Annotated in this window: 45 protein-coding genes; 19 read left to right on the forward strand and 26 right to left on the reverse strand. The window is 63.5% G+C overall.

Annotation, left to right across the window (positions count from 1 at the left end; translation table 11 throughout):
* Positions 1–198: 198 nt before the first annotated feature.
* From IVA82_RS42755 to IVA82_RS42765, 3 genes are all read left to right on the forward strand, one after another.
* Positions 199–927 (forward strand): hypothetical protein, encoded by a 729-nt coding sequence (locus tag IVA82_RS42755; RefSeq protein ID WP_247380587.1) that lies wholly within the window; start codon positions 199–201, stop codon positions 925–927.
* Between the two features lie 310 nt (positions 928–1,237).
* Positions 1,238–1,525 carry an alpha/beta hydrolase gene (locus IVA82_RS42760; RefSeq protein ID WP_247380589.1) on the forward strand — a complete coding sequence of 96 codons (288 nt, stop codon included), beginning with the start codon at positions 1,238–1,240 and terminating at the stop codon, positions 1,523–1,525.
* Positions 1,526–1,833: 308 nt separating this feature from the next.
* A complete protein-coding gene (locus IVA82_RS42765) occupies positions 1,834–2,499 on the forward strand; it encodes an adenylate/guanylate cyclase domain-containing protein (RefSeq protein WP_247380591.1) in 666 nt (221 codons plus the stop codon).
* A 368-nt stretch (positions 2,500–2,867) separates the two neighbouring features.
* Here the strand turns inward: IVA82_RS42765 and IVA82_RS48850 are convergent, their stop codons facing one another.
* Together IVA82_RS48850 and IVA82_RS42770 are read right to left on the reverse strand one after the other, a co-directional pair.
* Positions 2,868–3,146, reverse strand: coding sequence for an HGGxSTG domain-containing protein (locus IVA82_RS48850; protein ID WP_346658661.1), 279 nt, complete (start codon positions 3,144–3,146; stop codon positions 2,868–2,870).
* Positions 3,143–3,814: a hypothetical protein gene (locus IVA82_RS42770; RefSeq protein WP_247380676.1), complete on the reverse strand. Its 672-nt coding sequence runs from the start codon at positions 3,812–3,814 to the stop codon at positions 3,143–3,145. The genes IVA82_RS48850 and IVA82_RS42770 overlap by 4 nt, the downstream gene beginning before the upstream one ends.
* A gap of 38 nt (positions 3,815–3,852) precedes the next feature.
* Here IVA82_RS42770 and IVA82_RS42775 point away from each other — a divergent pair, with 38 nt between their 5' ends.
* A complete protein-coding gene (locus tag IVA82_RS42775) occupies positions 3,853–4,068 on the forward strand; it encodes a hypothetical protein (protein WP_247380601.1) in 216 nt (71 codons plus the stop codon).
* Positions 4,069–4,133: 65 nt separating this feature from the next.
* Here the strand turns inward: IVA82_RS42775 and IVA82_RS42780 are convergent, their stop codons facing one another.
* Both IVA82_RS42780 and IVA82_RS42785 read right to left on the reverse strand, forming a co-directional pair.
* Positions 4,134–4,595 (reverse strand): NUDIX domain-containing protein, encoded by a 462-nt coding sequence (locus IVA82_RS42780; RefSeq protein ID WP_247380603.1) that lies wholly within the window; start codon positions 4,593–4,595, stop codon positions 4,134–4,136.
* 70 nt (positions 4,596–4,665) lie between these two features.
* Positions 4,666–5,625, reverse strand: a complete 960-nt coding sequence (locus tag IVA82_RS42785) for a lytic transglycosylase domain-containing protein (RefSeq protein WP_247380605.1) — start codon at positions 5,623–5,625, stop codon at positions 4,666–4,668.
* A gap of 158 nt (positions 5,626–5,783) precedes the next feature.
* On the opposite strand from IVA82_RS42785, the gene IVA82_RS42790 reads away from it, so the two are divergent.
* Positions 5,784–6,419 (forward strand): peptidoglycan-binding domain-containing protein, encoded by a 636-nt coding sequence (locus IVA82_RS42790; RefSeq protein WP_247380607.1) that lies wholly within the window; start codon positions 5,784–5,786, stop codon positions 6,417–6,419.
* Positions 6,420–6,444: 25 nt separating this feature from the next.
* Here IVA82_RS42790 and IVA82_RS42795 read toward each other — a convergent pair whose 3' ends face one another.
* Together IVA82_RS42795 and IVA82_RS42800 are read right to left on the reverse strand one after the other, a co-directional pair.
* Positions 6,445–7,302 (reverse strand): VOC family protein, encoded by an 858-nt coding sequence (locus IVA82_RS42795; protein ID WP_247380609.1) that lies wholly within the window; start codon positions 7,300–7,302, stop codon positions 6,445–6,447.
* Between the two features lie 161 nt (positions 7,303–7,463).
* A complete protein-coding gene (locus tag IVA82_RS42800; protein WP_247380678.1) occupies positions 7,464–8,657 on the reverse strand; it encodes a urate hydroxylase PuuD in 1,194 nt (397 codons plus the stop codon).
* Positions 8,658–8,843: 186 nt separating this feature from the next.
* Here IVA82_RS42800 and IVA82_RS42805 point away from each other — a divergent pair, with 186 nt between their 5' ends.
* Entirely contained in the window at positions 8,844–10,166 is a 1,323-nt protein-coding gene (locus IVA82_RS42805) for a sorbosone dehydrogenase family protein (RefSeq protein WP_247380680.1), read from the forward strand.
* A gap of 207 nt (positions 10,167–10,373) precedes the next feature.
* Here IVA82_RS42805 and IVA82_RS42810 read toward each other — a convergent pair whose 3' ends face one another.
* Positions 10,374–11,174 carry an SDR family NAD(P)-dependent oxidoreductase gene (locus IVA82_RS42810; protein ID WP_247380611.1) on the reverse strand — a complete coding sequence of 267 codons (801 nt, stop codon included), beginning with the start codon at positions 11,172–11,174 and terminating at the stop codon, positions 10,374–10,376.
* 254 nt (positions 11,175–11,428) lie between these two features.
* On the opposite strand from IVA82_RS42810, the gene IVA82_RS42815 reads away from it, so the two are divergent.
* From IVA82_RS42815 to cyoD, 4 genes are read left to right on the forward strand one after another with little or no spacing between them, the layout of a single operon-like run.
* On the forward strand, positions 11,429–12,262 hold the full coding sequence (locus IVA82_RS42815) for a cytochrome ubiquinol oxidase subunit II (RefSeq protein WP_247380613.1): 834 nt from the start codon (positions 11,429–11,431) through the stop codon (positions 12,260–12,262).
* A complete protein-coding gene (cyoB, locus tag IVA82_RS42820; protein ID WP_247380616.1) occupies positions 12,252–14,252 on the forward strand; it encodes a cytochrome o ubiquinol oxidase subunit I in 2,001 nt (666 codons plus the stop codon). The genes IVA82_RS42815 and cyoB overlap by 11 nt, the downstream gene beginning before the upstream one ends.
* On the forward strand, positions 14,252–14,893 hold the full coding sequence (locus IVA82_RS42825) for a cytochrome (ubi)quinol oxidase subunit III (RefSeq protein WP_247380618.1): 642 nt from the start codon (positions 14,252–14,254) through the stop codon (positions 14,891–14,893). The genes cyoB and IVA82_RS42825 overlap by 1 nt, the downstream gene beginning before the upstream one ends.
* Complete coding sequence (gene cyoD / locus IVA82_RS42830; protein ID WP_247380620.1) at positions 14,890–15,276, forward strand: cytochrome o ubiquinol oxidase subunit IV; 387 nt, start codon at positions 14,890–14,892, stop codon at positions 15,274–15,276. Before IVA82_RS42825 ends, cyoD begins: the two co-directional genes overlap by 4 nt.
* Positions 15,277–15,723: 447 nt before the next feature.
* Here the strand turns inward: cyoD and IVA82_RS42835 are convergent, their stop codons facing one another.
* Positions 15,724–16,512, reverse strand: a complete 789-nt coding sequence (locus IVA82_RS42835) for a thermonuclease family protein (RefSeq protein ID WP_247380622.1) — start codon at positions 16,510–16,512, stop codon at positions 15,724–15,726.
* A gap of 202 nt (positions 16,513–16,714) precedes the next feature.
* Here IVA82_RS42835 and IVA82_RS42840 point away from each other — a divergent pair, with 202 nt between their 5' ends.
* The 3 genes from IVA82_RS42840 (at position 16,715) to IVA82_RS42850 (ending at position 20,067) form a co-directional block, all read left to right on the forward strand.
* A complete protein-coding gene (locus tag IVA82_RS42840) occupies positions 16,715–18,313 on the forward strand; it encodes a GMC family oxidoreductase (protein WP_247380624.1) in 1,599 nt (532 codons plus the stop codon).
* A 193-nt stretch (positions 18,314–18,506) separates the two neighbouring features.
* The gene (locus IVA82_RS42845) at positions 18,507–18,956 is read left to right on the forward strand and encodes a hypothetical protein (RefSeq protein WP_247380625.1); all 450 of its coding nucleotides are present in this window, start codon (positions 18,507–18,509) and stop codon (positions 18,954–18,956) included.
* 91 nt (positions 18,957–19,047) lie between these two features.
* Positions 19,048–20,067, forward strand: coding sequence for a trypsin-like peptidase domain-containing protein (locus tag IVA82_RS42850; protein ID WP_247380627.1), 1,020 nt, complete (start codon positions 19,048–19,050; stop codon positions 20,065–20,067).
* A 352-nt stretch (positions 20,068–20,419) separates the two neighbouring features.
* Here IVA82_RS42850 and IVA82_RS42855 read toward each other — a convergent pair whose 3' ends face one another.
* Positions 20,420–23,896, reverse strand: coding sequence for an indolepyruvate ferredoxin oxidoreductase family protein (locus IVA82_RS42855; RefSeq protein WP_247380628.1), 3,477 nt, complete (start codon positions 23,894–23,896; stop codon positions 20,420–20,422).
* A 99-nt stretch (positions 23,897–23,995) separates the two neighbouring features.
* Here IVA82_RS42855 and IVA82_RS42860 point away from each other — a divergent pair, with 99 nt between their 5' ends.
* The 3 genes from IVA82_RS42860 to IVA82_RS42870 all read left to right on the forward strand — a co-directional run bounded on the left by IVA82_RS42860 (position 23,996) and on the right by IVA82_RS42870 (position 26,917).
* The gene (locus IVA82_RS42860; RefSeq protein WP_247380630.1) at positions 23,996–24,205 is read left to right on the forward strand and encodes a hypothetical protein; all 210 of its coding nucleotides are present in this window, start codon (positions 23,996–23,998) and stop codon (positions 24,203–24,205) included.
* Between the two features lie 334 nt (positions 24,206–24,539).
* Positions 24,540–25,241, forward strand: a complete 702-nt coding sequence (locus IVA82_RS42865; protein ID WP_247380631.1) for an isochorismatase family cysteine hydrolase — start codon at positions 24,540–24,542, stop codon at positions 25,239–25,241.
* Between the two features lie 11 nt (positions 25,242–25,252).
* The gene (locus tag IVA82_RS42870) at positions 25,253–26,917 is read left to right on the forward strand and encodes a regulator (protein WP_247380633.1); all 1,665 of its coding nucleotides are present in this window, start codon (positions 25,253–25,255) and stop codon (positions 26,915–26,917) included.
* Positions 26,918–27,035: 118 nt separating this feature from the next.
* On the opposite strand, the gene IVA82_RS42875 is transcribed toward IVA82_RS42870, so the two are convergent.
* Complete coding sequence (locus tag IVA82_RS42875) at positions 27,036–27,587, reverse strand: TetR/AcrR family transcriptional regulator (RefSeq protein ID WP_247380635.1); 552 nt, start codon at positions 27,585–27,587, stop codon at positions 27,036–27,038.
* A 115-nt stretch (positions 27,588–27,702) separates the two neighbouring features.
* Between IVA82_RS42875 and IVA82_RS42880 the strand changes: the two genes are divergently transcribed.
* Entirely contained in the window at positions 27,703–28,560 is an 858-nt protein-coding gene (locus IVA82_RS42880) for an oxidoreductase (RefSeq protein WP_247380637.1), read from the forward strand.
* Positions 28,561–28,687: 127 nt separating this feature from the next.
* On the opposite strand, the gene IVA82_RS42885 is transcribed toward IVA82_RS42880, so the two are convergent.
* The 10 genes from IVA82_RS42885 to IVA82_RS42930 form a co-directional block, all read right to left on the reverse strand.
* On the reverse strand, positions 28,688–29,512 hold the full coding sequence (locus tag IVA82_RS42885) for a carbohydrate ABC transporter permease (RefSeq protein WP_247380681.1): 825 nt from the start codon (positions 29,510–29,512) through the stop codon (positions 28,688–28,690).
* Between the two features lie 11 nt (positions 29,513–29,523).
* A complete protein-coding gene (locus IVA82_RS42890; RefSeq protein WP_247380639.1) occupies positions 29,524–30,462 on the reverse strand; it encodes a sugar ABC transporter permease in 939 nt (312 codons plus the stop codon).
* Positions 30,459–31,784, reverse strand: coding sequence for an extracellular solute-binding protein (locus IVA82_RS42895; protein ID WP_247380641.1), 1,326 nt, complete (start codon positions 31,782–31,784; stop codon positions 30,459–30,461). The genes IVA82_RS42890 and IVA82_RS42895 overlap by 4 nt, the downstream gene beginning before the upstream one ends.
* 76 nt (positions 31,785–31,860) lie before the next feature.
* A complete protein-coding gene (gene soxA, locus IVA82_RS42900; RefSeq protein ID WP_247380643.1) occupies positions 31,861–32,640 on the reverse strand; it encodes a sulfur oxidation c-type cytochrome SoxA in 780 nt (259 codons plus the stop codon).
* The gene (gene soxZ, locus IVA82_RS42905; RefSeq protein WP_247380683.1) at positions 32,637–32,954 is read right to left on the reverse strand and encodes a thiosulfate oxidation carrier complex protein SoxZ; all 318 of its coding nucleotides are present in this window, start codon (positions 32,952–32,954) and stop codon (positions 32,637–32,639) included. The genes soxA and soxZ overlap by 4 nt, the downstream gene beginning before the upstream one ends.
* The gene (locus IVA82_RS42910; protein WP_247380645.1) at positions 32,954–33,421 is read right to left on the reverse strand and encodes a SoxY-related AACIE arm protein; all 468 of its coding nucleotides are present in this window, start codon (positions 33,419–33,421) and stop codon (positions 32,954–32,956) included. The genes soxZ and IVA82_RS42910 overlap by 1 nt, the downstream gene beginning before the upstream one ends.
* A gap of 8 nt (positions 33,422–33,429) precedes the next feature.
* The gene (soxX, locus tag IVA82_RS42915) at positions 33,430–33,864 is read right to left on the reverse strand and encodes a sulfur oxidation c-type cytochrome SoxX (RefSeq protein ID WP_247380647.1); all 435 of its coding nucleotides are present in this window, start codon (positions 33,862–33,864) and stop codon (positions 33,430–33,432) included.
* 201 nt (positions 33,865–34,065) lie between these two features.
* Entirely contained in the window at positions 34,066–35,349 is a 1,284-nt protein-coding gene (locus IVA82_RS42920; RefSeq protein ID WP_247380649.1) for an NAD(P)/FAD-dependent oxidoreductase, read from the reverse strand.
* A 47-nt stretch (positions 35,350–35,396) separates the two neighbouring features.
* Positions 35,397–37,580, reverse strand: coding sequence for a molybdopterin cofactor-binding domain-containing protein (locus tag IVA82_RS42925; protein ID WP_247380658.1), 2,184 nt, complete (start codon positions 37,578–37,580; stop codon positions 35,397–35,399).
* Between the two features lie 11 nt (positions 37,581–37,591).
* Entirely contained in the window at positions 37,592–38,041 is a 450-nt protein-coding gene (locus IVA82_RS42930) for a (2Fe-2S)-binding protein (RefSeq protein WP_148744532.1), read from the reverse strand.
* Between the two features lie 262 nt (positions 38,042–38,303).
* On the opposite strand from IVA82_RS42930, the gene IVA82_RS42935 reads away from it, so the two are divergent.
* Positions 38,304–39,923: a B12-binding domain-containing radical SAM protein gene (locus tag IVA82_RS42935; protein ID WP_247380660.1), complete on the forward strand. Its 1,620-nt coding sequence runs from the start codon at positions 38,304–38,306 to the stop codon at positions 39,921–39,923.
* 8 nt (positions 39,924–39,931) lie between these two features.
* Here IVA82_RS42935 and IVA82_RS42940 read toward each other — a convergent pair whose 3' ends face one another.
* From IVA82_RS42940 to IVA82_RS42960, 5 genes are all read right to left on the reverse strand, one after another.
* Positions 39,932–41,320: an MFS transporter gene (locus IVA82_RS42940; RefSeq protein WP_247380662.1), complete on the reverse strand. Its 1,389-nt coding sequence runs from the start codon at positions 41,318–41,320 to the stop codon at positions 39,932–39,934.
* Positions 41,321–42,055: 735 nt separating this feature from the next.
* On the reverse strand, positions 42,056–42,259 hold the full coding sequence (locus IVA82_RS42945) for a hypothetical protein (RefSeq protein ID WP_247380664.1): 204 nt from the start codon (positions 42,257–42,259) through the stop codon (positions 42,056–42,058).
* Positions 42,260–42,293: 34 nt separating this feature from the next.
* Positions 42,294–42,980, reverse strand: coding sequence for an alpha/beta hydrolase (locus IVA82_RS42950; protein ID WP_247380666.1), 687 nt, complete (start codon positions 42,978–42,980; stop codon positions 42,294–42,296).
* A gap of 85 nt (positions 42,981–43,065) precedes the next feature.
* Positions 43,066–43,470, reverse strand: a complete 405-nt coding sequence (locus IVA82_RS42955; protein WP_247380668.1) for a DoxX family protein — start codon at positions 43,468–43,470, stop codon at positions 43,066–43,068.
* Between the two features lie 73 nt (positions 43,471–43,543).
* A complete protein-coding gene (locus tag IVA82_RS42960) occupies positions 43,544–44,407 on the reverse strand; it encodes a pirin family protein (protein ID WP_247380670.1) in 864 nt (287 codons plus the stop codon).
* Between the two features lie 95 nt (positions 44,408–44,502).
* Here IVA82_RS42960 and IVA82_RS42965 point away from each other — a divergent pair, with 95 nt between their 5' ends.
* A complete protein-coding gene (locus tag IVA82_RS42965) occupies positions 44,503–45,393 on the forward strand; it encodes a LysR family transcriptional regulator (RefSeq protein ID WP_247380672.1) in 891 nt (296 codons plus the stop codon).
* 95 nt (positions 45,394–45,488) lie between these two features.
* On the opposite strand, the gene IVA82_RS42970 is transcribed toward IVA82_RS42965, so the two are convergent.
* The gene (locus tag IVA82_RS42970) at positions 45,489–45,869 is read right to left on the reverse strand and encodes a hypothetical protein (protein WP_247380674.1); all 381 of its coding nucleotides are present in this window, start codon (positions 45,867–45,869) and stop codon (positions 45,489–45,491) included.
* Between the last annotated feature and the right edge of the window lie 764 nt (positions 45,870–46,633).

A 46,633-nucleotide genomic window follows, 5' to 3' on the forward strand; every position in this document is an offset into this window, starting at 1 on the left:
ACCGCATCCGTCGTACACCCTCGTGAATGGATGCCGTGCCCATCGTGCCCCCTTTGTTCCAGGGCACCAAAAACACGACACTTCACGAGCTACAAACAGGCGACAGATCACGAGCTACGGACATACCGCATTTTGGTACCTAGCGCCTCCCGCGTACCTAGGCTAGGCTCCCGTCAGAACAGACAAAGGGAGGCCTCGATGCGTGTGGTCGCTCTCACGTTGTTTGTTGCCGCGTTGCTTGTGAGCCAAACGGTACTGGCGGAATGCCCGACAGCCGAGGCAATCCAGATCTTCGTTAAGGACTGGCAAGCGAAGCGTCCGACGAAGGCGCTGCCCGTTTCCGATATGAGGGATGCCGTATGCGCTCGCGACAAGCTCGTCGAGGCCTTGACCAATTCGCAAGGTAAGGTCGTCGGATACAAGGCTGGGCTGACAGCTAAGGCGGTTCAGGAGCGCTTCAATTGGAACGCGCCTGTTGCGGGCCTTGTGCTCGAAAAGATGGTGTTGAACGATGGCGCCACTGTGCCGGCGGCGTTCGGAGCGCGCCCCGTATGGGAGTCCGATATGCTGCTCGTCGTAAAGGATGACGGTGTAAATCAGGCAAAAACCACCGAGGAGGCCCTGCGACATATATCAGGGATGCGGCCCTACATCGAGCTGAACGACATCGCGCTCGGCCCCAACGAGAAGATCGATGGCCTTCAGCTTATCGCGATCAACGTTGCCGCTCGTCTCGGCGTCGCGGGTCCTGAAGTTCCGTTGGAGAACACGCCGGATACGCTGAAGCGCCTCGCTGAGATGAAGATCGTCGCGACCGACGAGAGCGGCGCCACGCTCGCCGAAGGAGTCGGTGCGGCGACGCTCGGGAATCCGCTAAGCGTGGTCGTGGGCTTGCGGAAGACCTCGCGAAGAGCGGCCGCAAGCTGAACGCTGGTGACCTGATCAGCGTCGGGGCGTTCTCGCCATTGACCCCGCCGAAACCGGGTCAGACGGTCACCGTCCGATATGAAGGACTGCCGAACATGCCGAAGGTGTCAGTGAGATTTGAGTAGGCCATTTCGCCGTTCGGGTCGATTGATCCGGGTCGCGCCAGCGCATCGCATCAGGCCTGCTCTGTTGTAAAGCGCGGCCGCAAGTGTTCGAAACTTCGCTTGAGGGGTTGTGCGATGTTGCCGGAGACGCGGTATGCCAAAAGCGGAGAGGTTCGGATCGCGTATCAGGTGGTCGGGAGAGGGCCGTGATCCTTGTGCCGGGCTTCATCTCCAATCTCGATCACCAGTGGGACAACCCGGCGCTGGCGCATTTCCTATCGCGGCTTGCGAGCTTCAGCCGTCTCATCCTGTTCGACAAGCGCGGCAACGGGCTTTCGGACAGGACCGGAAGCATCCCGACCCTGGAAGGGCGCATGGATGATGTGCGCGCGGTGATGGATGCCGTTGGCAGCGAACGCGCCGCCGTCTTCGGTACCTCGGAGGGCGGTGCGATGAGCATGCTGTTCGCGGCGAGCTATCCCGAGCGGTGCTAGGCCCTGGTGCTCTATGGAGCCTACGCCCACTTCTTCACGTGGGTCCTGCCGCCGGATAAGTTCGAAGGCTTTCTCGACAAGGTCGAGCAGTCGTGGGGAACAGGGGCGAGCATCACTGCGTTCGCGCCGACGTGGGCGTCGGACGAGCGATTCAGGCAATGGTGGGCACGCTCGGAGCGATTGGGAGCGAGTCCTTCGGCTGTCCTTGCGCTCCTGCGCATGAACAGCGAGATCGACGTTCGGCACGTTCTCCCGACCATTCGCACGCCGACGCTCGTGCGCATCGGGCCGGCGACAGCAGGGTCAACGTGGAAGCCGGGCGCTACCTGGCGCAGACGATTCCGGGGGCGAAATACGTTGAGCTGTCTGGACAGGACCATTTTATCTCGGCGGGCGACGCCGACAGTGTCGCTAGCGAGATGGACGAATTCCTCACTGGCTCACGTACCCACGTCGAGCCGGATCGCATCCTCGCAACCGTCATGCTCACCGACATCGTCGACTCGACGAAGCGCGCATCGGAACTCGGTGATAGGCGCTGGAACGCACTGCTCGATCAGCATGACCGACTTGCATGGCTGGCGATTGAACGCTTCAAGGGACGGGAAGTGAAAACAACAGGCGATGGGTTCCTGGCAACTTTCGACGGTCCTGCTCGTGCAATCCGGTGCGCTGCCGCCATCTCCGAGGGGGTACGCTCGCTGGATCTCCAGGTCCGAGGCGGAGTCCATACGGGGGAGATAGAGGTAAAGCCGGACGACATTAGCGGAATAGCTGTGCACATCGCAGCTCGCATCTGCGCGTTGGCCGGGCCAGGGGAGGTGCTCGTGTCCAACACTGTTCGCGATCTCGTCGCAGGCGCAAACCTTCGCTTCGGAGATCACGGTTATCACGCCTTGAAGGGACTTGACGAAGCCGTGCACCTGTTTCGGGCCGAGACTGAAGAGCACGTGCGGGCCTCCTTGGCGATGTGACTCCAACGCTTGGGCTGCTCTGTCGTCTACATTTCTTGGCATCCCAAATCGGAGCCCGCGCAGCGTGTGTGATTCTTTAATCTCGAGATTCAGGGCCCCCGCACTACAGGCAGCGCGGCTTGCCGTCGCTTGAGCGCCGGAACAACTCTCAGGCGAAGGTTCAAGGTCGGCCCGTGGCCCGAAGGCGAACGTTGCCACCGTGTCCGGCTCGTCGGCAGTCGAGGCTAGACCGGACATCGGGAAGACTGCGGGCAAATTGGCGCGAACGACCCAAGTCGATTAGTGAACTGCTCTTAAGGGCATTTTACGTGGTCTATAATGCGTTCAAGGGCACTAGCGTAAGCAGGGCGAAGCTCTGCCTACGCCCCTCACTCACCGGAATAGAGCTCTCGCAGCAGGTCCCATGTCTCGCCGAGGAGCGCTCGAACGGCCCTTCGCTCGGCGACCGCATCTCTGGTGAAGCGGCCATGCTTGCGCGCATTCCGATTTCCTCTCGGCGCGCCGCATCTCGCCGCGCCGCCGTGCATCCGGCAGCGCGTCTTGCCGTGCACCGCTGGCGCGCAACACGCGCCGCCGTCACGTGTCCTGGCCCCACAGCGCGGGCTCGCGCGCATCGGCGCGGTGTTGCGGGCGTGGCGGCTGATCATGCGGTGGCAGCCTGTTCTGCGTCGATGGGTCGGTGGTAGCCTTCGCCGGCCTTGGCTGCCTGGATCGGCCCTGCATCCATTGTTGCTTTGGCGAAGCCCGGCTCCGACACGATCACGCTCGCATGCTGCGTGACGTTGCCGACGATGGCGCCGCCGCCATCCTGCACCGACAGGTTCTGCACCGTGATCTTGCGCTCGCCGTTGTCGCGATAGCGGCTGAGCGCCTCGATCTGGGCCGGATAAATGCGGGCCAGGCGGCCCAAGGCGCGGGTAAGGCTCTCCTGCTGCGCAATGTCGTCGGTGCAGGCGAGGCGAAAGGCGGAGCGCATCGCCGCCACGTGCACGCACACCATCTGCGCCGCCAGCATGGCCTCGATGGAATCGCGCGGGCCGATGCTCTTCATCATCGAGATCATGAAGGCGAGGTTGGCCGCGTCGGGATTTTGGCCGATCACGCTGGCCTTCACCAATTGCTTCAAGAGGCCATCCAGCGCGTCGCGGTCGACGGCGCCGAGCGCGTCGGCCAGCAGCCGTGCGCCGGCGCGCGGGTCGGGATGGTCGATCCTGATCCGCCGCCGGGAGAGCTTGACCCGCGGGCTTGCCGCGAGGGCGGCGTGATTGTTCGATGCGATCGATGCCGTCGGGTTGCGGTTTGCAGATGTCGTTATGGGCTGTGTCCTTTGGTGCAGGCGCGCGGACGCGATGCGTGCAGATCAAACCGCTCGCGATAGCGCTGTACGATGTTGAGATGTCGGGTTTTTCGCTTGGGGCGTCGAAGCGCGCCGGCCGGGTGGGGCAGGCGCTGACGAACTCTCGCGATGATGCCATTCTGCCGGTGTTTTGCCCGACGAGTCAAACGGCGTTGCGGCGCGCGTATCCTTGTCCGGCGCAAATCCCTGTCCCCTGCAAGTCCTTGTTCTGACAGGCGTCGGCTACTGTGCATGGGGTTGTTTTTGCGGGTTTTGATTGGCCGTCGGCTCTCCCGCTCTAGCGGCCGCCGACCAGACGCGCCAGCCGGCCGAGCAGCGGACGTTGGCCTTCGTTGATCTTCTTGCCTGCCTCATCGAGGGCGAAGAACTCGGCGCGATCGACCTCGGGAAAGCTCTGTCGCTTGCCGCTGCGCGGCGGCCATTCCATCTCGAACGTGTTGCTGCGAATGCTGCGCGTATCGATGTCGAGCTCGATGGCGAAGGCGCTCACGATCTTGCCGCCGCGTTGCCTGACCTCACCCAGCGCGATCAGCGTATCAGTCAGCTCCAGCCCAAGCTCCTCGGCAAACTCACGTCGCGCAGTGGCCTCAGGGTCCTGCCCCTCGGTATACTCGCCCTTCGGGATCGACCATGCGCCGAGATCCTTGTTGCGCCAGAACGGCCCGCCGGGATGCACAAGCAGGACCTCGATATCCGGTCGCATTCGATAGGCGAGGACTCCAGCGCTCTTCGATGGCATCTCAGGTTCCTGGCGTCGTCGTAACGAAAGTGATCGGAGCCACAGCGCCGACGACTTCCCGATCTGCCTATCAACTCGAGGGTCGCTCGCGCGATGCGAAACGGATCGCGCGTGCCTTCGCGCTCTTTCCGGCCGAGCGCGCCGCGATCATGCTGCGCGCCTTGCCATGATCCGAGCTCTTCCGGAGCAATGATGCGAACCGCTTACGCGCACGGTTCGCCGCCGATCGCGCCGCCAGCTGCTCGGCCTTGTGGATGATGGTGGCGACGCCAGGCGCCAGGTTAACCTGAACCCAGGCGACATCCTTGGTCTTGGAGAGGCTGCCGACGCCTTCGCAGGGGGCCTCGCGCGGCAGGTCGATCCGGATCGCAAGCGCCTCCGAGCGCTCGATCCAGTCCTCCGCCCTGGTGCCGGTGATGATCCGAACATAATTGCGCGTCTCATGCGGCAGCCCGCTTTCCCTGGCAAGCCATTTCTGGATCCGGCCCGGGCCGGCGTTATAGGCGGCTGCGGCGAGGCCGAGGTTACCGAAATCGTCGCGGAGCTTGCGCAAGAACTTTGCCGATGCCGGCAAGGCCTTCATCGGATCGAAGGGATCATCGAGCCCGACCTCTGCGGCCGTCTCCGGCATGAACTGCGCGACGCCCTGTGCGCCGGCGCCGCTGACCTCGTTGGAGCGAAATCGGCTCTCCTGCCAGATCAGGCGGGCGAAGAACGGCACCGGAATGCCGCTGGCCTCGGCGGCTTCCCGGAGCGCGTTGCAGAATTGGTCAGTCGGTGAAGCCGGGGCAGGTGCGGCGGATTCGATCGCGCGCGGCGGCTCGGCCGTCTCCTCGTAGGACGCGCGCGCATTGGCCAGCTCGATCGCCCGCACGCTTGCGAGGAAGAGCTCGACGACCGGAACAAGTGGGGAGGCTGGATTGTTTTGAATAACGTCGTTGTTGAAAGTTGATGCTTGTCGCGACGCCGACGGATCGAGGTCGCACATCAAAACCAAAAACGCGGCGCAAGCCGCGACGACAAATCGCATTGCGTGGACAACCTCGAACTGTGGGTGAACAGCCGGCGATGCGCCGACGATGACGATAAGGAGTTCTTAACCCTGCGATTGCGGCAAAGCTGCGATCTCAAAGGTTCCGTCGGTGCTACTACGGTGTTCCAGAGAAGAAACTCTCCGGGTGTCTGCGGATGACGCGCGAACGGGAACACGTGAAGATGATGCGCGGGATATTCGCAGTGGTGGTCCTGCTGTCGCTGACCGTCCCGGCGGCCGCGGGCAATCTCGACGCGGCAGCGGTGAACGACGCCGCGCGTCCCGCCAAGCAGCCCGCCACCGACAAGGTCGGCGCATCGGTGGTGAAGCTTCAGATCCTGCTCGATCGCGCAAAATTCTCGCCCGGCGAGATCGACGGCAAGTTCGGAGAGAATGCGCAGAAAGCGCTGAATGCATTTGCCGAGCAGAACGGCATCGCCGCCGACAAGGAAATCGCGCCAGAGCTGTGGGACAGGCTAAGCGCGGCGAGCGAAGGTCCTGTCGTCGTCGACTACAAGATCACCGACGCGGATGTGAAGGGACCATTCCTGAAAGAACTGCCGCCGAGGCTCGAGCAGATGAAACCGCTGAAGGCGCTGAGCTGCACCAGCCCCCTCGATGGCCTCGCCGAGAAATTCCACATGAGCGGAGAGCTCCTCAAGGCCCTCAATCCCGGCAAAGCTTTCGACAAGGTCGGGGAGACGATCACCGTTGCGAATGTGCCGGCACACCGGTCGTCTTCCTCGATGCGCCGACGGAATCCTCGTCGAAGCGGCAGGGCCGCCGGGTAAATACACGTTCAAGAATTGGTTTAAATCAGCCGGCAATGAAGGCGAGCAGGGTGCCGTTGGCCTTGGCCGGCGCCACGCAGATCGCGGTCCCACTACGCACGCCGGCCGGGCCGAGCGCCTTCTCGGTCGCCGCGAGATCGCCGCTGACGAGCACCAGCGCCGCGCCGCCGCGCTCGGACAGGCCCGCAAGCGGCACGCCGGGATAGCGCTTTGCAAGCTGGTCCAGCGTCAGATAGACGAAGTCGGCACGATCGCCGCCGGAGGGCACACTGACAGCGCCGTCAGCCTCGGCCCTGGGCTCGCGGTCGATCAGGCGGGCCAGATGCGCAGCCTCCTTCGCCGGCTCGGGCGTTGCGATCAGCGTCTGCTTGATCCGCCTGGCGGCATTGGCGTGCTTCATCAGCTCGGGAATCCACACGGTGTCGCGGGTCTTATGCTGGCAGGCGAAGATGCGCACGCCGCCCGGCGCCTCCGCGGTCGGCCACATGAAGGTACGGAATTTTGCAGCCGATACCGTGCCGTTCGGCAGCGTCACCGGCCGTTCGAAATCGGTGGGGCCGATCGGCACCAGGCCCCGCGCGCGGATCTCCTCCGCGCCGGCGGCGGAATCGACCGCGGTGAACGCGATGCGCTCGATGCCCTCGCCGTGCTTGTCGAGGAAGGCGCGCGCGGGCGCATTGGGCTCGGTCGCCGCCAGCACGCCGAGCAGCTCCATATAGTCCGGGCCGAACATGATGGTGTAGTTGCCGGTGCCCATATGCGCGCTATGGGTACCGCGCGGCGATAGGGTGAAGCCGAGTTGCCTGTAATTCTCGGCGGCCTTGTCGAGGTCCTTCACCATGACCACGGCGTGGTCGATACCGATGACGTTCTTGAGGGCCACTGTGATTTCCCCGGCATGCTTCAAACTGAGCTGACGATCGCACCAACGACCGTAGCACGTCCTGTGTACGATGGATGGTCGCTCAAGTCATTTTGAATTCGCCGGCGGATGCGGAATTTCATTCCGCAAAATGCTCTATCGACACGCTGCGGTCGGTGGCGTCAGCGGGCCTGCTCGCTGATATAGGCGGCGAGGGTGGCGCGCTCCTCGCTGGTCATCTCCGTGATATTGCCCGGCGGCATCGCATTGGACCATGCCGCCACGCGGCCGATCAGGCGGATGTTGCGGTGGATGCTCTCGGGACCGTCGAGCAGAATGCCCTTCGGCGCGGTGACGATGCCGGCCCAGACCGGCTCGGCCGCGTGGCACATGCTGCAGCGGGACGTCACGATCTCCTCGACAGCGGCGATGGTCGGCTGTGCCGATAGCGCGCTCGTCGTCACCTCGCGCGGGCCGGCTGCGGAGAGGAAGAGGATCGCGATCGCGCCGGCCGCGGCCACGCCCCACACCCACCATGGCGACTTGCGTCCTGCGTGCCGCTCGTTGAAGAAATGGCGGATCACGGGGCCGAGTGCCAAGATGATCGCGACGATGATCCAGTTGAAGCGGGTGGCGTAGAGCAGGGGATAGTGGTTGCTGATCATCAGCACGACGACCGGCAATGTCAGATAGTTGTTGTGGACCGAGCGCTCCTTGCTGGTCTTGCCGAGTTTCGGATCGGGTGCCTGTCCGGCGATCAGGGCGGCCACGATCTTCTTCTGGTTCGGGATGATCACCGCGAAGACATTGGCGACCATGATGGTTCCGATGATCGCGGCGATCTGGTTGAAGGCGCCGCGCCCGCTGAGGACGTGCGTGAAGGCGAAGGTCAGCGCGACCAGAAACAGGTAGCCGCCGATGGCAAAGCCGAGCTCGCGCCGGGCCAGCCCGGTGCGGCAGGCGACCTCGTAGAGCAGCCACGCCAGTGCGAGGCTCGAGAGGCTGAATAGCCCGGCCTGGACCGGCGTTAGATCGAGGATCGACTTGTCGACCAGGAACAGGTCAGCTTCGAGATAGTAGATCACCACCATCAGCGCGAAGCCGGACAGCCAGGTGGTGTAGGCTTCCCATTTGAACCAGGTGAGTTCCTCCGGCATCTGGCTTGGCGCGACCAGATATTTCATGATCCGGTAGAAGCCGCCGCCATGGACCTGCCATGCTTCGCCCTGCACGCCATCCGGCAGGTCGGCGTTCGGCTTCAGGCTGAGGTCGAGATGGATGAAGTAGAACGAACTGCCGATCCAGCCGATCGCCGCCACGACATGCAGCCAGCGCAGCAGCAGGCTGGCCCATTCCGATACGATCGATCCCCACATGATCACCCCATCAATCGCGGCATCTGCCGCAGCTTTGATGACCGCAGCCGACGGACGTGCCCTTACAATGTGTCGCACCGATCCACGTTATTTTCCAGTACGATGCCCGCACTCTGTTGCACATCGTGCGGGCATGAGCTGACGTGGGATTTGGCAGACCAAGACCGGGAGGAAGACGCCGTGAAGATGCATGTGTCGCATATGACGCTGGCTGCATGGATGCTATCGGTCTGCGCCGGCGCGCAGGCCGAGCCTGTGCTGCAAGGCAAGGATGCGTTCGGCAGTTGGCAAGCCGACAAGCCCGGTGTCGTCAGGCTGATCCGCCCGCAGGACCTGCCCAAGCCCGGCGCCTCGCCGTCGGTCGCCAATGCGACGCGCATTGTGGCGCGCGGCAGCGCCATGCCGCAGGTGCCGCAGGGCTTCAAGATCGAGCTGCTGGCTGACGGTCTGTCCAGCCCGCGCGTGCTCCGCGTCGCGCCGAATGGCGACATTTTCGTTGCCGAGACCGGAGCAGGGCGCATTCGCGTGCTGCGGCTCGAGGAAGGCGGCGCGAAGGTCGCAACCAACGACATCTATGCCACCGGACTGAATCGTCCCTTCGGCATGGCGTTCTTTCCGAACGGCGACAATCCGCAATGGCTTTACGTCGCCAATACCGGCAGCGTCATCCGCTTTCCCTATCGCGTCGGCGACCTCAAGGCGTCGGTCAAGGCGGAGACGGTGGTTGCGAGCCTGCCGTCTGGATCGGGCCACTCCACCCGCGACATCGTGTTCACGCCCGACAACAGGCGCATGCTGGTGTCGGTGGGCTCGGCCGGCAATGCCGGCGATGGCATGGGCAATCCGCCGGGCGGGCTTGAGGCGTGGTCGAAGGCGCAGCCGCTCGGCGCATCGTGGGGCTACGAGGCCGAGCGCGCCGCCGTGCTCGCCTTCGCCCCCGACGGCAAGGACCGCAAACTCTACGCCACCGGCATCCGCAACTGTGTCGGCCTTGCGATCCAGCCGCAGACGGGGTTGCCCTGGTGCTCGACCAACGAGCGCGACGGCCTCGGCGACGATCTCGTGCCCGACTATGTGACCAGCGTGAAGGAGGGCGCGTTCTACGGCTGGCCGTGGTTCTATATCGGCGCCAACGAAGACCCGCGCCACGCCGGCGCGCGGCCGGACCTGAAGGACAAGGTGACCCTGCCGGACGTGCTGGTGCAATCGCACTCGGCTTCGCTCGGCATGGCCTTCTATCAGGGCACGCAATTTCCGTCCGAGTATCAGGGCGACGCCTTCGCTGCCGAGCACGGCTCCTGGAACCGCTCGAAGCGCACCGGGTATAAGGTGATCCGCATCCGGATGAAGGACGCCAAGCCGACCGGCGAGTACGAGGATTTTGTCACGGGGTTCGTCGTGAACGACAGGGAGGTGTGGGGAAGGCCGGTCGGAATCGCGGTGGAGAAAGATGGAGCGCTGCTGATCTCGGAAGATGGCAACGGCACGATCTGGCGGGTGAGGCATTAGAAGCGGGTGACGCATTAGAATAAGAATCGCGCCGCGGCAGAGGTGCACCCTCGCCCCTTGTGGGAGAGGGTGGCTTCGCGACAGCGAAGCCGGGTGAGGGGTTCTATCGGCGAGTCGTCTCGCGAGTGAACTTGCCGAGAGAGACCCCTCATCCGGCGCTTCGCGCCACCTTCTCCCACAAGGGGAGAAGGGAAAGCGCCGGCTCGCCTACCCCCGTCTAACACTCGCCCCGCCATCCACCGGCAGCGTTACGCCGGTGATGAAGTTTGCTTCATCCGACGCCAGAAACAGCGCGGCATTCGCCACGTCCCATGCGGTGCCCATCTTCTTGCGCAGCGGTACCTTGCTGTCGCGTTCGGCTTCGACTTCGGCGCGGGTCTTGTGCCATTCGCGGGCGCGGGTGTCGACGGCCATCGGCGTGTTCATCAGGCCCGGCAAGATGACGTTGGCGCGGATGCCGTATTCCGCATTCTGGTAGGCGAGCTGCTCGGTGAAGGCGATCATCGCCGATTTCGTCGCCTTGTAGGCGACATAGGGATAGGTCGTGATCGCCGCCATCGAGGAGATGTTGATGATCGCGCCGCTGTTCTGCGCGCGCATGATCGGGATCACTTCTTTCGCGGCGAAAATGCAGCTCTTCAAATTGATGGCGACGACGCGCTCGAACGCCTCCTCGGTCAGCTGCAGCAGCTCGGCGTCGCCGCCGGACAGGCTCACGCCGACATTGTTGTGCAGCACGTCGATGCGGCCCCAGCGCGCCTTCGCTTCGGCCACCATCGCCCTGATGTCAGCGGAGTTGGTCACGTCGGCCTTGAAGGCCGCCGCGGTTCCTTGGCTCGCGGTGATCATCGCGACAGTTTCCTGTGCGGACTCCAGATGATGATCGACGCAAAGCACCTTGGCGCCCTCGCGCGCGAATGTCAGCGCGGTGGCGCGGCCGTTGCCCATGCCTTCACCGGGGCTCTGGCCGGCGCCGACCACGATGGCAATCTTCTCGGCTAGACGCATGGCGCTTTCTCCCTGCTTTTTCATCACGATAGCACGCGCCAAGCGAAGCAGAAGAGCGATCGGTCGCTGAGTGGTGGCGTTCGGTGCACGCCGTCCCGCCGAACATGCATGGCTCCGTTGCCTCAAGGAAAGTGCGTGCACGCGCAAAGGCCTGCTGCTGCGCAGGAACCGACTTCGTACGACTGCGTTTGCTGCCAGGGCGTTTTTTGCGTTACGCTTCTCCCGGGGGCTTCCCGACCGCCAGTGGCTTGCCGATGAATCTGCTCGATCCGCAAGGGCCCGTTGCTGCTGCGAATAGCACGATCCTGGTCGATTCCGTTTTCATCATGCTGGCGATCGTGGTGCCGACCATCATCGCGATCCTGGCGTTCGCGTTCTGGTTTCGCGCGTCCAATCCGCGCGCGCGCTTTCAGCCGGACTTCGTCTATTCCGGGCGCGTGGAGATGGTGGTGTGGGCGATCCCGGCGCTCACCGTGATCCTGCTCGGCGGCGTCGCCTGGATCGGCTCGCATCAGCTCGATCCCGCAGCGCCGGTGCCGGGCACCGGCAGCCCGGTCCGCATCCAGGCCGTTTCGCTCGACTGGAAATGGCTCTTCATCTATCCGGATCAGCGTATCGCCACCGTGAATACGCTGACGGTGCCGGCCGGCGCCGAGCTGAATTTCCAGCTGACCTCGTCGAGCGTGATGAACACGTTCTTCATCCCGCAGCTCGGCAGCATGATCTACACCATGAACGGCATGGTGACGAAGCTGAACCTGCGTGCTGACAATGAAGGCAAGCTCCAGGGGCTGTCGGCGCATTTCTCCGGCGACGGCTTTCCTGACATGATGTTCGACGTCAATGTGATCTCGCCGCTTGCATTTCCGGATTGGGTGGCGACCACGGCGAAGACCGATGCCGTGCTGAACGAGGACAGTTACAAGAAGCTGATGCAGCAGGGCGTCGAGAAGGGCAGGCCGACCTATCGCCTGGATGATCCCCGGCTGTTCGACCTGATCGCGACCCAGCACATTCCGCCAGGGCCGGGCCCGGAGCTGTTGTCCGAGGCCGGCCGGTCGCGGAGTGGAGGCCACGATGCTCGGTAAGCTCGATTGGTCGGCGATCCCGTTCGACCAGCCGATCCCGCTCATTGCGGGCGCCGTGGTGCTGGTTGGGATCCTGGCTGTGCTGGTCTGGGTCATGGTGAAAGGGCATCTGCCCTATCTCTGGCACGAATGGATCACCAGCGTCGACCACAAGCGCATCGGCGTCATGTATATCCTGCTGGCTTCGGTGATGCTGCTGCGCGGCGGCAGCGACGCCATCATGATGCGTATCCAGCAGGCGATCGCCTACCAATCGCAGGGCTATCTTCCGCCGGAGCACTACAATCAGATCTTCTCGGCCCACGGCACCATCATGATCTTCTTCGTGGCGATGCCGTTCGTGATCGGATTGATGAACCTGATCGTGCCGCTTCAGCTCGGCGTACGCGACGTCGCTTTTCCGACGCTTAACTCCGTAGGTTTTTGGCTGACAGCGACCGGCGCGCTGCTAGTCAATCTCTCGCTGGTGATCGGCGAATTCGCGCGCACCGGCTGGCTCGCCTTTCCGCCGCTGTCGGAATTGTCCTACTCGCCCGGCGTCGGCGTCGACTACTACGCATGGTCGCTCCAGATTTCCGGTGTCGGCACGCTGGTGGCCGGCATCAACCTCGTCACCACCGTGCTGAAGCTGCGCACCAGGGGCATGAACTATCTGCGTATGCCGATGTTCTGCTGGACCACGCTGGCCTCGAACCTGCTGATCGTCGCGGCGTTCCCGATCCTCACAGCGACGCTCGCCATGCTGCTGCTCGACCGCTACCTCGGCTTCCACTTCTTCACCAACGAAGCCGGCGGCAACGTCATGATGTTCATGAACCTGATCTGGGCCTGGGGGCACCCCGAGGTCTACATTCTGGTGCTGCCGGCCTTCGGCATCTTTTCCGAGGTGGTCTCGACCTTCTCCGGCAAGGCGCTGTTCGGCTATCGCTCGATGGTGCTGGCCACCATGGCGATCTGCGTCATCTCGTTCATGGTCTGGCTGCATCACTTTTTTACGATGGGCGCGGGTCCCGATGTCAACGCCATCTTCGGTATCGCCAGCATGATCATCGCGATACCGACCGGCGTGAAGATCTACAACTGGCTGTTCACGATGTATGGCGGCCGCATCCGTTTTCAGACGCCCATGCTATGGTCGGTCGGCTTCATGGTCACCTTCATCATCGGCGGGCTGACCGGCGTGCTGGTCGCGGTGCCGCCGGCCGACTTCATGCTCCACAACAGCATGTTCCTGGTCGCGCACTTCCACAACGTCATCATCGGCGGCGTGTTGTTCGGCGCCTTCGCCGGCTTCGAATACTGGTTCCCGAAGGCCTTCGGCTTCCGCCTCGACGAACGCTGGGGCAAGCTCGCATTCTGGTTCACCTTCACAGGTTTCTACGTCACCTTCATCCCGCTCTACATCGCCGGCATGCTCGGTATGACGCGGCGCATGCAGCACTACGATGTTGCCGCGTGGCGACCCTGGATGCTGGTTGCGGCTGTTGGCATGGCGATACTGACCATCGGCGTCATCTGCCAGATCTTGCAGCTCGTCGTCAGCATCCGCAACCGCGAGGCGTTGCGCGACCGCACCGGCGATCCCTGGGATGGACGTTCGCTGGAATGGGCAACCGCGTCGCCGCCGCCGGTGTTCAATTTCGCGTTCGATCCCGATGTGCGCGGCGAAGACGCCTATTGGGACATAAAGATCCATGCCCGGCAGCAATCGCTCGAGCATGAAGAGCGCGAATATCATGACATCGAGATGCCACGGAATTCGCCGACCGGCTTCGTCTGCGCGTTCTTCGCCAGCATCATGGGCTTTGCGCTGATCTGGCACATCTGGTGGATGGTGATCCTGGGCGGCATCGGCGCGTTCGCGACCTTTGTCGTTTTCGCCTGGCGCGACCACGATGAATACGTCATCCCGGCCGCGGAGGTCGCGCGGATCGACCGCATCAATCTCGAGGAGCGGCGCAACCTCGTCAGCATGGCGGGAGCAACCTGATGTCGATGACCGCAGCCGTCGGCCACGCCCACGCCGATCCCCATCACATCGGCCTCGTCATCGAGCACCCGGGACCAGCGCCGAAGCGCATCGTGACCGCCTACGGCTTCTGGATCTTCCTGCTCTCCGACATCGTGATGTTCTCCTGCTTCTTCGCGGCCTATGCCGTGTTGTCCGGCCAGACCGCCGGCGGCCCGAAAGGATCGGAGATTTTCGAACAGAGGAACGTTGCGATCGAGACGGTCTGTCTGCTGCTGTCGAGCTTCACCTGCGGCATGGCCAGCATTGCGGCCGACGTGCGCAACCGGTTCTGGTTCTACCTCGGCATGGCCGTGACCTGCGTGCTGGGGCTGATATTCCTGGCGATCGAGTTCCGCGAATTCGCCGGCCTCGTTGCGCGCGGCTACGGCCCGTCGCGCAGCGCGTTCCTGACCGCGTTCTTCTCGCTGGTCGGATGCCACGGCCTGCACGTCTCCGCCGGCGTGCTCTGGCTCCTGACCATGATGGCCCAGGTGTTCGCGAAAGGCTTTCGCGCCGACATCCTGCGCCGGATGACGTGCTTTGCGCTGTTCTGGCACGCGCTTGACATCATCTGGGTCGCCGTGTTTTCCGTCGTCTACCTGCTTGGGAGTGGCGTATGAGCGATCAGACGCACGCGCGGACTGAACACGACCTCGCGCCCGGCGAGGAAGAGCAACACAGTGTCGGCGCGCGCGTCCTCGGCTACACAGTTGGCTTGGCCCTCGCGCTGCTGCTCACGGCGACGTCGTTTTTCATCGCCGGCACGGATCTGGTCTGGCAGCCTTCCATTCCCGTGGCGCTGATCGTGCTGGCGATCGCGCAGATGGGCGTGCATCTGGTGTTCTTCCTGCACATCACGACAGGCCCGGATAACACCAACAACGTGCTGGCGCTGGCCTTCGGGCTGCTGATCGTGTTCCTCGTGGTTGGCGGCTCAGTCTGGATCATGTCGCACCTGAATGCGAACATGCCGCCGATGGACCAGATCATGCGAATGCAGTGACAGGTCAGCGCTTGGTCCGCTGACGCTTCCACATCGTCATGGCCGGGCTTGTCCCGGCCATCCACGTCTTGGCTCCACGGCGCGAAGAACCTGGATGCCCGGGCCTTCGCCTCTCCGAAGCGGCTTCGGCCGCGCAGGCGGGACAAGCCCGGGCACGACGACGTCCCGCATATTCGCATATGCTATCCTAGCAGCGCCGCACGTAAAGAAGAGCCGCTTGTTGGTGACAAGCGGCCCAAGTCTAGGGAGGAAACGCCCAAGCAAGGACAATCGGGCCGAAGCCGGATTGCTGCCAAGGAAGCGATAGCGCATGGCACTACCGCACCTTCCGAATGCAACAACTCCTGATAGAGTTCAATTCCGGATCAATACTGTCTCCCGATACCGCTCACGGCTGCGTGATGGGTTCCTCACCGCGGAGCTCCACCCGGACGTTTACTTGGAGTTTCACTTGGGCCGACGGCAATTATACGCCTTGCGGAAGCCGGCGGCCTGGGCGTCCTCCTCCGAGCAGAACCAGCGGTCCGGCTTCGTTGTTGCCGGGTAGCTCGGGCAGCCTCGCAGATGATAGATTCCGATATTGCCGGTGACCCGCGCCCGCACCGCGAGCTTGCCCTTGATGCTGCAGCTCGGTGGCATCGTCAGTTCGTCGGGAAACAGCGCCGCGCGAATCTCCTTGTCGCGGTCGGCGCGGCAGGCGGTGCCCAGGAGCGCGCCGTCCTTCTTGTCGGTGCGGAACTCTTGCGGTGCAACAAAGCAGCCCTTCCAGATGCCGGCCGCGGCCATCTTCGCCTCGGCTGCCCCCGCCTTGACATTGGCCTTGATCGGCTCCCGCGCAATCGCAAAGCCGAGCCGGACCAGTTGCTCGTTCAGCGTGATCTTGTCGCCCTCGGCGGTGCAGATGGCGCGGTGGCGTTTGCCAAAGCTCTTCTCCGGCCCGACATCATCGCAGCGCACCGGACGTCCGCCGATCAGCTTCGTCAGCTGGTCGCGCGCGTCGATGCCACAGGTCCAGGCGTCGGCGTGATCGTCGATGCAGACCTGGTCCAGCTCCGGCGCGTCCACGCCGTCGAGCCGGTAGGTGACGTCGCCAAGCTGGATGGAATTGGCGTCCCGGACCGTTGCTGTCGCAGTCAACGCGAGTCCTGGCCCTGAGCTGGCCAGAAATCCGGACAGAGCAAGAAACAAAACAAGCGCGAAAGCGCGGGCGGCGGTAAAGGAATTCTTCAAGGACATACGGGCTCGCTATCGATTGCTCTTTTCCTCTTTTCCTAGCATCCGGATGTGGCGATACCAATGGTCTGCGCCCCGCGAAGTGCGACATTCCAGGCCCGCGGCTTTACTCGCCGGTCGCTCTGATCTTATCGTCTGCGTCAGCCCGCGTGCCATGATGGCCGAATTGCCCGGGAAGCGGCGAGGGCGGGAGGACAAGGTTGCGATGAAAGACCCTGTGGACGTCCTGATCATCGGCGCCGGCGCTTCGGGCGCCGCGGTCGCGTGGTCGCTGGCGGAGACCAAGATGCACATTCTCTGCCTGGAGCAGGGCGGCTGGATGAACCCGGCGGAATATCCCAGCACGGGTCGGGACTGGGAAGCCAAGTTCTACGGCGAGTGGTCGTCCAGCCCGAACATCCGCGGCCGGCCCGAGGACTATCCGATCAACGATGACAATTCGCCGATCAAGGTCGTCAACTACAATGCGGTCGGCGGCTCGACCGTGATGTACACCGCGCACTGGCCGCGGCTGCACCCCTCCGATTTCAAGGTCAAGACGCTCGACGGTGTCGCCGACGACTGGCCGATCGACTACGACGCGCTGACGCCATTCTTCGCAGAGAACGACCGGATGATGGGGACATCCGGCCTGTCGGGCGATCCGCTGTCGCCGCTGACGCATCCGCCGATGCCGCAGCAGCCGCTGGGCTTGTCCGGTGCGATCATCGGCAAGGCCATGAACAAGCTCGGCTGGCATTGGTGGCCGTCGGACACCACGGTTGCGACGATGGACTATGAGGGCCGGGCGCGCTGCATCAATCTCGGCCATTGCACGCCGGCCTGCGCGCAGGGCGCGAAATCCTCGACCGACATCACCTATTGGCCGCATGCGATCCGCGCCGGCGTCGAGCTGCGCACCCATTGCCGGGTGCGCGAGATCACCACCGACGAGAACGGCATGGCTTCGGGCGTGGTCTACTACGACAAGGATGGCGTCGAGCAGTTTCAGCCGGCGCATGTCGTCATCATCGCCTGCAACGGCGTCGGCACGCCGCGACTGCTGCTGAACTCGGCCTCAGGGCGCTTCCCGAACGGCCTTGCCAATTCGTCCGGCCTCGTCGGCAAGAACCTGATGTTCCACCCCTACGCGCAGATCTACGGCTATGTGAAGGAGCCGACCGACAGCAACCGCGCGCCGCCGACCTGCCTATGGAGCAAGGAGTGGTACGATACGGACCTGTCGCGCGGCTTCGTGCGGGGCTACGGGGTCCAGTTCGTGCGCGGCGCAGGACCCGTGTTCGAGGCCGTCGTCAGCGAGCAGAAGGGCATTCTGCCTTGGGGCGCTGATCATCACCGCGTCTTCCGCAAGCTCAACGGCCATCGACTCGGATTTTCCGCGATCTGCGAGGATTTGCCGGAGGAGCACAATCGCGTCACGCTCGATCCCGTTCTCAAGGACAGCCACGGCATTCCCGCGCCGAAGATCGACTATACGATCAGCGAGAACAGCCGGAAGATGATGGAGCATGCGCTGGCCCGCGGCCGGGAGGTTCTCGAGACGGCAGGCGCCACCGACATCTGCATCAATTCGCCGATCCCGTGGGGTGGCTGGCATCTGCTCGGCACGGCACGGATGGGCACCGATCCTGAAACCTCCGTGGTCAATGAATGGGGCCGCTCGCACGACGTGAAAAATCTCTTCATCGTCGACGGCAGCGTCTTCGTCACCTCGGGCGGGGTCAACCCGACCTCGACCATTCAGGCCATTGCGCTCTACGTCGCCGACCAGATGAAGCAGCGCCTCGCCAATTTGTTCGATTGAGAATGATGTGGATCGAAATGAGCCGCGACTTCGCTGCACCTCTCCCGCTCGGGAGAGGTCGCGCCGGAGGCGCGGGTGAGGGTTCTTTCCTCTGGGGCAGTCTCTTTGTGGAGGCACCCTCTCCCCGACCCTCCCCCGCAAGCGCGGGAGGGAGTGCACTTTCATCGCCGCGCGAGCACTAGAAGAGGACGCCATGACTGATCAGCTCACGCTCACGCCGCGGCAGCGCCGGGACTTGCGCACGATCGCCGCGATGATCATCCCGGCGAGCGAGGAATATCGCGTGCCCGGCGCCGATGACGACATCATCCAGGCCGACATCCTCGCCACGCTTGGCCGCGACGCCAAACGGGTGGTGGCAGCGCTGGATCATCTGGGCCGGCTCGCCGGCATGCCGCTGGCGGAGCTTGAGCCCGCCGCACGCGATGGCGTCGCCGAGCAGTTTCGATCGACTGGCGGCGCCGCGGCCGCAACGCTCGTTCGCGTCGTGCTGCAATGCTACTACCGCGATGACCGCGTGCTGCGCTCGCTCGGGCTCGAGCTGCGCGCGCCGTTTCCCAAGGGCCATGTGCTCCCGGACGGCGACTGGTCGCTGCTCGATCCGGTCAAGGCGAGGGCGGGCAGGTTGCGGCGGGCGACCTAGCCACCCTGGTAGTCCAGCCCTGCGCCCCAAGCGGGCCACTTGCGCGAGAGCGAACAGGCCACCATCTGTGTGAGCCTCAAGGACTCTTGCCATGCTGGATTTTACCTCAGACATCGCCGATGACGGATCGTCATCGCGAACGACGGCGGCTGCCCCGGAGAACGACCGGGCGCTGCTGGATGCCTATTCCAATGCCGTGATCGACGTGACCGATCGCGTCGGCGCCGCCGTCGTGCGCGTCGAGACCGGGCCGAAGGTGCCGAACGGTCGCGAGCGCGGCGGGCTCGGCTCGGGCATCGTGATCTCGCCGGACGGCCTCGTGCTCACCAACAGCCATGTGGTCGGCGCCTCCAAGGAAATCCGGCTGCGCGACGTCGAGGGCCATGTCGGCGACGCCCGCGTGCTCGGCGTCGATCCCGACACGGATCTGGCGCTGCTGCGCGCCAACGGCGTCCGCGACTTGCCCTATGCCGCGCTCGGCAACTCCAAGAGCCTGCGCCGCGGCCAGCTCGTGATCGCGATCGGCAATCCGCTCGGCTTCGAATCGACCGTGACGGCCGGTGTTGTCTCGGCGCTAGGGCGCTCGATCCGTTCGGTGAGCGGACGCACCATCGAGGACGTGATCCAGACCGATGCCGCGCTCAATCCCGGCAATTCCGGCGGACCGCTGGTCTCGTCGAATGCCGAGGTGGTCGGCATCAACACCGCCATCATCAGCGGTGCGCAGGGCATCTGCTTCGCGGTCGCCAGCAACACCGCGCAATTCGTGCTGTCGGAGATCATCCGCCACGGCTACGTCCGCCGCGCCTATATCGGTGTCGCCGGGCAGACCGCGCCGATCCCGCGGCGGCACGCCGTGCTGGCCGGCGTCGAGAACAAGATGGGCGCGCTGCTCGCCCAGGTCGAGCCGGACGGGCCGGCGGCGAAGGCGGGGCTGCTGCCCGGCGACGTCGTGATCAGGCTCGACGGCGTCGAGATCAACGGCGTCGACGATCTGATCCGCGTGCTCGACCGCGACCGCATCGGCCGGCGGCTCGCGATGGACGTGCTGCGGCTCGGCCGTCTGCGTGCGATCGACATCGATCCAGTCGAGCGCAAGCCGGCTCGCTGAACTTTGGTTCGCTTGGCCAAAGCCGAGACCGCCGTTCACCTCTTCCACAGGGAGAGGTGAACGGCGGCGTGTCGGCCTCAGTCTAACCGTGCTTTCCGCTGTCATGCTCCGCGAAAGCGGGGCATCCAGTATTCCAGAGGCAGCGCGATCCAGAACAGCCGCTGCGGCGTACTGGATCGCCCGGTCAAGCCGGGCGATGACAGATGAGAGCGTGGCACGCTCGTCCCACAATCTCGTCATTGCGAGCGCAGCGAAGCAATCCAGAATTGTTCCGCAGAGGCAGTCTGGATTGCTTCGTCGCAAGGGCTCCTCGCACTGACGGGCGGAGAGAGTTCGCTCGCCTAACTAACCGCTACTCCGCGGCTGCCGCAAAGCGGCTGTTCTCGAGCTCCGCCTCCAACCGTGCCGTCTCGGCGGCGGCCTGCTTGATGTTGGCATCCTTGACGTGGCCGAAACCGCGGATCATTTCGGGTACGCGCGCAAGCCTTGCCAGCAGCGGGATTTGCTCCGCTTTCAACCCGACAATTCGCTGATCGATCATCGCCAGATAATCCTCGACCAGCTTCCGCTCGGTCCTGCGCTCCTCGGTGCGCCCGAACGGATCGAACGCGGTGCCGCGCAGGAACTTGAGCTTGGCGAGAACGCGGAAGGCGTGGATCATCCAGCCGCCGAACTCGTTCTTCTGGAGATGCCCGGTCACCTTGTCACGCTGCGCGAAGATCGGCGGCGCCAGATAGAACTTCAGCGAAAAATCGCCGTCGAATTTCTCCGAGACCTTGTTGGCAAAGCTGCCGTCGGTGTAAAGCCGCGCGACTTCGTACTCGTCTTTGTAGGACATCAGCTTGAAGAGGTTCTTCGCCACCGCTTCGGTCAGTTCGGTGGAACTCGGCGAAACGGCGCTCTCCGCCTTCCGCACCCTTGCCACGGCCGCGAGGTAGCGCTCCGCGTAGACCTTGTCCTGATAGCCCGTCAAAAACTCCGCCCGCGTGGCAATGATGTCGTCGAGCGACTTCGTCGGGGCGGAAGTCCGGCTCTTGAACTGGAGCACGCTGCGCACCCGCGACATGTCGTGGGCGGCCATGCGCCCCCAGGTGAAGGCGAGCTTGTTCATCTCGATTGCGGCGCCGTTGATCTCGATGGCGCGGAGCAGGGCCTCCAGCGACAGCGGGATCGCTCCCTTCTGGAAAGCGAAGCCGAGCATGAAAGGATTGGTCGCAATCGTGTCGCCCATCAGCGCCGCGGCAATGCCCGTGGCGTCGATGATGTCAAGGTTCTTGTCGCCGATGGCGTCGCGCAGCACCGTCTGCATCGTGCCCATCTCGAAATCGAGATCGGGGTTTTGCACGAAGCTCGCAGTCGGCTGCAGGTCGGCGTTGACGTAGGCCTTCGTCACGCCGCGCTCGGCGCGGCTGAGCGCGGAGGGACCAGCCGATACGATCATGTCGCAGCCGAGAATGACGTCGGCGCCGCCGGTGGTGATGCGGACCGCCGAAATATCCTCGGGCCTCCGTGCGATGCGCACATGGCTCATCACCGCACCGTTCTTCTGCGACAGACCGGTAAAATCCAGCGCCGAGCAGCCGCGACCGTCGACATGGGCGGCCATGCCGAGCAGCGCGCCGATGGTGATGACCCCGGTGCCGCCGATGCCGGTGACGAGAATATTGTAGGGGGCGTCGAGCTCGCGCGCGGGCGGCAGCGGCAGGTCGGCGAACAATTGCCTGGAATCGACCGCCGAGGTCTTGATCCGCTTCAGCGTGCCGCCATGCACGGTGACGAAGCTCGGGCAAAAGCCCTCGACGCAGGAAAAATCCTTGTTGCAGTTCGACTGGTCGATCTGGCGCTTGCGGCCGAACTCGGTTTCCAGCGGCTGCACCGAGACGCAGTTGGAGGCCTGCGAGCAGTCGCCGCAGCCTTCGCAGACGAGCTCGTTGATGAAGGCGCGTTTTGCGGGATCAGGATAGAGCCCGCGCTTGCGGCGGCGGCGTTTCTCGGCCGCGCAGGTCTGGTCGTAGATGATGACCGTGAGGCCCTTGATGTCGCGCAGCTCGCGCTGCACGGCGTCGAGCTCGCGGCGGTGATGGATGGTCGCCCCTTGCGGGAAGTAGTTGCCTTCCGGGTACTTGCCCGGATCGTCGGAGACGATCGCCAGCCGCTTGACGCCTTCGGCCCAGACCTGGTGCGCGATCTGCGCGACGTTGAAGCCGCCCTCGGCTGGCTGGCCGCCGGTCATCGCGACGGCATCGTTGTAGAGGATCTTGTAGGTGATGTTGATGCCGGCGGCAGAGGCCGCCCGAAGGGCGAGAAGTCCGGAATGCGTATACGTGCCGTCGCCGAGGTTCTGGAAAATGTGCTGCTCGGTGGTAAAGGGCGACTGCCCGATCCAGTTCACGCCCTCGGCGCCCATATGGGAGATCAAATCGGTGCGGCGCGTCGGCATGCTCAAGGCCATGCCGTGGCAGCCGATGCCGGCCATGGCGCGGCTGCCTTCGGGCACTTTCGTCGAGCTGTTATGCGGGCAGCCCGAGCAGAAGAACGGCGTGCGCGCCAGCTTGATCGGCGCGCTGGTGGTGACGGGATTGTCGAAGGCTTCGAGCCGTGCGAGGCGCTGCTCCAGCACCGGGCTGGGATGGCCGAGCTTGCGCAAGCGCGCCACCAGCGCGGACGCAACGATGGTCGGCGTCAGCTCGCCCTCGCTCGGCAGCAGCGGCGCGCCGCGCTCGTCATGCTTGCCTGTGACGGTCGGGCGCTTCGACGCATCGATGTTATAGAGGATGCGCATCAGCTGGTCTTCGATGAAGCCGCGCTTCTCCTCGATCACCAGGACGTCTTGAAGACCCTCGGCGAAACGCCGCGCGCCGCTTTCCTCCAGTGGCCAGGTCATCGCGACCTTGTAGATACGTAGGCCAAGCTCCTGCGCGTCCTTGTCGCTGATGCCGAGATCGGCGAGCGCCTGGCGCAGGTCGAGATAGGCCTTGCCGGTGGCGACAATGCCAAGCCGCGCGGGCTTTGAATCCAGCACGATCCGGTCGAGCTGGTTGGCACGCGCAAAAGCCTGCACCGCGGCCATCTTCGGGCCGAACAGGCGCCTCTCAGCATCAAGCGGCGGATCAGGCCAGCGGATGTTGAGGCCGCCGGGCGGCATCTCGAAATCGTCGGGGAGCTTGATCTGGATGCGCTCGGGATCGCTGTAGATCGAGGCCGAGCTCTCCACGGTCTCGCTGATGGCCTTGAAGCCGACCCAGCAGCCGGAGAAGCGCGATAGCGCAAAACCGTAGAGGCCGAGGTCGAGGTAATCCTGGAGCGTGGCCGGATTGATCACGGGGATCAGCGCCGCCGCAAACACCTGCTCGCTCTGATGCGCCAGCGTCGAGGACTGGCAGCCATGGTCGTCGCCGGCCAGCGCCAGTACGCCGCCGTTCAGCGAGGTGCCGGCAGCGTTGGCGTGCTTGAGCGCATCGACCGAGCGGTCGACGCCGGGGCCCTTGCCGTACCAGATGCCGAACACGCCATCGACCTTGGCGCCGGGAAACAGCCCGACCTGCTGGCTGCCCCAGACGGCGGTCGCCGCCAAATCCTCGTTCAGGCCGGGCACGAAGGCGATGTCGTGCTGCGCGAGGTGCGACTTCGCACGCCACAGCGCATGGTCGTACATCCCAAGCGGGGAGCCGCGATAGCCCGAGATGAAACCACCGGTGTTGAGCCCCTGAAGCCGGTCGCGTTCGCGCTGCAACATGGGCAATCGAACCAACGCCTGCGTGCCGGACAGGAAGATCCGCTTCGATTCGAGCCGATATTTATCGTCCAGCTCGACCTGCATCAGCGTCATTTCGAAAGTCCTTGCTTTTCTTGGGCCGGTGAGGGGGTGTGCGCTGCGGGAAGGAATTCCGGTTGCGAAGCAGCTGGTCGCAGTCAAGAGCATGGGCTGGTGAAGTCAATATCATCGGCCGCATCCGTGGCGCTCCTGCTGATCATGGCTTGTGGCAGCCGCCGCGCCGAAAGCGCCGGGGTGAAGACGCGCGCGTTCGACGAGGCACATGCGGTCGTCGCGACGATACGGCTCAACATGGGAACGCCGAAGGGTTCATGCGCGCCCCATGAGGAGGAGTATCGGCGGCTGTATGGGGCGGGGCGGTAGGCGTTGTACTCTCTGCTCGTCATTCCGGGGCGCGACGAAAGTCGCGAGCCCGGAATCCATCGGGCCGCGAGCTATGAGGTGAGATGGATTCCGGGCTCGACGCTCACGCGTCGCCCCGGAATGACGGCGAGTGAACGCGCCACTTCGCCGCTCATCCTTTGAGCAAATGCCCGCCGCAAAGCCGCCGCACAGGGAATAAGCAGCGATCGGTTGCGGGCGTAAGTTTCTGAGTACGCAGCGAATTTCTCCACAGCGCCTGCCCCATCGCAATTGTACACAATGGCATGGCGCTTGCAGAACTCCCGTCAGAGAGAGTTCTCGCGGGGCCTTCGTCATGTTGAACTCAGCCAAGTCGACACTCGGCGTCATCACCGCCGAGCCTGAGCCGATCAAGCTCGACTGGGCCAGCACCGCGCTCCTCATCATCGACATGCAGCGCGATTTCATGGAGCCGGGCGGCTTCGGCGAGACGCTCGGCAATGATGTCAGCCAGCTCGCGCGCGCGGTGAAGCCGATCGGTGCGCTGCTCAAGGCGGCGCGCGACACCGGCATGCTGGTGATCCATACCCGCGAAGGGCATCTGCCCGATCTTTCCGACGCGCCGCCGGCGAAAGTCGAGCGCGGCGCGCCATCCCTGCGCATCGGCGATCCCGGCCCGATGGGGCGCATCCTCATTCGCGGCGAGCCCGGTCACGACATTATTCCTGAACTCTATCCGCTCGACAGCGAGGTCGTGATCGACAAACCCGGCAAGGGTGCGTTCTACGCCACCGAGCTCACGGACGTGCTGGAGAAATACGGCACCGAAAATCTCCTGGTATGCGGCGTCACCACGGAAGTGTGCGTCAACACGACCGTGCGCGAAGCCAATGACCGCGGCTATCGCTGCGTCGTCATCTCGGACGGCTGCGCGTCCTACTTCCCCGAATTTCACGAGATGGGCCTGAAGATGATCAAGGCCCAGAGCGGCATCTTCGGCTGGGTCACAGACTCAGCCGCAGTACTGGAGGCGTTGAAGATTTCCACACCAGCTTAGGGGGCATCACCATGAGCACATTGACGGGGACGGTCGGAAAACCTGAGATCAATAAGTCCGAGTCCAGGCCGGTACTATGGACACCGGGCGACTGGAACGCGTTTTTCGGCTTCGGCACCAACATCCTCGTCAACATGCTCGTGCTCACGGGCCTGTTGCGCTTCGTGCTGAAGATGCCGGATAGTCTCGTGTTCGGCCGCATCCTGCCCGCGCTCGGGCTGATGATGTGCCTCTCCACCTTCTACTACGCGTACCTGGCCTATCGTCTGGCGCAGAAGACCGGACGCAACGACGTCTGCGCGCTGCCCTCGGGCGTCAGCGTGCCGCACATGTTCATCGTCACCTTCGTGATCATGCTGCCGATCACGATCAAGACCGGCGATCCGCTCAAGGGCTGGTCGGCCGGCCTGGTCTGGGTGTTTTTCCAGAGTTTTATTCTTATGATCGGCGGCTTCATCGCGCCGTTCATCCGAAAAATCACGCCGCGTGCAGCGCTGCTCGGCACGCTCGCCGGCGTTTCCGTCACCTTCATCTCGATGCGCCCTGCGCTCGAAATGTACATGACGCCGCAGATCGGTCTGGTCTGTTTCGCCATCATCCTGGTGAGCTGGTTCGGCGGCGTGAAATATTGGCGCGGCATTCCTGCCGGCCTCGTCGCCATCGCGGTCGGCATGATCATCGCCTGGGGCTCGAACCTCTTCGGCCTCGGTCTCGGCGGGCTGAGCGTCAAGGGCGTTGGCGATGCCTTTGCCAATTTCGGCTTCTCGGTGCCGATCCCGGCCGTAGGCTACGTCTTCTCCGGCTTCGAATTCCTCGGCGTCATCCTGGTCACCGCCATTCCGTTCGGCATCTACGACCTCGTCGAGGCCATGGACAATGTCGAGAGCGCGGAAGCGGCCGGCGACGTATATCCGACCACGCGCGTGCTTACCGCCGACGGCGTGGTCAGCCTGATCGGCTGCCTGATGGGCAATCCCTTCATCAACGCCGTCTATATCGGCCACCCCGGCTGGAAGGCGATGGGCGGCCGCATCGGCTATTCGGCTGCGACCGGCATCATGGTGGTCGTGCTGGCATGGTTCGGCATCATCTCGGTACTGCTGGCGCTGGTGCCGGTGGTCGCGATCTCGCCGATCCTGCTCTATATCGGCATGCTGATCGGCGCGCAGGCGTTCCAGACCACGCCGGTCAAGCACGCTCCTGCCATCGTGCTGGCGCTGACGCCGCATCTTGCGGCCTGGGCCAAGCTCCAGATCGACACCATGCTGGGCTCGACCATGATGGCGGCGACTTCTGTCGGCGGGCTTGCCGCCGACAAGGCGGACGCGGTCAAGACTGCTGCGATTGCCGCCCTGCCGCAGCAGGGCGTGTTCTACCACGGGCTCGAAATCATGGGCGGCGGCTCCATTCTCGGTGGCCTCATCCTCGGCGCGATCGGTGTCTTCATCATCGAGCGCGACTTCGAGAAGGCATCCGCATTCGCGCTGGTTGGTGCCGTGCTCACCTATTTCGGCTTCATGCATGGCGAGGCCGTGGGTATCGGCGGCGGCTTTGGCGTGACGCCGCCTGTCGCTTTCGCCTACGCCGTGACGGCTGCCGGATTTTACGTTCTCAGCCGGCGCGCCAGCGAGCACTACATGCCGCATGCGGAGATGACGGCGGCACCGGCGGAGTAGGTCAGGCCAGCATGCATCGTGGCCGGGCGGCGTCGCGTCACCCGGCCGCATTTACCCGCGCTCGACTGCTATTGGCCATCAAACAGTGGGAATTCAAACCTCGCGTCGGGGCGAGAGGTCAGTCCGCCAACGTGTTCCTGGTCGCGCGAAGAATGTCGCCCGACAGCTTGGGATCGTTCACGGCCCGGGCCAGCACGAGCGCGCCGACCAGGGAGGCGGCCATTGCCAGCGCCTTCTCTTCGCGCTGGCGTGGCTTCAGCGTCGAGGCCATTCGACCACCCAGCAGCCCGATCATGCTCCGCACTCCGGCTGTGAAACGTTCTCTCACGCCGCCGCTTTGGCGCGGCATCTCACAACATAGGGCTGCGAAAGGGCAACCGCTTCCCGGTTTGTCGCGATGCCCCGCCGAGAGGTATTGGGAAACGTAGTCGCCGAGCGCAAATCCGTCGGGCGCTTCTCGCCCTTTGGCTGCGATGGCGTGGGCCACTGCTTCTTCGACAAGCCGCTCCTTGGAGCCGAACTGGCTGTACATGCTGCCATGGGTCATACCGGCGGCGTCGGCCAGCGCGTCGACACCCATGCCGGAGATGCCGCGCTCTCGCATGAGGAGGGAGGCGGCATCGAGAATACGTTCGCGATTTTTGGCCGCCTGTTCCTTTGAAACGCGCATCTCACAAATCCTGCTCCCGGCGTCTTGACAATTATAATAACGATCGTCATTTAGATCAATGATTACGATCGTAATCAAAAAAATTCGGGGCCGGCATCGTCACAAGGAAAAGCTCGTGAATACGAACAACACACGAATTGCGCTTGTTACCGGCGCCTCGTCAGGCATCGGCGAAGCCACTGCGGAGCGGCTCGCGAAAGCCGGCTACAAGGTCTACGGCACTAGCCGACGAGGCGCGCAGGGCGGCAGGCGGCCGTTTGAGATGCTTGCGCTCGATGTGACCAGCGATGAATCCGTCGAAGCCGCGGTCAGCGAAGTGATGCGACGCGACGGCCGCATCGATCTGCTCGTGAACAACGCCGGCTTCGGTGTTGCCCCTGCGGGAGCGGAAGAGAGCTCGATGGATCAGGCCCGATCGATTTTTGAGACGAACTTTTTCGGACTGGTCCGGATGACACGCGCCGTCGTGCCTCACATGCGACGCCAAGGGAATGGTCGTATCATCAACATCGGCTCCGTACTTGGCTTTCTACCGATGCCTTATGGCGCGCTCTATGCCGCGACCAAGCACGCGGTGGAAGGCTATTCGGAATCGCTCGACCATGAACTGCGCACGAGGGGCATCCGAGTCTCGGTCATCGAGCCTGCGTACACCAAGACACCATTCGACGCGAACTTCATGGAGCCGGATGCCAAGCTCGATGAGTATCGCGAGGCTCGCGCGGGCGTCACCAAGCGGGTGAACGAGGTGATGACAACGGCCGAGTCCCCTGGCGTCGTGGCCGAGACCGTTCTGAAAGCGGCGAGCGCGGCGCACCCGAAAGTCCGGTATGCGGCCGGCAAGCTCGCGAACCGCCTGCGGTTGCTCCGCAGGTTCGCGCCTGCTGGTCTGGTGGACGCCGGGATCCGCAAGGACCTGCGGCTCGATGCGGTAGCCGCATCGCAGCCTCCCCGCACCGCCCGAGCCTTCTGACGGCATGCGGGCGGCCCAAGCGCCGCCTGCTTACAACGAAGGTCCGAAAAACCGGGCATGGGCAAACATGAGAGCACTCGTCTTCGAGCGTTATGGCCGCAGCGCCGTCTCGCAGGAAGAGGAGAGATCACCCACCCTTGACGGCACCCGCGGTGAGCCCGGCGACGATCTGTCGCTGGGCGAACACCGTCAGCAGCAGCACCGGGAAGGTGACGATCAGCGCAGCGGCCGCCAGCGGGCCCCAGCTGAGTTGGTCGAACGAGATCATGTTGTAGACGGCGACCGGTAGCGTGCGGGTCTCGCGGCCTGCCAGCACGATGCCGAAGACGAAATTGTTCCAGGAGAAGATCACCGCGAGGATGAAAGCAACCGCGATTCCCGGCCGGGCGATCGGCAGCGCCACGTGCCGAAAGACCTGCCAGCGCGTGGCGCCGTCGATCAGCGCCGCTTCTTCCAGCTCCATTGGTGTCGTCTCGAAATAGCCGATCATGATCCAGATCACGATCGGCACCGTCACCACCAGATGAATGATGACCTGCGGCACCAGCGTACCGAGTAGCCCGAGCCACTGGAACATGAGGAACAGCGGGATCAGATACGACAATCCCGGCGTGATGCGGGCTATCAGGATCACGATCGCGGATTTGTGCGCGGCCATGCGCGCGATGCCGTAGCCGGCGGGAACGCCGACGACGAGCGCCAGCAAGGTCGCGCTGCCGGTCACGATCAGGCTGTTGACGAAATAGGTCAGGAAGCGGTTGGAGGCGAGCACATCGGCGTAGTTCTTCCAGGCGAAGCGCTCTGGGATGAACACCGGCGGGTAGGCGGCATTGTCGACTTCAAATTTGAGCGAGAGCGAGGCCATCCACAGGAAGAACAGGATCGCCGGCGACACGATGACGAACACCGCGAGCCACAGGCCGATTCTGCCGAATATCTGACGCAGGTTGATTTGACCTGGATTCATGCGCCGCTCGCGATTTCGGTCCACAGCATGCGCTGGCGCATGTAAAGCATCACGGCCGCGAGCGCGACGATGAGGAGAAAGAACACCACCGCGATCGCTGAGCCGTAGCCGAGGTCGTAATAGGTGAAGGCGACGCTGTAGAGATAGATGTTGATCGTTTCCGACGCCGAGCCCGGTCCCCCTTGGGTGATCGCGAAGATGATGTCGAAGCTTTTCACCGCGTCGATCATGCGGATCATACCGGCGATGAACAGGAACGGCATGATCAGTGGCAGCGTGATGAAGCGGAAGACCTGCCAGAAACTGGCGCCGTCGATCTGGGCGCTCTCATAAGGCTCGGCCGGGATCGCGGCGAGGCCGCCGAGCACGATCAGCATGACCAGCGGCGTCCATTGCCAGGTCTCGACTAGCACCAGCGACGGGATCACCGTTGCGGGATGAAACACCCAGAGCTGCGGAGATATCCTGACCAGCGACAGCAGATAGTTCAGCACGCCGAGCTGCGGGTGGAACATCATGGTCCAGACCAGCGCGATCGCGACCGGCGTCGCCATCATCGGCATGATGAAGAGGGCGCGCAGAAAGCCGCGGCCTGCGAATTTCTGATGAAACACCACGGCTGCGAGCGTGCCGAGCACCAGCGGCAGCAGCACCGACAGCACGGTGTAGACCATCGTGTGGCCCACCGCTTCGAGAAAGCGGGGATCGCTCGTCAGCCGCAGATAGTTGGACAGCCCGACGAAGGTGGTCGGCGAACCGACCTTCCACTCGTTCAGGCTCATCCAGATCGTGAACACCCACGGGAAGATGATGATGGCGACCACGACGATGAGCGCCGGCACCACGAACGGCCAGTAGGACGGTGGCCGCAGCTCCTTCTCCGGCGCGGCATCTGACGGTGCCGCGGCCGGATTAGCCTGTATGATTGCACTCACGCCTTTTCGCTGCGCTCCAGGATCGGCCGGAATTGCTCGTGCGCCTTCTTCAACTCGGTTGCGGGATCGGCGCCGGCAAGGGTTGAGGTAATCGCGGCGCCAACGAGATCACGGAATTCGGCGACCGGAATGATCACGGGCAGGCCCAGCTTGCTGATCTTGGCGGAATCGATCACCGATTGCAGCCACTCCGCCGGCATCTTCACGCCCTTCTGGACTTCGGGATCGTTCAGGATCGAGCTGCGGAACGGTACGCCGCCGCCGGCCTGCAACAGCCGCGCACCCTGCTGCTTCGAGACGATCCACTGGCAGAGCAGATAGGCGGCCTCCTTGTTCTTGCTCGCGGCGGGAATGCCGACGCCGTCGCCGTAGGTTGCGGAGTATTGTCCCTTGGGTCCCGCCGGCACGACGGTGTAGCCGACCTTGCCGACGACGCGCGAGGCGGCCGGATCCTCCAGCGGCGGCGCCCAGCCGACGCCATCGATCCACATGGCCGATCTGCCTTGCGTGAATGAGGCCATCGACTCCATCCAGTTGAAGCCGGCAACTCCGGGCGGCGCGACCTTTGTCAGCAGCGTCTGGTAGAGTTTTGTCGCGGCGACGGCTTCCGGACCGTCGGTCAGGATGTTGCCCTTGGCGTCGAGGAATTCGCCGCCATAATCGAGGAAGAAATTGGTCCACAACGTCATGTTGGCGTTGCGCAGGCCGCGTCCGACGAAGCCGTAGGACCCTTCCTTGGGATCGGTGAGCTTTTCGGCGGCCGCTGCCATCTCGTCGAGGGTCTTCGGGACCGCGACGCCCTTCTTCTGGAACAGCTCCTTGTTGTAGTAGAGGATGAAATAGTCGACCGACCACGGCAGGGACAGCATCTGGCCTTTGTCGTTCTTGCAGTATTGCAGGCCCGCGGCCGAGAAATCGCTCTCCACCAGATCGGACGCGGTCAGCGTCGGATCCTTCATGAAGGGCGTCATGTCGGCGAGCCAGCCGCCTTTCTCGAATTGCCGCTTCTGCACGTGATAGCTGAGGTGCACGACGTCGAAGCTCGGCCGGCCCGAGGTGAGCTCGATCACGACCTTCTGGCGCTGCTGCTGCTCGGGGATCTGCTCGGACTCCACCTGAATGCCGGTGAGGTCGGTGAACTCCTTGATGTATTTTTGCAGGTTGTCGCCGCGCGGACCCTTGGCGAGGATCACCTCCAGCTTGGTGCCGGCGTATTTTTTCCAGTTGACCTCGGCGCGGGCCGGCATTCCCGTCAGGCTGAGCGCGCCAGCTGCGGCAGTGCCAGTCAAGAGCGTACGGCGCGAGATTTTGTGGTTATCCACTTTCGGTCCCTCCCTGTGACTCAATTTGGGGGGATACTAGCGACCGTGGCACGCCTGCCTAGCCCTAATCTGCTGATCAAGGACGTACGGCCGGCGTCTCCATCGGCAGGCCACGCGCGCGCGACATCAAATAGAGCTCGAGCGCGACCAGCTCAGGCGCACCGTAATCATAGGGCCGGGCGCGGACGCCGGTCATGCAGCTGCGCAGCCGGCGCTCCAGCGAACCCAGCGTCTGCCATTCCAGCCGATACAGCGGATAGCCGGTCGGCTGTCCCTGCGTAATCGGCGCGCCGGCAAGATGCTTGTCAAAGTTGTCGTCATGGCAATTGGTGCAGGCGAGGTTGAGCTGGCCCTCGCGCTGGCTGAAGAGGTCGCGGCCCTGCTCGACGAAAGGCTTGAGCTGTGGATCTTCACCCGCCGTGATCGGAACGTCGCGCGACTGGTGGGCGATGAAGGCGGACAGCGCCAAAAGGTCGTGGCTCTCGTAAGGCAGCGGCGTCGCCTGCTGGTGACCGGCGCGGCAGAGATTGATGCGCTGGTCGAGTGTAACGGGGCGTCCCTGCGTCCTGTCGAAAGCGGGATAGCGCGCAGCGACGCCCTTCATGCTGCTGCGCGCGTCGCCATGACAATCCGCGCAGGCCTTGTTGGTGCTGCCGGACTTTTTCATCCACAACGCCTGGCCGTCGAGCACGAACAGCATGCCCGGATTGGACGTGTCGTCATCCTGCATGGCCTGCGTCTCGGGCCCCATGAAGGAATAACCGGAACGGCGCGCCTCTAGCGGGATCTCGCCGGCGAGCAGGGCAGAGGACGCAACGGCGAATGCCGCCGCCGCTATGGCACGCCAAAACTTCATTCGACGGTGATCGATGCCGACGCGGTGGACGAATATCCGTTGTCGCCGATCCATTCGAACTCGAACTTGCCGCTCTCCTTCGCTACAGTGAAGAAGGACAGATAAGGATTGGCCGCGATCGCCGGAAACAGGTCGGCACGAAAAATCTCGTTGCCGTTGTAGCGGCAAGTAAAGCTCGTGATGATGTCGCGCGGCACGAGCTCGCCGGCGGCCGTGCGGCGAAACCCGGTTTCCATGATGTGCGAAGTGAGCGTGCGGATCTCGATGATTTCGCCGCGTTTGGCCTTCGTGGGAACGTTGATCAGCGCGGCCATCATTTCACCTCTTCGGTGCAGGCGGCCAGAGTCACGACGATTTCGGCGGCGACCTGCCAGAACGTGTCGTCGGAGAGGCGCGCGATCGCGACCACCTTCTGGCTATCGGCGAGCCGGATCCGGGTCGAGATTTGGGCGCGGCCGGAGGAGGGGCCGAGATAGAAGTTGCCGATATTCGGCTGCGGGTTCTTCTCGTTGAAGACGTGGATGCTCCTGACGTAGTCGTCCGCCGTCATGGGGCTCGCGACGCTGACCGTCATCGGCACCGTGTTGCCGTTCTCGACCAGCGGCGGGATGTCGAGCTTGACCTTGCCCGTCCGTATCGGAGCTTCGCCGACGACGTTGCGGATCGCCGCGTTGAGCATCGCGGGCGTCGCCTCGATCGGTCGCAACGTGACGATGCGGACCATCCCGGCGGCGGTGACGCCGCCGGCAAGGCTCAGAAATCGTCGTCGTGTGGTTGGCATGAACACTCCTAGTCCCGAAGCGTTGCAAGAAAGGCGACGATGTCCTCGATCTCAGCGGCCGACAAGATCGGCTTGCCGGCAAAATTGCGCCCAACGCGCACGAGCTCATCGTTGCGATAATAGGACGGCATGATGGTCTGCGGGTTGAAGCGCGAGGCATCCACCAGACGAAGTCGAAACTGACTCACCGACCAGCGATTCCCGGCACCCCGGAGGTCAGGCGCAAGGTCGCCCTGGAATCGCGTTTCCGGAAAGGGACCGGAATGGCAAAGGATGCAAGTCGTACTGCGCACCAGCACCAGCGCACGTCCGCGCGCGGCATCGCCCGGCGAGCCGGTGAGCGACTCCGGAATGCCGTCTTCGACGATTGTGTACGGGACGAGTTCCTGCGCCGCAGCAGTAGTGGCAGACGCGAAGCTCGCCGCGATCAATGCCGCAACCAAGCGCTTTCGATGTGATGACTGAGGTCGCCGCGGGCTCCTCTTACCTCTCCCGCTTGCGGGAGAGGTCGGCGCATAGCGCCGGGTGAGGGTTGTTTCCTCTTGGGGGCTCTTGATTCTGGAAGCACCCTCTCCCCAGCCCTCCCCCGCAAGCGGGGGAGGGAGCGCGCCGTGTGCGGGGCGACGGCTTGGTCTCATCATGCTCTAGCCAAAGGTGTCCGCCGTGAGGGTCCGAAACCACGTCTCTGCTTCGGCGGCTTCGCGGGCGCGCAGCTCGCGCGGCGCATCGACTGGGCTGGTCGCGCCACCCTCGACCTCGACGAAGATGTCTCCCTTCGGCTGGTAGTTGCCGGCGAGCGAAAAGCCGTAAGCAGGCGCAACGGTGTTGTAGCAGACGCCCGTCAGCCGCGGGGTTTCCGCCGAGCGGCCTGCAAGCAGATTGACGATTGCAGCGGCGCAGGCCTTGCCCTGCGTGCTCGCTGCTGACGCCGATTTGGGAATGCCGCCGCCGAGGCAGGCATCGCCGATGACGTGGATATTTGGAACCAGCTTCGACTCAAAGGTCACGGGATCGATCGGACACCAACCCGTGGCATCCGCCGCACCCGCGATCTCGGCAATGCGTCCTGCACGTTGCGGTGGAATGACGTTCGCGACGTCGGGGGTGTAATTGCCGAACTCAGTGATGATGGTGTTTGTGGATGGATCGACGGAGGTAACGCGGCCACCTTGCGACAGCGCCACGCGCTCGAGCATGCCGCCGTAGAGGTCCTTCCATGCCTTCTCAAACAGCCGCTGCTGGGGAAAACCGTCCTTGGCATCGAGCACCAGGACTTTCGAGCGCGGTTTCTTTGTCTTCAGGTAGTGCGCGATCAGGCTGGCGCGCTCGTAAGGCGCCGGCGGACAGCGCGTGGGATTGGCCGGGATTGCGATTGCGACCGTGCCACCGTCCGCCATCGCTTCGAGCTGCTTGCGCAGCAAAAGCGTCTGCGCGCCCGCCTTCCAGGCGTGCGGCATCTTTTCCGATGCGGCGTCGTCATAGCCGGGCAGAGCTTCGAAATGGAAGTCGATGCCGGGCGAGAGAACGAGCCGGTCGTAGGTGAGCGAGGGGCCGTCGGGTGTCGTAACGCTTCGTTGCTGCGGGTCGATCCTGGTCGCAGCCTGATCGATGATTGTGATGCCTTCGGCGGCGAGCTTGTCATAACCGAATTGCTGCGCCTCAAAGCCGCGCAGGCCGGCGATCACTTCGTTGCTGAACGGGCAGGCGGTGAACACCTTGTTCGGCTCGACCAGGGTGATCTGAAGCGCCGCGTTGGCCCGCTTCAACGCGCGGGCGCAGGCTGCTCCGCCGAAACCTCCGCCGATCACGACGATCCGGCCAGCGGATTGCGCGCGCGACATCGACGGCCGCACCAACGTTGTGGCCGCCGCGGTAATGCCGAGCATGGCATTCCGCCGTGTCACAGGGCGCGTCGTCATCAGGATCATCCGACCAAAGGCTGCGGCGGCTCTCTTCGGCCGCCGCAGCAGTCTTTTCAGGCGAAGGTGATGTTCTGGTCGCGCAGCGGCACCGAGCGGATGCGCTTGCCCGTCGCCGCGAAATAGGCGTTGAGCACCGCGGGTGCTGCGATGCCGATGGTCGGCTCGCCAACGCCGCCCCAGAAGCCGCCGCTCGGCACCATCACCGATTCCACTTTCGGCATCTCGTTGATACGCATCGAGTTGTAGGTGTCGAAGTTGGTTTGCTCAATGCGGCCGTCCTTGACGGTGCAGCCGCCGTAGAACAGTGCGGAGAGGCCATAGACAAAGGAGCCGGCGATCTGCCGCTCCACCTGTGCCGGGTTGACGATGTAGCCGGGATCGGTGGAGGCGACGATGCGGTGCACCTTGATCTTGCTGCCGTCGGTCACCGAGATTTCGGCAGCGCCGGCGACATAACTGCCATAGCCCATGACCTGCGCGATGCCGCGATAGACGCCCTGGGGCGCCGGGTTATCCCAGCCAATCTTTTCGGCCACGGCATTGAGCACCGCCAGATGCTTGGGGTGATTGCGCATCAGCTTGCGGCGGAATTCGAGCGGGTCCTGACCTACGGCATGAGCCAGCTCGTCCATGAAGCATTCCATGTAGATCGCGTTGTGATTGACGTTGACGCCGCGCCAGAAGCCGGGCGGAACGTGCGGGTTGCGCATCGCATGCTCGATCAAAAGGTTCGGCACCGAGTAGCCGAACGCGGCCTCGCCGGTTTGGGCGACGCCCTGGAATGCGGCCGGATCCATGCCGTTCTGCAGCGCTTCCGGGCGGAGCGAAAACAGGATCGACTGCCCGGACAGGCGGTAGTGCAGGGCGATCAGATTGTTGTTGGCATCGAACGCGCCGGTCATCTTGCACTGGGTGATCGGGTGATACCTGCCGTGCGCCATATCCTCTTCGCGCGACCATAACAGCTTGATCGGCGTACCCGGCATCTGCTTGGCGATCGCGACCGCCTGGCGGACATAGTCGGTCTGACCACGCCGGCCGAAGCCGCCGCCGGGCATCACCTTGTGCACGTCGCACTTCTCCGCCGGCAGGCCGGAGGCCTCCAGCACCGCTGCGAAGGCCGCCTCGCTATTCTGCGTACCGCACCAGACCTCGCATTTGTCCGCCGTGTAGAGCGCGGTGGCGTTCATCGGCTCCATCGTGGCATGGTTCTGGTAGGGATAGTTGTAGACGGCCTCGACCTTCTTGGCGGCGCCAGCAATCGCTGCCTTCGCGTCGCCGTTCTTGTTGCCGACATAGGCCGGCTGAGCGTCGAGACCCTCGGCCAGCCACTTTGCAATCGACTCGCTCGAGACCTTGGCGTTGTCGCCCTCATCCCAGACGATCGGCAGCGCATCCAGCGCGGTCTTGGCGTGCCACCAGGTATCGGCAACGACCGCGACCGCGGTATCGCCGACTTTGACGACCTTCTTGACGCCCTTCATGCCGGCGATCTTGGCTTCGTCGAAGCTCTTCAGGTTGCCGCCGAACACCGGGCAATCCTTGATGGCGGCATTCAGCATGCCCGGCAGCTTGACGTCGATCCCGTAGATCATGGCTCCGGTTGTCTTGTCGGCAGTGTCGAGGCGCAGCAAGCCCTTGCCGACCAGCTTCCAGTCCTTCGGGTCCTTCAGCTTGGCGTCGGCCGGTGGCGTCAGCTTTGCCGCGGCTTCGGCGACCTTGCCGTAGGTCGTGCTCTTCCCCGACGGGGCATGGGTGATGACGCTGTTGGCCGCGGTGCATTCGGATGCCGGCACTTTCCATTCATTGGCCGCCGCCTGGATCAGCATCATGCGCGCGGTGGCGCCGCCCTTGCGGACATAGTCCTGCGAAGAGCGGATACCGCGGCTGCCACCGGTCGAGAAATCGCCCCAAACGCGCTTGCGGGCGACACTCTGGCCGGGTGTCGGATATTCGGTCGTGACCTTGGTCCAGTCGCATTCGAGTTCCTCGGCGACGAGTTGGGCGAGGCCGGTGAGCGAGCCCTGGCCCATCTCGGAGCGGGCGACGCGGATCACGATGGTGTCATCAGGCCTGACCACGACCCAGGCGCCGATCTCGGGCGAGCCGTCGGCCGCGCGGACCACGGCCGGGCCGCCGAAGGGGATATCGAGGCCGATTGCGAGGCCGGCACCGACTGCGGCGGTGCCGATGACGAAGGCGCGGCGGTTCATCTTGGGCGAAACGTGCTTGTTCATGTGACGGCTCCTTACGCGCTCGCGATCGTGTGGATCGCCTCGCGCACCTGCTGGAAGGTGCCGCAGCGGCAGATATTGGTGATGGCCTCGTCGATATCAGCATCGGTCGGCTTCGGCTTCTCGTTCAGGAGCGCCGCCACGGCCATGATCATGCCGCTCTGGCAATAGCCGCATTGCGGAACGTCCTGGGCGATCCAGGCTTCCTGCACCTTGTGCAGCGAGTTGCCGGACGCCAGTCCCTCGATCGTGGTGATCTTCTTGCCCTCGGCCTCGCTGACCGTGACACCGCAGGAGCGCATCGCCACGCCGTCGATGTGAACGGTGCAGGCACCGCATTGTGCGATGCCGCAGCCATATTTGGTGCCGGTCAGGCCGGCGTTCTCGCGGATCGCCCACAGCAGCGGGGTGTCCGGCTCGACCTCGAGCGTAACGGTTTTTCCGTTGATTGTTAGATTTGCCATCGCAAGTCCCCTGATTGGCCCAATCCACCGATTGGGCTCAGGGCGCAATTTGTCCGGCAAACTGGAACTGTTCAAATCAACAGTCCGCGGGGTGACCGGCGGAGAGATTCCCCGTCCCTGGACGCCCAGGGCAGGGCTTGGGGCGACATCTCCCGGCTTTGGCGCTCACAGACCCTCTGAACAGCGGCCACAGTTTGTCCCTTTTGCTGGGGTGCAAGACCAAGCCGCTCTGCTAGACTGGGGCGAAGCCAGAAGGAGTTCCATGAACGTGCCGAGCCCTTGCAACGTCTTGATGCTCTATCCGCTGTTCTCGGCAGAGTCCTTCTGGAGTTTTGGCGAATCCTGCAAACTGATGGGTGTGAAGCGCCCCGCTGCGCCTCTCGGCCTGATCACCGTTGCCGCGATGCTGCCCGAGAGCTGGACGGTGCGCCTGGTCGACTGCAATACGGCGCCGCTCGGGGACGAGGACCTCGCCTGGGCCGACGTGGTCTTCACGGGCGGCATGATGCCGCAGCAGGCCGACACGCTGCGCCTGATCGAGCTGTGCCGCGCGGCGGGCAAGCCGGTGGTGGTCGGCGGTCCGGATGCCACGTCCAGCCCGCACATCTACGAACGCGCCGACTTCCGGGTGCTCGGCGAGGCCGAAAGCGTCATCGCCGAATTCATCGCGGCCTGGGAGGGCGGTGCACGCTCCGGCGTCTTCACCGCGCCGAAATTCCAGGCCGATGTCACCAAGACGCCGGTGCCGCGTTTCGACCTGCTCAAATTCGAGGACTACCTCTATCTCGGTGTGCAGTATTCGCGCGGCTGCCCGTTCACCTGCGAGTTCTGCGACATCATCGAGCTCTACGGGCGAGTCCCGAGAACCAAGACCAACACGCAGATGCTGGTCGAGCTCGACAGGCTCTATGCAATGGGCTACCGCGGCCATCTCGACTTCGTCGATGACAATTTCATCGGCAACAAGAAGTCGCTCAGGCTGTTCCTGCCGCAGCTTGCCGAATGGCAGCGCGCTCACGGCTATCCCTTCGAATTGTCGACAGAAGCCTCGGTCAATCTGGCCGACGATCCCGAGCTATTGGATCTGATGGGTGCGGCCAATTTCTTCGCCGTCTTCGTCGGCATCGAAAGTCCGGATCCGGCGACGCTGGTCGCGATGCGGAAGAAGCAGAACACGCGGCGCAACATCGCCGAGAGCATCCACAAGATCTACGCCGCCGGCATGCTCGTCACCGCCGGCTTCATCGTCGGTTTCGACAACGAGAAGGCCTCGATGGCTGAGGCCATGATCGAATTCATCGAGGAAGCCGCGATTCCCGTGAGCATGGTCGGCCTGCTCTATGCGCTGCCGAACACGCAGCTCACGCGGCGCCTGGAGCGTGAAGGCCGGCTGCATCCGGGGCACGATCTCGCCCCGACCCTCGGCGCCGACCAGTGCACGAGCGGCATCAACTTCGATCCGATCCGCCCGTTGCGCGACATCCTAATGGATTACAAGCGGGTGCTGGAGCACATCTACAGCCCCGCCGCCTATGCGAGCCGCGTCGACCGCCTGATGACGCTGCTCGACCGCTCGAGGCAGCGCCACGAATTGGCCGAGGGCGACATCCGCGCCAGGGTCGGGGCAATGGAGACCGTGCACCGCGTCGTCACCGCTCTTCCCGAGGCGCGCGGCCCGCTCTGGCAGACGTTCATGAATTGCGCCAAGCGCGACACGACATCGGCGCGAATCGCCGTGCAGATGATCGCGGCCTATGCGCATCTCGGACCGTTCTCGCGCAAGGTCATCGATGCGATCGACGGGCGTCTTGCCGAGTTGGACGATCAGACGGTGATCCCGGCGGCGGCTGCTGCCGCGACACCGGCCCGCCACCTGGCTTGACCTGAGGTCTACTTCGCCGCCAGCCGCAGAAAACTCATCACGCTGCCGAGCGCGGCAAAGCCCGCGCCGAGCGCCAGCGCCACCGTTGCGCCGCTGTGGCCCGCAAGAGCGAAGCAGGCCGCCGCGAGTGCTGCGCCGGTGGTCTGTCCCGTCAGGCGTGCGGTCGCGACGATGCCCGAGGCACTGCCGCTGCGGTGCGGCGGTGCGCTTGACATCACCGCTTTCATGTTGGGCGCCTGGAAGAAGCCGAAGCCCATACCGCAGATCGCCATCCGCCAGATGATGTCGGCTATGGCGGGGTTGGCCGGCAGTATCGCGAGCAGCGCCATGCCGAGGCCGAGCAGCACGAGGCCGATGCCGCCCAGAAGGCCGACCGCGTAACGGTCGGACAGGCGGCCTGCAATCGGCGCCATGAAGCCGACCACCAGCGGCCACGGCGTCATGAAGAAGCCGGTCTCGACCTGCGAGCGCCCGAGCACGTCCTCGAAATAGAACGGCAGCGAGACGAAGGCGAGGCCTTGCACGGCGAACGAGCACACCGCCGTTGCCGCCGACAGCGCGAACATTGGCCGGCTGAACAGGTCGATCGGCAGCATCGGCGCGGGATGGTCGGCATGACGGCGCATCAGGACGAAGCCGAGCACGAGGGCGGTGATCAGTTCGACGGCGACGACAATCGGCGACAGATTATGCGCCGCACTGCCGATGCCGGTGATGATCAGGCCGAGGCAGGCGGCGGCGAGGAGCGCGCCGAGACAGTCAAAGCCGTGATCCGCTCGCGGCGTCTTCGGCAGCATGATAAATCCGATGCCGATCGCGACCAGGCCGAACGGGATGTTGACCGCGAACAGCCACGGCCACGGTCCGAACGCGAGGATGGCCGACGCAATCGACGGCCCGAAGGTGAAGGCGGTCGCGACCACGAGCGCGTTGTGGCCGAAGCCGCGCCCTTGCATCCGGCCGGGATAGACGAAGCGCACCAGCGCGGTGTTGACGCTCATGATGCCGCTCGCGCCGAGGCCCTGCAGCGTCCGCGCGACGAGCAGGCTGTCCAGCGACCACGCCACCGAACAGAGCAGCGAGGCGATCGTGAACAGGATGAGCCCGCCGAGATAGATGCGCTGGTGCCCGACGATCTCGCCGAGCGCGCCAAGCGGCAGCAGCGTCGCGACCAATGCGATCTGGTAGACGTTGACGACCCAGACCGACTGCTCCGGGCTGACATGCAGGTCGGCGGCAATCGCGGGCAGGGCGATGTTGGCAATCGCGGTGTCGAGCGAAGCCATCGCCAGCGCGGTGAAGATCGCCGCGATCGCCCAACGGCGGCGCATCGCGGGCAGGCCGTCGGCGACGGGATGATCGGGCTGGCGCGCAGCGGCAGGTAACGTGATTGTCATTGCCTGCGCTTTTGCTCCGGCGGCGTGTGTACAGGGACTTGCGGCATGTACTACGGCCGCGCGGCTTGCCACAGGCGCAAGCTTGCATGCTGTGTATGCGCGAGGGTCGGGTGGGAGCAGGAGGCGAATCGCTACGGCATTGCCTCGGATCCGGTCACGACGACCAGAACAAAAAGTCGCAAAACAACCCCATGCACAGTAGAGCGCCCCTTGATCGATAAGCAGTTTTCGAGCTGCGCCGCGACGGCATTCCCTGCCGCGATCACGTTGACGCGTCGGGCGAAACACCGGCATGATGCTATCGTGGCAAAGGTCGGGCAGAGACCAGGACGTGCTCCTCATGAAGGCGGGATGTCCGCTTCTCGAGGTGAAGCGGAATTGCGCGGGGAGCTCCGGTATTTCGCCGTTTGACCCAATGTAGTGTATGGTCCGGCCGTGCGTTGCAAGTGGTTTCGCCGAGCCGGCGGTGAGCGGTCGGATTAGTGGTGAGTTGACTCTTGCTTTCCGACTTGGGCGGCTTGAGCATGCCTCCTTCAAGCGTTCGCCACTGGCGACAACGACCGCGAAGTTGAGTTTGCCGTCCTGTTCATCAGCCCCCCACTCGCATGGGCCAGGTCCGTTCTGTACTCGTGAACCCACGTCGTAAAGAGCCAACAACGGACATGCGGCGATGGTACGATGACGACTGAAGCGAATTGTGGCCAGGCAAGCAGCCGTCCTAACATAGCGTGCCCGTCATGACGCCCAGACGTTGGCCAACTTCATTCCAAGCCACTTCGTCAATGCCGCATTCACTGCGACGGGGCGTTCCTGCGCCATCCAGTGCCCCGATCGGACCACTACCTCAGTCAGGTCCGCACAGTATTCACGCATCGGCTCGGCGAGGCGGGAGCCCGTCGTGTCGCAGGTCACGTCGTTGGCCGCATGAAGGAAAAGCATGGGCATGTCGAGCCGACCGCAAGGTCCGCTTCAGTTAGCACATCGCAATCCATAGGCACGTCTGGGGCTCTACCGCGCCACCAAACAACCCACCATGCTTACGTATCAGCGCGGTGCGGGCCGGCTTGCCTCGAGCCGCGGGATCACCCTTGCGGAACAGCGCTTTCACCGTGTCTCGTGGGTTGGCTTCGAGCGCGGCACAGGCCGTCGAGAAATTCTCTTGATAGAATAGCTTGTATTCCCACTGACCTGCCGGAAACTCGTTCTCCGGATAGAGCGTCCGATCGACAAGCGGAAGCAAATTTTCCGGCGCGAAGCCCTTGGGCAGATAAGGTACGCATAGGTTGGCAACGCCGTGGTACCGGTCTGGATGGTGACTGGCAATGTCCCAAACCACCGGGCTACCCCAGTCATGCCCCACCCACACAGCCTTCTCGCGTCCAAGCGAATCCAAGAGTTCGATCATGTCGCGCACACTATTTTCAACCGCGTAATCCGCATGCTGCCCATAGATGCTGGACCTGCCGTATCCACGCATATCTGGCGCCACGCAACGGAATCCTAGCTCGGCGAATATTGGCAATTGGTGACGCCGACTAATCGACAGTTCGGGCCATCCATGCAAGAAATTGATTATCGGCGCGTCGACAGCGCCGCACGCAAGATAAGCAGTCGTATGACGCCTCGTCTTCAGGACATGTTCGGTAATCGGAAATGGCATTTGAAGCTCCCGTTTGCGGCGACCGCGAAACCCGTGCCAAACCGCGGCGAGATGAGTCTCGCCGCTCTTTCTTCAATCAGACCGCTTACGCGGGGACGGAAGCGGAACGGCGCCGGTTGTCGAGACTAAATGCGCCGGCGCCGAACGCGATCACCTGCAGAAGGCCTCCGGTGATCGCGAGGTTTTTCATGAAGTGGATCATCTGGTTCTGGTCGGCCATGTTGTTGTGGAACAGCACGGCCGCGGCCAGCGTGAAGATTGCCAGGGCTGCAGCGACGAGGCGAGTCTGAAAGCCAACTAGCAAAGTGAGCCCGCCGATCACCTCGACGATCGCGGCGACGGCGAAAGCAGCCGGAGCAAATGGCGCCCCAGCGGACTGGATGTAAGCGATGGTGTTGGCGGGAGCAGCGATTTTCGACAGACCCGACAAGATAAAGATGAGCGCGATCAGCAGGCGCCCCAGTGCGGGCAGATAAGTAGGCGTAGACATGGAAGGACTCCTGGTTTGAGCTGGTGGGATTGACGGCTTGTTCCGACGGTAATGATGGACGCGATGGGGCATGTCAGATCTGTCCCATCCGTCCCGCGTGATAGTCACGGGCCGCCCGTTCGAGTTCGGCGATGGTATTCATGACGAAAGGACCGTGGCGGACGATGGGAGCATCGAGTGGGTCGCCGCCAACCAGCAGCAGCTCACTGTTCTCCTGCACTGCGACTTGCAGCGTGTCCCCGGACGTAAGGCGGGCAAGCTGCCCCGGCTCGACGGTCTCGTCGGCAATCGCGACTTTGCCCGTCATGACATAGAGCGCAAGTTCACGCGCGCTCGACGCATCAATGCGCAGTGTGCCGCCGGACATCAGGCTGGCGTGAACCACAAAGGGACCGCCGGAAGTCCACACGGGACCGGTGACGTTGCCGACCTGACCTGCAATGAGGCGCACGGTTCCGTTGTCATGCGGCAACAGCGGAATCGCGTCAACTTTCACGTGCCTGTAGGCAGGATCTGCGTGTTTTCCGCCTTTCGGTATGTTGATCCACAACTGCACCCCGTGTACCCGGCCGCCCGTGCGCACCAGGGCCTCGTCCGGCGATTCGTCATGGATCACACCGCGGCCTGCGCGCATCCATTGCACCTCGCCTGGCCCCATCGCGCTGACATTGCCGAGGCTGTCCTTGTGCACCGACCGCCCTTCGAGGAGCAGGGTCAGAGTCTCGATACCGGCGTGAGGATGAGCCGAGGCGCCCTTGGCTTCGCCCGGCCGCACCTCGATCGGCCCGAAATGATCAAGGAAGATGAACGGCCCAATGGCCTCAAAGGCGGACGATGGGATGGCGCGACGAACCTCGAATCCATCTCCTTCAAGGGTATGGAAGGCGGCGTGGAGGGTCGCGACGTTGCGCTCGCGCGGGAGTGTGAGGGGATTCATGGGCGATCTCGTTTGAACCAATGGGCGAGCGATAGTCCCCTTCCGCATTTCAGAAAATGCAGATAATATCGAACAGATTATTCAGGATTTTAGAAATGAAGGTCGGTACGCCCACAATCGATCAGCTCCAGATTCTGGCGACGGTGGTGGAGTGCGGCAGCTTCGCCGCGGCCGGACGACGCCTGAACCGTGCCACCTCGGCGATCGCTTACGGGATAGACAATCTCGAGGATCAGCTCGGGGTTGCCGTGTTCGATCGCTCGGGGACAAAGAAGCCTGAACTGACCGAAGCCGGACGTGCGCTGCTCGCTCACGCACGCTCAGTTCTGCAAGGCATGGAGAAGATGCGCGCCAAGGCCGCGAGCCTCCGCGAAGGCGAGGAAGCGGAGGTTTCTCTGGTCGCTGACGTGATGCTCCCAACCTCCCGCCTGGTCGACGCTCTGCAGGCCTTCCAAATTGCGTATCCGACAGTTCAGCTACGGGTGCATGCGGAAGCGCTTGGTGCGGTGACCCAGCTCCTGGCAGACGGCACCGCACGGCTTGGAATCAACTGCGCCATGCATCCACTTCCGGATGACATGGACAGGCAGCAGATTGGAAACGTCAGGCTAATCCCGGTCGCATCGCCGTCTCATCCACTGGCACGCTCGCGGCGACATTCGCCTGGTGAGCTGCGCGAGCACATCCAGCTGGTTCTGACCGACCGTTCGCCACTGACACAAGGCCAGGATTTCGGTGTCGTGAGCAGCAAGACATGGCGGCTGGCAGATCTCGGCGTGAAGCACGCCTTGCTATTGGCCGCGATCGGTTGGGGCTTGATGCCGGAATTCATGGTCCGCGGCGACCTCGAGGCAGGACGGCTCATCGGGCTGGATATCCATGGCGTAAAGGATGCGCTGTATCCGCTGCAGGCGATTTGGCGAGTCCAAACGCCGCCAGGTCCTGCAACGCAATGGCTGATCGATCGATTTGCAGCGCAGGTGTGAAGTCTGCGCTGTTGCATGCGCGAGAACGGAGTAGTTTCGTGGACAGGCTGAGCGGCTCGATGCTCGCGAGAGCGCGGTGAAGCGGACGTACAGCTCTACCTCATGTTCGAACGCGATGGAGAGGTTAGATCAACAAACCGGTCCCGCCGGCGAAACGAAATGTATCCCACCAGGCCTGCGGAAGTGCGAATTTTGTAAAACTTCGCAAGATAGATGCCATCAGTTTTGTTACCGAGAACGAGTCCCGTGACTTTGAACGAGGCAAGCGACACAAGTTCACATTCGGAAAAGCGGCCATAAACAGAGGGGCAAAGCTCCAGCCCCTCATTGTCGGGGTTTGCACCGCGAAAGAGCCTGCCAACGTCACTCCGCATTGTTGCAAGCTGACGCTTTTCTATGTCGCCTGGCGACAGCGGCTGCGCGGTAGCAGCTACAATCGGCACAAGGGTGCTGATCGTCAAAATGATTAGTCTCATTCCCTTCGCCTCTCCAACTCGACAGGACACGGCGGCTAGCCGACATTTGAGTCGCCGCAATTCAATGACCGCTTATGCAGACGGTTTGACTATTCGTAGCGTCATTCAACTTCTAGTAGCTTTGTTTTAAATACAAGGTGGCAGAATTTGCTGAAGTCATGGCAAAAACGGCGCGTATGGTGGGATGGCTGACCATTTTAAGATCGATCGGCAGTTATGTTGCCGGTTGGGGGCCAGCCTATTCATGGCATGGCTGGGGCTTTCCCAGCTGTGCCGCTGGTACACGACAGGCGGGCTGCTCGCCTCTTTTCGCGGGACGGATAACGTCACGAAATGGCAGGTCATCACTTACGAAAGCCACCCGATTAACTTCGTTTCGGTCCTCACCCTTTACACAATGGTTGCTGCAGTGGGGCTGGCGTGTTGCACAGGGCAGTATTTGATGATCCGGAGGTGGTGGCGAAGACCGAAATCGAGCAATGAGTAAGGTCACCTGGGCCTATTTGATGATATCCGATGTCCGCTCCTGTGAAGGGTTTCGGATGCCGGCCCCATGACGGTGGGGCGGTGCGCACGGGGCCGGCGTCCGCAAGCCTCCAAGGGAGATGCTATGGGGCGGCGGCGAGGATATTGCATCCATCGTTGCTGATGTGAACCGATGGAGCGCCCCATGCAGAAATTGAACGATCTGAGCCGATCCCCGAGCCCCCTCGACCCGGACGGCACGCTGATCGCCGTTATCGAACTGAGCCTGTCGAGCTGGC

Origin of the sequence: Bradyrhizobium sp. 142, from assembly GCF_023074015.1 — a bacterium.
Lineage (GTDB): Bacteria > Pseudomonadota > Alphaproteobacteria > Rhizobiales > Xanthobacteraceae > Bradyrhizobium.

Bases quoted from the DNA above. Each gene is read 5' to 3' on its own strand.
- IVA82_RS42755 (WP_247380587.1), top strand. From the start codon at position 199: ATGCGTGTGGTCGCTCTCACGTTGTTTGTTGCCGCGTTGCTTGTGAGC.
- IVA82_RS48850 (WP_346658661.1), bottom strand. From the start codon at position 3,146: ATGATCAGCCGCCACGCCCGCAACACCGCGCCGATGCGCGCGAGCCCG.
- IVA82_RS42780 (WP_247380603.1), bottom strand. From the start codon at position 4,595: ATGCCATCGAAGAGCGCTGGAGTCCTCGCCTATCGAATGCGACCGGAT.
- IVA82_RS42785 (WP_247380605.1), bottom strand. From the start codon at position 5,625: ATGCGATTTGTCGTCGCGGCTTGCGCCGCGTTTTTGGTTTTGATGTGC.
- IVA82_RS42790 (WP_247380607.1), top strand. From the start codon at position 5,784: ATGACGCGCGAACGGGAACACGTGAAGATGATGCGCGGGATATTCGCA.
- IVA82_RS42800 (WP_247380678.1), bottom strand. From the start codon at position 8,657: ATGTGGGGATCGATCGTATCGGAATGGGCCAGCCTGCTGCTGCGCTGG.
- IVA82_RS42805 (WP_247380680.1), top strand. From the start codon at position 8,844: ATGCATGTGTCGCATATGACGCTGGCTGCATGGATGCTATCGGTCTGC.
- IVA82_RS42810 (WP_247380611.1), bottom strand. From the start codon at position 11,174: ATGCGTCTAGCCGAGAAGATTGCCATCGTGGTCGGCGCCGGCCAGAGC.
- IVA82_RS42815 (WP_247380613.1), top strand. From the start codon at position 11,429: ATGAATCTGCTCGATCCGCAAGGGCCCGTTGCTGCTGCGAATAGCACG.
- cyoB (WP_247380616.1), top strand. From the start codon at position 12,252: ATGCTCGGTAAGCTCGATTGGTCGGCGATCCCGTTCGACCAGCCGATC.
- IVA82_RS42825 (WP_247380618.1), top strand. From the start codon at position 14,252: ATGTCGATGACCGCAGCCGTCGGCCACGCCCACGCCGATCCCCATCAC.
- cyoD (WP_247380620.1), top strand. From the start codon at position 14,890: ATGAGCGATCAGACGCACGCGCGGACTGAACACGACCTCGCGCCCGGC.
- IVA82_RS42835 (WP_247380622.1), bottom strand. From the start codon at position 16,512: ATGTCCTTGAAGAATTCCTTTACCGCCGCCCGCGCTTTCGCGCTTGTT.
- IVA82_RS42840 (WP_247380624.1), top strand. From the start codon at position 16,715: ATGAAAGACCCTGTGGACGTCCTGATCATCGGCGCCGGCGCTTCGGGC.
- IVA82_RS42845 (WP_247380625.1), top strand. From the start codon at position 18,507: ATGACTGATCAGCTCACGCTCACGCCGCGGCAGCGCCGGGACTTGCGC.
- IVA82_RS42850 (WP_247380627.1), top strand. From the start codon at position 19,048: ATGCTGGATTTTACCTCAGACATCGCCGATGACGGATCGTCATCGCGA.
- IVA82_RS42855 (WP_247380628.1), bottom strand. From the start codon at position 23,896: ATGACGCTGATGCAGGTCGAGCTGGACGATAAATATCGGCTCGAATCG.
- IVA82_RS42865 (WP_247380631.1), top strand. From the start codon at position 24,540: ATGTTGAACTCAGCCAAGTCGACACTCGGCGTCATCACCGCCGAGCCT.
- IVA82_RS42870 (WP_247380633.1), top strand. From the start codon at position 25,253: ATGAGCACATTGACGGGGACGGTCGGAAAACCTGAGATCAATAAGTCC.
- IVA82_RS42875 (WP_247380635.1), bottom strand. From the start codon at position 27,587: ATGCGCGTTTCAAAGGAACAGGCGGCCAAAAATCGCGAACGTATTCTC.
- soxA (WP_247380643.1), bottom strand. From the start codon at position 32,640: ATGAAGTTTTGGCGTGCCATAGCGGCGGCGGCATTCGCCGTTGCGTCC.
- soxZ (WP_247380683.1), bottom strand. From the start codon at position 32,954: ATGGCCGCGCTGATCAACGTTCCCACGAAGGCCAAACGCGGCGAAATC.
- IVA82_RS42910 (WP_247380645.1), bottom strand. From the start codon at position 33,421: ATGCCAACCACACGACGACGATTTCTGAGCCTTGCCGGCGGCGTCACC.
- IVA82_RS42920 (WP_247380649.1), bottom strand. From the start codon at position 35,349: ATGATCCTGATGACGACGCGCCCTGTGACACGGCGGAATGCCATGCTC.
- IVA82_RS42925 (WP_247380658.1), bottom strand. From the start codon at position 37,580: ATGAACAAGCACGTTTCGCCCAAGATGAACCGCCGCGCCTTCGTCATC.
- IVA82_RS42930 (WP_148744532.1), bottom strand. From the start codon at position 38,041: ATGGCAAATCTAACAATCAACGGAAAAACCGTTACGCTCGAGGTCGAG.
- IVA82_RS42935 (WP_247380660.1), top strand. From the start codon at position 38,304: ATGAACGTGCCGAGCCCTTGCAACGTCTTGATGCTCTATCCGCTGTTC.
- IVA82_RS42940 (WP_247380662.1), bottom strand. From the start codon at position 41,320: ATGACAATCACGTTACCTGCCGCTGCGCGCCAGCCCGATCATCCCGTC.
- IVA82_RS42945 (WP_247380664.1), bottom strand. From the start codon at position 42,259: ATGCTTTTCCTTCATGCGGCCAACGACGTGACCTGCGACACGACGGGC.
- IVA82_RS42950 (WP_247380666.1), bottom strand. From the start codon at position 42,980: ATGCCATTTCCGATTACCGAACATGTCCTGAAGACGAGGCGTCATACG.
- IVA82_RS42955 (WP_247380668.1), bottom strand. From the start codon at position 43,470: ATGTCTACGCCTACTTATCTGCCCGCACTGGGGCGCCTGCTGATCGCG.
- IVA82_RS42960 (WP_247380670.1), bottom strand. From the start codon at position 44,407: ATGAATCCCCTCACACTCCCGCGCGAGCGCAACGTCGCGACCCTCCAC.
- IVA82_RS42965 (WP_247380672.1), top strand. From the start codon at position 44,503: ATGAAGGTCGGTACGCCCACAATCGATCAGCTCCAGATTCTGGCGACG.
- IVA82_RS42970 (WP_247380674.1), bottom strand. From the start codon at position 45,869: ATGAGACTAATCATTTTGACGATCAGCACCCTTGTGCCGATTGTAGCT.